Genomic DNA, 57,671 nt, shown 5'->3' with positions numbered 1-57,671 from the left:
CGCACCGGCCGGTGACGGTCCGTCGATTGTGCGACGTGAAGCGGGACGCGCGTCGGCGGCGCGCAGCAGGCGGAGTGCTCCGATTCGCGGGCGCCGGTCGGGCAGGCTGCTTGCGCCCCCGCTGCGGATGCCGGATCGTCGGAGCTGCACGGGACTCCCCTTCCTGGCGCGGCGGACTGCCCAGCCGTCAAGATCCCTGGCGGCGCGGCGAGTTGGGCGGCTGTGGTGCCGACTTCCAGTGAAGCGCGCCGGACCGCCGCGTAGTTCACTCGCAGGGGTGGCGAAAGGTGGCGATTATCCGGGCGCGCTCCCCGTGGCGGCACTTGTCGCGTTACGTTCAGCACACGGAACGCAGCGGGCCGCTCACTCAGGGCGGGGAGTGCGAAGACGATCGGGGGCCCCACGGGGCCGGGCGGGATGGGGCGCTTACCCATGGCAGAGAAGCAACCGAACGAGAAGCTGACCTCCTGGTTCGGCCGGAGTGGCTGGTCCAAGGGGGAGTTGGCGCGGCAGGTGAACCGCCGGGCCCGGCAGATCGGCGCCCACCACGTCTCCACCGACACCTCCCGGGTCCGCCGCTGGCTGGACGGCGAGCAGCCCCGCGAGCCGATCCCGAAGATCATGTCGCAGCTGTTCTCGGAGCGCTTCGGCTCGGTGGTCTCGATCGAGGACCTCGGCCTGCGCACCGCCGTGCCGGTCTCCACCGTGGAGAGCGGGGTGGACCTGCCGTGGAGCGCGCCGCAGACGGTGCAGCTGATCAGCGAGTACTCCCGCAGCGACCTGATGCTGAACCGCCGTGGCTTCCTGGGCACTTCGCTGGCCCTGACGGCCGGCACCGCGCTGATCGAGCCGATGCAGCGCTGGCTCACCCCCAATCCGGCCGGTGCCCCGACCCCGATCCTGGCCGCCGCCAACGGCGGTGAGCAGTTCACCGGACGGCTCTCCGAGCCGGAGCTCCAGCTGCTGGAGCAGACCACGGTGATGTTCCGTCAGTGGGACGCGCAGAACGGCGGCGGGCTGCGCCGCAAGGCGGTCGTCGGCCAACTCCACGAGGTCACCGACCTGTTGCAGGAGAGCTACCCCGAGCAGACCACCAAGCGGCTGTTCCGGCTGACCTCCGAACTCGCCCACCTGGCGGGCTGGATGTCCTACGACGTGGGCATGCACCCGAGCGCGCAGAAGTACTACGTGCTGGCGCTGCACGCGGCCAAGGAGGCCGGTGACCGGCCGTTCGGCGCGCAGATCCTCACCGACATGAGCCGGCAGATGATCCACCTCAACCGGGGTGAGGACGCGCTGGAGCTGATCCACCTGGCCCAGTACGGCAGCCGGGACACCGCCAGCCCGCGCCAGCAGTCGCTGCTGTTCGCCATGGAGGCCCGCGCCTACGCCACCATCGGCGAGGTGAACCGCTGCGCCCGCGCGGTCCGGATGGCCGAGGACACCTTCAGCGACACCCGGCCGGACGACAACTCGCCCGGCTGGTTGAAGTTCTTCACCGAGGCCGAGCTGAACGGCGAGAACTCGCACTCCTACCGTGACCTGGCCTACCACGCCAACCGCAGCCCGCTCTACGCCTCGATGGCCGAGCCGGTGATGCAGCGCGCGGTCGACCTGTTCCGGCAGGACAAGGAGCACGTGCGCAGCTACGCCTTCAACCTGATCGGCATGGCCAGCGTGCACCTGCTCCAGAACGAGCCGAGGCAGGCCGTCGCGGTGGCCGAGGAGGCGGTGGCGATCGCCACCAAGGTGCGCTCCGAGCGGCTCAACACCCGGATCCGCAAGACCACCGCCAACGCGCTGCAGAACTACGCCGACCTGGACTCCGTCACCCAGCTCTCCGACCGGGTGGTGGAGAACATCCCGGAGTTCGTCCAGAGCGGCTGAGAGCTGCGCCCCTCACGGTCGGCCTTCCCCCGTCCGCAGCAGTAGTTCACCTCCTCGTAACGCCGCCGTGGCGCTCGTCACGGCGGCGAAACACCGAGCCGCACTGGCCGAAATCCGCCTTCGGCACTCTCCTCCTCAACGCCGACACCCCGGGTGGCACGGGACAGGGATCCCGGGTGTGGAGCGGCTCTTGCACTCACGAGGAGACGCCGATGCCGGACGGCTTCAGCGCTGGCGACACCGCCTTCGTATTCATCTGTGCGGCCCTGGTCATGATCATGACCCCGGGCCTGGCCTTCTTCTACGGAGGCATGGTCCGGGTCAAGAGCACCCTCAACATGCTGGTCATGAGCTTCGTCTCGCTCGCGATCGTCAGCGTGCTCTGGGTGCTCTACGGCTACTCGCTGGCCTTCGGCCCCGACGCGGGCGCCGGTCTGATCGGCAACCTCGACTACCTGGGCATGCGCGGCATCGGTCTGAACGACCTCACCGGCACCATCCCGGTCACCGCCTTCTCCGCCTTCCAGCTGATGTTTGCGATCATCACCCCCGCGCTGATCAGCGGCGCCATCGCGGACCGGGCCAAGTTCGCCGCCTGGGGCCTGTTCGTGGCGCTCTGGGTGACGATCGTCTACTTCCCGGTCGCCCACTGGGTGTTCTTCTTCGACGGTGGTGACGGCGGCTGGCTGGGCGACCGCAACGGCGTGATCGACTTCGCCGGCGGTACCGCCGTGCACATCAACGCGGGTGCGGCCGGCCTGGCGCTCTGCCTGGTGCTCGGCAAGCGGATCGGCTTCAAGAAGGACCCGATGCGCCCGCACAGCCTGCCGCTGGTGATGCTCGGCTCCGGGCTGCTCTGGTTCGGCTGGTTCGGCTTCAACGCCGGCTCGGCGCTGGCCGCCAACGGCGTGGCCGGGATGGCCTTCCTCAACACCCAGGTGGCCACCGCCGCCGCCGTGATCGGCTGGCTGGCCTACGAGAAGATCCGGCACGGCGCCTTCACCACCCTCGGTGCCGCCTCCGGCGCGGTGGCCGGTCTGGTCGCCATCACCCCCGCCTGCGGGTCCGTCAGCCCGCTCGGCGCGGTGGCCATCGGCGTCATCGCCGGTGCGGCCTGCGCCGCCGCGATCAGCCTCAAGTACCGCTGGGGCTTCGACGACTCGCTCGACGTGGTCGGCGTCCACCTGGTCGGCGGTGTGATCGGCTCGCTGCTGATCGGCCTGTTCGCCACCGGCCACGTCGGCCAGACCGCGCAGGGCCTGTTCTACGGCGGCGGCCTCGGCCAGCTCGGCAAGCAGGCGATGGGCGTGGTCGTGGTCGGCCTCTACTCCTTCGTGCTCTCCTGGCTGCTCGGCAAGGCGATCGACCGGACCATCGGCTTCCGGGTCTCCGAGGAGGTCGAGGTGGCCGGCATCGACCAGGCCGAACACGCCGAGTCCGCCTACGACTTCAGCGCCGTCGGGGCCAGCCTGGGCCGTACCCCCTCCGCTGCCTCCGCCACCACCACCGCTCCGCAGAAGGCCGAGGTCGACGCCTGATGAAGCTCATCACCGCAGTCATCAAGCCGCACCGTCTGGACGAGGTCAAGAACGCCCTGCAGGCCTTCGGGGTACACGGACTGACCGTCACCGAGGCCAGTGGCTACGGCCGCCAGCGCGGCCACACCGAGGTCTACCGGGGCGCCGAGTACACCGTCGACCTGGTGCCCAAGGTCCGGATCGAGGTGCTGGTCGAGGACGACATGGCCGACGACGTGGTCGAGGTCGTGGTGAAGGCGGCCCGCACCGGCAAGATCGGTGACGGCAAGGTCTGGAGCGTCCCGGTCGACACCGCCGTCCGGGTGCGGACCGGCGAGCGCGGCCCGGACGCGATCTAGCGGGACCGGGAGACCGGCATCATCAGCAGGAACGGACGGTCCCAGGCGGGCCGGTGACCCTCGTGGTCGCCGGTCCGCCGGACGCGTGTCCGGGCCCGGTGGTCCGGCCGGGGCCGGCCGCAGGGCAGTCGTGGAACAGCCACGGGGCACCTGCCAGGACAACCGCAGGACAGCCAAGCAGGACAGTCGAGCAGGACAACCGCAGGACAGTCGCGGGCCAGCCGCGGGACAGACGGACGGGGAACCGACGTGACCACCACCGACCAGCCCTCCGACCACGCGGGCGCCCGCGCCCGGCTGCTCGACCAGCCCGGCCTGACCGGAGCCGTCCGCCGCCGGGCCCTGTCCAGGCTCGCCGACGACTGGCTGGCCGGTCTGTACGCGGCGGCCGGCGCCCCGTCGGGCACCGCCCTGGTGGCGGTCGGCGGCTACGGCCGGGGCGAGCTCTCCCCGCGCAGCGACCTCGACGTGGTGCTGCTGCACCGCGGCCGGCTCGACCCGGCCCTGCCCGAGCGGATCTGGTACCCCGTCTGGGACGGTGGCACCGCGCTCGACCACGCCGTCCGCACGCCCGCCGAGGCCCGGGCGGTGGCCGCCGAGGACCTCAAGGCCCAGCTCGGCCTGCTGGACGCCCGGCACCTGGCCGGCGACCCGGAGCTGACCGCCGAGTTGCGCTCCGAGGTGCTCTCCGACTGGCGGGCCGGCGCCGCCGGCCGGCTGCCCGAGCTGCGCGCCTCCTGCCTCGAACGGGCCGAGCGGCACGGCGAGTTGGCCTTCCTGCTGGAGCCCGACCTGAAGGAGGCCCGGGGCGGGCTGCGGGACGTGGTGGCGCTCAACGCGATCGCCGCCAGCTGGCTGGCCGACGCCCCCCGGGACGGTCTGGACGCGGCGGCCGAGCGGCTCGCCGACGTCCGGGACGCGCTCCACCTGACCACCGGCCGGGCCACCGAGCGCCTCGCCCTCCAGGAGCAGGACCAGGTGGCCGCCCGGCTCGGCGTGCTGGACGCCGACACCCTGCTGCGCCAGGTCTACGAGGCGGCCCGGACCGTCTCCTACGCGGCCGACGTCACCTGGCGGTCCGTCGAACGGGTGCTGGCCGCCCGCAGTGGCGGCGGGCGGGTGCGCCGGAGCCGGCTGTTCACCTTCGGCGGGGCCGGGCGGAGCAACGGCGCGGTGGGCCGGGGCGGGGTGGAGCGCACCCCGCTGGCCGAGGGCGTGGTCGAGCAGGACGGCGAGGCGGTGCTCGCGCAGTCCGCCCGGCCGGCCCAGGACCCGGTGCTGCCGCTGCGCGCGGCGGCCGCCGCCGCCCAGGCCGGGCTGACCGTCTCCTACGCCACCGTGCGGCGCCTGGCCGCCGAGGCCGCCCCGCTGCCGGTGCCCTGGCCGGACGAGGCCCGGGCCCAGCTGGTGACCCTGCTGGGTGCGGGCGAGGCGGCCGTACCGGTCTGGGAGGCGTACGAGGCCGAGGGGCTGATCACCCGTCTGCTGCCGGACTGGGAGCGGGTGCGCTGCCGCCCGCAGCGCAACGCGGTGCACGTCTGGACGGTGGACCGGCACCTGATCGAGACCGCGGTGCGGGCCGCCGCGATGACCCGCCGGGTGGCCCGGCCCGACCTGCTGCTGGTGGCCGCGCTGCTGCACGACATCGGCAAGGGCTGGCCGGGCGACCACTCCGAGGCCGGCGAGGTGATCGTCCGGGACGTGGCCGCCCGGATGGGCTTCGACAAGGCCGACGTGGAGACCCTGGCGCTGCTGGTGCGCCACCACCTGACCCTGGTGGACACCGCGACCCGGCGGGACCCGGACGACCCGGCCACCGTCGAGCTGATCACCGGGGTGACCGGCACCCTCTCGCACCTGGAGCTGCTGCACGCGCTGACCGAGGCGGACGCCACCGCCACCGGCCCGGCCGCCTGGAGCAGTTGGCGGGCCTCGCTGGTCTCGGGCCTGGCCGGCCGGGCCGCCGCCCGGCTGACGGGTGCTCAGCAGCCGCCGGCCGAGCCCGGCTGGGGCACCGAGCCGACCGTCGAGCAGGAGCGGCTGGCGATCGAGGCGGCCCGCACCGGCGAGCCCGCGCTCACCCTGCTGGCCCAGGCCGGCCCGGAGGCCGGCGGCACCGAGCCGATGGGCGTCCGGCTCACCCTGGCGCTGCCGGACCGGCCCGGCCTGCTCGGCACGGTGGCCGGGGTGCTGGCGCTGCACCGGCTGACGGTCCGTTCGGCCGGGCTGCGCGAGCTGGACCCGGCCGGGGCCGGGCCGGTGCTGCTGCTGCGCTGGACGGTGGCGGCCGAGTACGGCGAACTCCCCGAGGCGGCCCGGCTGCGGGCCGATCTGCGGCGGGCGCTGGACGGCTCGCTGGACGTGACCAGGAAGCTGGCCGGGCGGGACGCCGCCGCCCCGCGGCGCCGGGGGATCACCACCCCGCCGCCGGTGGTCACCGTGCTGCCGGGCGGGGCGTCCAGCACCGCGACGGTGCTGGAGGTGCGCGCGCACGACGCCCCCGGGCTGCTGCACCGGATCGGCCGGGCGCTGGACGGGGCCGGTGCCAGGGTCCGGACCGCGCACGTCTCCACGCTGGGCGCGGAGGCGGTGGACGCGTTCTACCTGACCGACCCGGCGGGCGGTCCGCTGGACGACGGCCGGGCCCGGGAGGTGGCGGCGGCGGTGCGGGAGGCGCTGGCCTGACGCGTGGCCGGAGACCGCCGGCGAGGGGTGTCCGGAGACCGCTTCCGACCGGGTGGGGACCGTTGGAGTGGTGGCCGGATACCCTGGGGGCGACGACAGTACCCGTACCGATGCCGCAAGGGACCCGCGACCGACGTGTTCGACACTCTCTCCGACCGCCTCGCAGCGACGTTCAAGAACCTCCGGGGCAAGGGCCGCCTCAGTGAGGCGGACATCGACGCCACCGCCCGCGAGATCCGGATCGCCCTGCTCGAGGCCGACGTCGCGCTGCCCGTGGTCCGCGCCTTCATCGCGCGGATCAAGGAGCGCGCGACCGGCGCGGAGGTCTCCGGCGCGCTGAACCCGGCGCAGCAGGTCATCAAGATCGTCAACGAGGAGCTCATCGCCATCCTCGGTGGCGAGACCCGCCGCCTGAAGTACGCCAAGTCCGGCCCGACCGTGATCATGCTGGCCGGTCTCCAGGGTGCCGGTAAGACCACCCTGGCCGGCAAGCTCGGTCACTGGCTCAAGGCGCAGAAGCACACCCCGCTGCTGGTGGCCTGCGACCTCCAGCGCCCGAACGCCGTCACGCAGTTGGAGGTGATGGCCGGCCGGGCCGGAGTCGCCTTCTACGGCCCGCAGCCGGGCAACGGCGTCGGCGACCCGGTGCAGGTGGCCCGCGACTCGATCGAGTACGCGAAGCAGAAGCAGTTCGACGTGGTCATCGTCGACACCGCCGGCCGCCTCGGCATCGACGCCGAGCTGATGCAGCAGGCCGCCGACATCCGGGCCGCGATCGACCCGGACGAGGTCCTGTTCGTGGTCGACGCCATGGTCGGCCAGGACGCGGTCACCACCGCCCAGGCCTTCCTCGACGGCGTCGACTTCACCGGTGTGGTGCTGTCCAAGCTGGACGGCGACGCGCGCGGTGGTGCGGCGCTCTCGGTCGCGCACGTGACCGGCCGTCAGATCATGTTCGCCTCCAACGGCGAGAAGGTCGACGAGTTCGACGCCTTCCACCCGGACCGGATGGCCTCGCGCATCCTCGGCATGGGCGACATGCTCTCGCTGATCGAGAAGGCCGAGCAGACCTTCTCGCAGGCCGAGGCCGAGAAGATCGCCGCCAAGCTGAAGTCCGGGCCGAAGGCCTTCACGCTGGACGACTTCCTGTCCCAGCTGGAGCAGGTCCAGAAGATGGGCTCGATCTCCAAGCTGCTCGGCATGCTGCCGGGCATGGGCCAGATCCGGGACCAGATCAACAACATCGACGACAAGGACGTCAACCGGGTCGGCGCGATCATCAAGTCGATGACCCCGGTCGAGCGGGCCGAGCCGGAGCTGATCAACGGCTCCCGCCGGGCCCGGATCGCCAAGGGCTCCGGCGTCCAGGTCGGCGAGGTGAAGAACCTGGTCGAGCGGTTCTTCGAGGCCCGCAAGATGATGTCCGCGATGGCCTCCGGCAAGGGCATGCCCGGCATGCCGGGGATCCCCGGCATGGGCGGCGGCGGCAAGAAGTCCGCCAAGAAGGCCCAGCCCGCGAAGGGCAAGCGCAAGAGCGGCAACCCGCTCAAGCGGGCCCAGGAGGAGGCGGCCGCGGCGGAGCGCAAGGCGCTCGGCCCGGGCGCGGGCGACGCCGCCCAGGCGCCGGGCGGTGCCTTCGGGCTCGGCGCGGGCAAGGGCCCGGCCGACTTCGAGCTGCCCAAGGAGTTCAAGGACCTGCTCTGAGCGGCTCCGGCCCCCGAAGCCGCAGGCGAGTTTGCGACGGCCCGTCACCCCTTCCGGTGGCGGGCCGCCGCCATGCCCGATGATGGTCCGGTGAGAGTGGAGATCCGGGCCCCCAGGGCGGCAGACGCAGGACCGTACGCGGCGGCGGTGCGCCGCTCCGCCGAGCACGTGGGGCGGTGGAACCCGGTCGAGCCGGACGGCCTGCCCGAACTGCTGGACCGTCAGGGCCCCGGCCTGCGCACCTTCCTGATCCTCGACCGGGAGAGCGGCGGCCTGGTGGGCAAGTGCAACGTGGCCAACATCGTGATGGGCCGCTTCTGCAACGCCGCGCTCGGCTACGACTCCTACCTGCCGTTCGCGGGCACCGGGATGATGAGCGAGGGCATGCGGCTGGTGGTGGACCGCTGCTTCGCCGGGCAGGCGGACGGTGGCCTGGCGCTGCACCGGCTGGAGATCAACGTCCAGCCGGAGAACGAGCGCTCGATCGCGCTGGCCCGCCGATTGGGCTTCCGGCACGAGGGGTTCACCCCCCGGATGCTCTTCCTGGACGGGGCCTGGCGGGACCACGAGCGGTTCGCCCTGACGGTGGAGGAGTGGCGCGGGGTCTGACGGGCGCCCCGATCGGTGGCCGGGCCGGGCCGGGCCGACGCCCGTGCCCGGGGTGGTCTCCGGGGCGCCCTTCGGACGGTGAGGGAGGTCCCGGGCGCGGCGTTGCGCCTTGGTCGGCCCGTACCTATGTCCGTATTGTCCGATGGGTGAGCAATCCCGTACCGCCCCGTCAGACCCCCGACCAGCCCTGGCGGTCCGAGGGTGCCCCGCCTCCGCCGACGCCGAAGAAGAAGATGCCCGGCGGCTGGGCCGGCATGCTCCTCACCGCGCTGGCCGTCTTCCTGATCGCCGAGCTGCTGCTGAACACCTTCGGCGGCTCCGGCGGCACCACCATCTCCTACACCGAGTTCCGCGACCAGCTCGGCAAGGGCAACATCACCCAGATCTACTCCAAGGGCGACGCCATCGAGGGCACCCTCAAGGCCGCCGCCCCCAAGCCGGACGGCGCCAAGGGCACCTACACCGACTTCACCACCCAGCGCCCGGCCTTCGCCGACGACGGGCTGTGGAACACCCTCCAGCAGCAGGGCGTCACCGTCACCGCCGAACCGGTGGTGCAGCAGCGCAGCTTCCTGGCCAACCTGCTGATCTCGCTCGCCCCGATGCTGCTGCTGGTGGTGATCTGGGTGCTGCTGGCCCGCCGGATGGCGGGCGGGATGGGCGGGCCCGGCGGCTTCGGCAGGAAGGCCCCGCCGAAGCCGGTCAACCCGGAGGAGGGCAAGCGCACCACCTTCGCCGACGTGGCCGGCATCGACGAGGTCGAGGCCGAACTCAGCGAGGTGGTCGACTTCCTGAAGAACCCCCAGGAGTACCGCAAGCTCGGCGCCAAGATGCCGCGCGGCGTCCTGCTCACCGGCCCGCCCGGCACCGGCAAGACCCTGCTGGCCCGAGCGGTGGCGGGCGAGGCGGACGTGCCGTTCTTCTCCGCCTCGGCCTCCGAGTTCATCGAGATGATCGTCGGCGTCGGTGCCTCCCGGGTGCGCGAGCTGTTCGCCGAGGCGCGGAAGGTGGCACCCGCGATCATCTTCATCGACGAGATCGACACCATCGGCCGCCAGCGCGGTGGCGGTGGCGGCATGGGCGGCCACGACGAGCGCGAGCAGACGCTCAATCAGATCCTCACCGAGATGGACGGCTTCTCCGGCTCCGAGGGCGTCATCGTGATCGCGGCCACCAACCGGGCCGAGGTCCTCGACCCGGCGCTGCTGCGCCCCGGCCGCTTCGACCGCCGGATCACCGTCAGCCCGCCGGACCGGGACGGCCGGCTGCAGATCCTCAGGATCCACACCCGTACGGTGCCGCTGGCGCCCGACGCCGACCTGGTCCAGCTGGCCAAGGTCACCCCCGGCATGACCGGGGCCGAGCTGGCCAACCTGGTGAACGAGGCCGCCCTGCTCGCGGTCAAGCGCAAGCAGGACCGGGTCCGGGCCGAGGACCTCTCGGACGCGCTGGAGAAGGTGCAGCTTGGCGCCGTCCGCCCGCTGGTGATGCCGCAGGGCGAGCGCGAGCGCACCGCGTACCACGAGGGCGGCCACGCCCTGCTGGGGATGCTCCAGCCGGGCGCCGACCCGGTCCGCAAGATCACCATCGTGCCGCGCGGCCGGGCGCTGGGCGTCACGCTCTCCACCCCCGACACCGACCGCTACTCGTACACCGAGCCGTACCTGCGCGGCCGGATCATCGGCGCGCTCGGCGGGATGGCGGCCGAGCAGGTGGTTTACGGCGTCATCACCACCGGCGCGGAGAGCGACCTGGAGCAGGTCACCAACATCGCCCGGGGGATGGCCGGCCGCTGGGGCATGAGCGAGCGGGTCGGCCGGCTCACCGCCGTCCCGAGCGACACCCAGGGCGCGTACGGGCTCTCCGCCGCGCCCACCACCCTGGACGCGGTGGACGAGGAGGCCCGCCGGATCGTCGCCGAGTGCTACGAGGAGGCGGTCCGGCTGCTCACCGCGCACCGGGGCCAGCTGGACGCCCTGGCGGCGGCGCTGCTGGCGGCCGAGACGCTCGACGAGGAGGCCGCGTACCGGGCGGCGGGGGTGCCGAGGAACGCCAAGGAGCTGGACCGCAGCTGACGGTCCGTCGTGCCGGGTGCCCCGGTCCGGGAAGGGACCGGGGCACCCGTCGCGTTCCCGGCCACCGGTCGGGGGCCGCCGGTCCGGGGCCGCCGTTTCCGGCTTGGCGTTCGGGGCCGGGGTCGGGGCTGGGGCCGGGGCCTCAGGCCCGGAGGCCGACCACGTAGCGGAACTGGTTGGTCATCCGGACCGAGGCGTCCGCACGGACGAACGGGTGCAGTGCCTCCTCCAGTTCCTTCGCCACCAGGGTCTGCCCCGACTCCGCCACGGCGGCGTCGAACAGCCCGGTGGAGAGCATCCCGCGCACCGCGCTCTCCAGGTCCGGGTAGGCGAACGGGCAGGACACCCGGCCCCCGCCGGCCGGGCGCAGACCGGCGCGGAACAGCAGCGACTCCAGCCCGCCCGGCGCACTCAGCGCGAACGGCCCCGGCCGGACGTCCGGCCCCCGGAGTGCCGAGCCGTGCCGGCCGTGGTGACCGCGCCGCTCCTGATGCCCCTGCCGCTCCTGATGCCCCTGCCGGTCCTGGTGGCCGCGCTGCCCGACCGCCAGGACCGACGCGCTCTCGCACCGTTCGGCCGGCCCCCAGGCGGCCAGGACCAGCTGACCGCCGGTCAGTACCCGCTCCGCCGCGGCCTCCACCAGCGGGCCGGGGGCGCGCGTGGTCCACAACTGCTCGAAGACCGTCACCAGGGAGTACGCCGAGCGGGCGACGGGCGCCGCCGTCCGGGTGTCGGCCGCCGTCGCCGGTCCGTGGTCCGGACGGACCGTCAGACCGCGCTCCCCGGCCAGCTCGCGCAGCTCGGGATCGGCCTCGGTGCCGGCCACCTGCGCGCCGCGCTCGGCAGCCAGCAGCAGAGCCAGTCCGGACCGGCAGCCCAGCCCGAGCAGGCTGGTCGCCGGGCCGACCTCCAGCCGCTCGTGGACGGCCCGGTAGAGCGGGACCAGCATCCGTTCCTGGATCTCCGCCCAGTCCCGGGCCCTGCTGGCCCGCCCCGGGCCGTAGCCGTAGCCGGAGCCACGGCCGGAGCCGTGCCCGTGCCCCGAGCCGCGGCCGTGGCTCGCGCCGGGCGTGCTCAGCCAGTCCGGAGTCGCCTCCGAGGTCGTGCCGGTCAACTGCGCCGAAGCCATCTCGGCCTCCATCCGGTCCTTGGGTCACCACAGGGTCGTCGCATCCAAAACCAACCCCCCAAAGTCCCGCCCCGACACCAGCGAACAGCCGACGGGCCCCGGCGTCCAGAGGGGTGCAGGGTGGTGTCCCGCCACTCGGGTGATGCGCCCCCGGTGCGCCCTCCGGCAGGACCGGAAGCGGTCCGGACGTTTCGCCGCTGGTGGAGGAGGTCCCTCCGGCCGGCGAAACGGATTCACGGTCAGGGGCCCGCGCCCCGTACGATCTGCCCATGGCTAAGGCACCCGTGCTCACTCCCCAGGCGGACGACTTCCCGCGTTGGTACCAGGACCTCATCAACAAGGCCGAGCTGGCCGACAACGGCCCGGTCCGCGGCACCATGGTCATCCGACCGTACGGCTACGGCCTGTGGGAGCGGATGCAGCAGGAGATGGACGCCCGGATCAAGAAGGCGGGCGCGCAGAACGCCTACTTCCCGATGTTCATCCCGCAGTCCTACCTGACCAAGGAGGCCGAGCACGTCGAGGGCTTCGCCCCCGAGCTCGCGGTGGTCACCCACGGCGGCGGCAAGGAGCTCGACGAGCCGGTCGTCGTCCGGCCGACCTCCGAGACCATCATCAACGAGTACTTCTCCAAGTGGGTGCAGAGCCACCGCGACCTGCCCCTGCTGATCAACCAGTGGGCCAACGTGGTCCGTTGGGAGCTGCGCCCGCGGGTCTTCCTGCGCACCACCGAGTTCCTCTGGCAGGAGGGCCACACCGCCCACGCCACCTACGAGGACGCCCGGCAGTACGCCTCGATGATCCACACCCAGGTCTACGGCGACTTCATGACCAACGTGCTCGGCATCGACGTGGTGCTCGGCCGCAAGACCGCCAAGGAGCGCTTCGCCGGCGCCATCAACACCCTCACGCTCGAAGGCATGATGGGCGACGGCAAGGCGCTGCAGATGGGCACCAGCCACGAGCTGGGCCAGAACTTCGCCAAGGCGTTCAACACCACCTACCAGCTGCAGGGTGCCGAGCGCGAGCACGTCTGGCAGACCTCGTGGGGCGTCTCGACCCGCATGGTCGGCGGCCTGATCATGTCGCACGGCGACGACAACGGCCTGCGCGTCCCGCCGCGACTGGCCGCCGTCCAGGCCGTCGTCCTCGCCATCAAGGGCGATGACGCGGTGCTGGCCAAGGTCCGCGAGATCGGTGCCGCGCTGGAGGCGGCGGGCGTGCGGGTGGTCGTGGACGACCGCACCGACACCCCGTTCGGCCGCCGGGCCGTGGACTGGGAGCTCAAGGGCGTCCCGCTGCGCATCGAGGTCGGTCCGCGCGACCTGGAGAACGGCACCGCGATGCTGGCCCGCCGGATCCCCGGCGGCAAGGAGTCGGTCTCGATCGACGGCCTGGCCGCGCTGCTGCCCGGCATCCTGGAGGAGGACCAGCAGCTGCTGCTCCGCCAGTCCCGCGAGCGCCGGCTGGCCCGCACCGTCGAGGTCACCAACCTCGACGAGGCGGTCGAGGCCGCGGCCACCGGTTGGGGCCGGATCTCCTGGGCCGAGCTCGGCCCGGAGGGCGAGGCCAAGCTGGCCGAGCAGGGCGTCTCGGTCCGCTGCATCGTCGCCGCCGACGGTTCGGTGCCGCTGACGGACGATCAGGACGGCAACGTCGCGATCGTCGCCCGGGCGTACTGAGCCCAGGCGGGCGGCCGGGCGGACGACCCCGGTCCTGCACGCGGTCCTTCGGAACTCTCCGCATGTGCACTTATGCAGGACGAATGTTCCACCACAGTCTGACTGTCTGGTGAGACTACTGACCGGTCAACTCCCGGTCGTGGTGAACTAGCGGTACGGTATACGGCCCGTGGCCCTGTCAATTCTCGACAGCGCCACGGGCCGTTCGCCGCAAGGGGAGCAACCGCTCCCGGGCGATAGCCGAGAGCCTGGCGAGGTTCGCCGGGCCCAAAGTTGCAGGGGGTTGGTCTTGCGTCAGATACAGGCAGCACAATTCGCGCACGGCAGTGCATTCCTGGGAGTTCGCTGGGAATTCCCGGTGAACGGGAACGCGCGGAACATCGGCTCTCACTGCATCGTTGGTCTAGCGTGAGCACGACACAGCCTCTCGTCCTGGCGGCCGAACTGGCCGCCGCCTGGAGCGACATCCAGGCCCACCACCAGGATCTCCCCGACCTCGCCTCGCCCGAGGCGCTGATCGGCGAGTCCTCCTCGGCCTGCGGCACCCAGCTCGGCTTCGAGCGACTGCTGCACGAAGCCGCCCACGGCCTCGCCGCCGCCCGGGACATCCGGGACACCTCGCGAGCCGGCCGCTACCACAACCGCCGCTTCCTGATGCTCGCCTCCGAGCTCGGCCTGGCCCACCCGATCGAGCCGCACGCCAGTAGCGGCTTCTCCCAGGTGACCATGCTGACGGAGACGCAGGAGCGCTACACCGAGACGATCGAGCGACTGGACCGCGCCCTCGGCGCCCACCAGCTCGCCGTCAACGGTGAGGGTGGACACCGCGCCTTCCGCGGCCCGGCCGCCCGGCACGGTTCCTCCGGCGGTGGCGTCCGCGTCAAGGCGATCTGCGGCTGTGGCCGCAACGTCCGGGTGGTGCCCTCGGTGCTCGCCCAGGCGTCGATCGTCTGCGGCGCCTGCCAGCAGCCGTTCCGGATCGCCTGACCTGGTGGCCGGTGCAGCCGGTCGGGGGGTGGCCGTCCGTTGCCAGGCGGATGTGCCGTACGTACCGCGCTGCTCGAACGTGGTCCCCGTGGGTGCGTGATGTGCCCGGAGGGGCCGGTGTACCTGCACCTGACCGGTGCATCTGAACAGGGCATCTGACCGGTGCATCTGACCGGTGCACCTGAAATGCCCGAAGTGCGTGAGGTGCCGGGGTGGTGATGTGCCCGGGTGCCTGAAGCGCGTGAGGTACCCGTAGTGCCCATGGCGCCCGTGATGCCGTGGTCCTCCGGGGCAGTGGTTCCGCAGTACTCGTAGTGCCGTACAACCTGCACTGCTCGTGGTGTGCAGTGCCTGTCGTGCCGAGAATCGGCTCAACCGGGGGCGGGGGCCCTCGGTCGGGCCGACCGGCGCGGGCCCTCGGTCGGGCCGACCCTCGGCGTGTGGCAGAATGGACAGCTGAGTACTCGGCAGCCGAGCAGGACCCCTCTCTCCTACGGCTGGCGTGTCCCTTGAACGGCCCACCTCGCAACCCCACGCGACGGCAGTGGCCGCTCACCCACGTCAACACCAGGAGAATCCACTCCCGTGGCAGTCAAGATCAAGCTCAAGCGTCTCGGCAAGATTCGCTCCCCGCACTACCGCATCGTCGTCGCCGACTCGCGCACCAAGCGTGACGGCCGCGCGATCGAGGAGATCGGCGTCTACCAGCCGACCTACAACCCCTCGAAGATCGAGGTCGACACCGACCGCGCCCAGTACTGGCTGTCCGTCGGCGCCCAGCCGACCGAGCCGGTCCTCGCCATCCTGAAGCTCACCGGCGACTGGCAGAAGTTCAAGGGCCTGCCGGCTCCGGCTCCGCTGCTGGTGGCCGAGCCCAAGGTCGAGGACTTCTCGCACCTCTTCGCGAAGGCCGTCGCCGGCTTCGAGGACAGCACCACCGGTGTTGCCATCACCCCGAAGGCCAAGAAGGCTGACAAGGCCGAGGCTGAGGCCGACGCCGCGTCCACCGAGGCCTGATCGTGATCGAGGACGCCCTGGACCACTTGGTGAAGGGCATCGTCGAGCACCCCGACGAGGTGCAGGTGCGCTCGCGCAACCTGCGTCGGGGCAACACCATCGAGGTGCGCGTGCACCCCGATGACCTCGGCAAGGTGATCGGCCGGGGTGGCCGTACGGCTCGCGCTCTGCGCACCGTGGTCGGCGCCCTCGGCGGTCGCAACGTCCGGGTCGACCTGGTCGACGTGGACAGCATTCGCTGACGTTCGATCGTCAGGATTCAGGGACCGGCCGGGACGCATGTCGTCCCGGCCGGTCCTTCTGCGTACCGGGGGTGCCCGTTCGGGTGCCGCTCGGGTGTTCATCGCATCAAGGACCGAAGGATCAGGAGAACGACCGTGCAGCTCGTCGTCGGCAAGATCGGCCGCGCCCACGGCATCAGGGGAGACGTCAGCGTCGAGGTCCGGACCGACGAGCCGGAGCTGCGGCTCGGGCCCGGTGCGGTGCTGATGACCGACCCGGCGTCGGTCGGCCCGCTGACCGTCGAGTCGGGCAAGGTGCACAGCGGTCGGCTGCTGCTCCGCTTCGCGGGGGTGAAGGACCGTACTGCGGCCGAGGCCCTGCGCGGCACGATGCTGATCGCGGAGGTCGACCCGGAGGAGCGTCCGGACGACCCCGAGGAGTACTACGACCACCAGCTGATCGGGCTCGACGTGGTGCTGTTGGACGGGACCTTGGTGGGTGAGCTCACCGAGGTGGTCCACCTGCCCTACCAGGACCTGCTGACCGTCACCAGGCCGGACGGGACGGAGGCGCTGGTGCCGTTCGTCTCGCGCATCGTGCCGACCATCGATCTGGAGAGCCAGCGCGCGGTCATCGATCCGCCGCCCGGGCTGATCGACCCGGCGGACGCCGAGGTGGTCCGGCCGGACGCGGCCGACGCTGACGACGACGAGGGTGACGAGGGCGACGGTGCGTCGGACAGTGGGGCCGAGGCGTCTGACGAGGCCTCTGACGGAGTGTCTGGGGAGACGTCTGGCGGGGCGTCTGACGAGGTGACGGGTGAAGCCCGCGCATGAGTGAGATGCGAATCGACGTCGTCACCATCTTCCCGGAGTACCTGGAGCCGTTGAACGTCTCCCTGGTGGGCAAGGCCCGGGCCCGGGGGCAGCTCGACGTGCACCTGCACGACCTGCGGTCCTGGACCACGGACGTGCACCGGACGGTGGACGACACTCCCTACGGTGGCGGCCCCGGGATGGTGATGAAGCCCGAGCCGTGGGGGGCCGCCCTCGACGCGGTGCTAGCCCAGGGGCCTGAGGGAGAGGTGCCGACGCTGGTCGTGCCGACCCCGAGCGGGCGGCCGTTCACCCAGGAGCTGGCCCAGGAGCTGGCCGGCCGTCAGTGGTTGGCCTTCGCGCCCGCGCGCTACGAGGGCATCGACCGCCGGGTGATCGAGGAGGCAGCCACGCGGATGCCGGTGGTCGAGGCGTCGATCGGCGACTACGTGCTGGCCGGCGGTGAGGTCGCGGTGCTGGTGATGGTCGAGGCGATCGCCCGGCTGCTGCCGGGAGTGCTGGGCAACGCGGAGTCCCACCGGGACGACTCCTTCGCGCCGGGTGCCATGGCCGACCTGCTGGAGGGGCCGGTCTACACCAAGCCCGCCGAGTGGCGTGGTCGGGAGGTGCCGGAGGTGCTGCTCAGCGGCCACCACGGCAAGATCGCCCGCTGGCGTCGGGAACAGGCCTTCACCCGCACCCTGGCCAACCGGCCCGACCTGGTGGAGCGCTGGCAGTACGGCGACTTCGACAAGAAGGAGCGCGAGGCGCTCAGCATCCTGGGGCTGTCCTGGGACGCGGAGCTCGGCCGATTTCGGTCCGCACCGGAGGCTGTGGAACAATAGGCGACTGTTGTCTGCCGTTGGGCTGCCTCCGTGGCAGCCAGTGGAGCGGTGCCCCCGCCACGGGGGGATCACCGAGGACCCGTACGGCCCGCAGCACACCCCATAGTGACGAACTTCCGTGGGCGGCCCGTGGCGCCTGCGATGGAGAACAAGATGAGCAACAAGCTCGCTGGTGTCGACGCGGCCTCGCTGCGCACCGACGTTCCGGCCTTCCGCGCCGGTGACACCCTGAAGGTCCACGTCCGGGTCATCGAGGGCAACCGCTCCCGTGTCCAGGTCTTCCAGGGCGTCGTCATCCGCCGTCACGGCGCGGGCGTCGGTGAGACCTTCACCGTCCGCAAGGTCTCCTTCAACGTCGGTGTGGAGCGTACCTTCCCGGTGCACACCCCGGTCGTCGAGAAGATCGAGGTCGTGACCCGTGGTGCGGTCCGCCGCGCCAAGCTGTACTACCTGCGTGACCTCCGCGGCAAGGCCGCGAAGATCAAGGAGAAGCGCGACCGCTGATCCTCCGGCCACCGGCTCGTCCGGAGGCCTGGGACGCTCGGTAGGGGTGGAGTCCCTTAGGGATAGGCTCTGCCCCGATGAGCACGCAAGAACCTGTCGCGGACCGCGACGGCCCGACCGTACCCCAGGGTGCGGACGCGCCGTCGCGGTCCGCGTCTGTTTCGGCCCCGGCCACCACCACGCCGGAGTCCGAGGACCGGCCTCCGGCCCCGGTCGCATCCCCGGCCGCGCCCTCGGCGGCGGCAGCAGCTCGGCCGGGCGGAGCGCCCGAAGTCCCGGGGGACACTGCCGGGCCCGACGCCGAGGAAGCCGGAGGAGCCGCAGCGGTGGCTGGCGGGGCAGACCGCTCCGAAGGGGCTGACGACTCGTCATCCGGATGGTCGACACGGGACCTCCTGCGGATCGGCGCGGTGTGCCTGCTGGTCCTGCTGATGGTGAACGCCTTCGTGGCCCGTCCGTTCGCCGTTCCCTCCCGCTCGATGGAGGGCGCACTGCAACCCGGTGACCGCTTGGTGGTGAACCAGCTCGCCTACTCCTTCGGCGGGTCGGTCGAGCGCGGCGACGTGGTGGTCTTCGACGGGAAGGGCTCGTTCCTGCCTTACGCCGCCGAGACACCGGCTGTGCGACGCTTCCTGTCGGCTGCGGGGCTGAACCCGGGCGACGGTTCTGTGTACGTGAAGCGTGTGATCGGCGTCGGGGGTGACCGGGTGACGTGCTGTGGGGTGGATGGGCGGCTCACGGTCAACGGCGTGCCGTTGGACGAGTCGGCTTACCTGTACGCGGGTGACGTGCCGTCAGCGGTGCCGTTCGACGTGGTGGTGCCGGCCGGGAAGCTCTGGCTGATGGGGGACCACCGGAGTGCCTCCCGTGACTCCCGGGACCACCTCGGCGAGCCGGGCGGTGGATTCGTGCCCGAGTCGAAGGTGATCGGCCGGGCGGACTGGATCGTCTTCCCGGTCGGCCGCTGGTCCTCGCTCGACCGCCCCGCGAGCTTCGCTCCGCTGGAGGGGACTGGTGGCCATGGGGGGCAGAGGTAGGGGCAGGGGGCCCGTCACTTCGTCTCCCGCCGACATACCGAGTGGCGCCGGCGGACCGGGGGGCAACCGCATCCCGGGTGGTGCCGGCCATGCCTTCGCACACGGCCCGGACCCGATGGCCCCCGGTGCCCCGGGGGGTGGGGGCTGGACCGGAGCCACCGACGGAGCGGGTGTTGCGGGAGGTGATCCGCTGACCGCGCCTGCCGCAGGCTCGGCATCGGATACCCCGGTCCCGGCGTCGGCGCCGCGCGGTCGGGCGGAGCGACGCCGGAGTGCGCGCCGGGCTGCCCGGCGGCGCAGGCGCTCGCTGCTGCGAGAACTGCCGCTGATCGCGCTGGTGGCGGTGCTCATCGCCCTGGGGCTCAAGACCTTCGCCGTCCAGGTCTTCGTGATCCCCTCCGGCTCGATGGAGCAGACCATTCAGATCGGTGACCGGGTGCTGGTCGACAAGTTCACCCCTTGGTTCGGCAACGAGCCGGCCCGGGGAGAAGTGGTCGTCTTCAAGGACCCGGGGGGCTGGTTGGAACCCCAGCACCAGGCGGAGGACGAGGCTGCCGTGGTGCGGACCACCAAGCGGCTGCTCTCGCACGTCGGTCTGCTGCCCTCCGACGACGAGCAGGACCTCATCAAGCGGGTGATCGGGGTCCCGGGGGACACCGTCGAGTGCTGCGAGGCGGGCGGCCGACTGACCGTCAACGGTGTTCCGCTGGACGAGCCTTACCTCGCACCGGGCAACGCCCCGTCCAAGCAGCCCTTCAAGGTCACCGTCCCGGCGGGGCGGTTGTGGGTGATGGGGGATCACCGTGACCTGTCCGCCGACTCGCGCTACCACCTCGGTGAGGCCGGCCAGGGCACGATCCCCCTGGACAACGTGCTCGGGCGGGCGTTCGTGATCGCGTGGCCGCTTCAGCGGATGAGTGGACTCGACGTTCCGGAGACTCTGTCGGCGCTTCCCGTGCATGCCGGAGCGGGGGAGCGTAGCGTTCCGGGGGCGGGCGGAGACACGAGCGCACCTGACCGGGCGAATCTCCCGGGTGCTCAACCGGATCTTGCGAAACCTCCGCTCGTTATGGGTGTGTTGGGCTTCCTCCCGGCCCTCGTGCGGCCAAGACGCACGAGGGGCCGGGACGGGCCGCCCGTCCGCTGATTCGACCGTGCTGCCGTGTGGGAGCCCGGGCGTCCCGGTCGGGAGTGGTAGAGAAGTGCTGGAGTGCTCGGAGCACGGTCCGATCGCCTCCGGAGGCCGGGTAGGTGAGCCGGTGTCAGACCCCGCTTCGGCGGGCAGGGCTGATGCGGGCTGACGGCCAGTCACAGAACGTGGTGCCCGCTGTGCGGCACTGTGAGCGCGGGCGCACGGGCGTCCGCACAGCAGGGAGGAGATGTTGTGGGGGATCTGGTGATCGGTGCCCGCTCTGGGGGCCCTGAGCCCGAGGGCGAGGGCCCCGAGTTGGACGGCTCCGATCGATCCGCGCAGGCCGCATCGGCGGCCTCGGACTCGGCCGAGGAGACGCCGGAAGGCGGCAAGAAGAAGCAGTCCAAGCAGCGCTCGTTCTGGAAGGAACTGCCGATCCTGGTCGGCATCGCGCTGATTCTGGCGCTGGTGATCAAGACCTTCTTCGTGCAGGCGTTCTCGATCCCCTCGGGCTCGATGCAGAACACCCTGCAGATCGGCGACCGGGTGCTGGTCGACAAGCTGACGCCGTGGTTCGGTGCCGAGCCGGAGCGCGGAGAGGTCGTGGTCTTCCACGATCCGGGCGGCTGGCTGAGCGACGAGCCGACCCAGCAGAGCAACAACGCCGTCGTCCGGGGCATCCAGAACGGACTCAGCTTCATCGGTCTGATGCCGTCGGCCAACGAGAAGGACCTCATCAAGCGGGTCATCGCGGTCGGCGGCGACACCGTCGAGTGCCAGGGCAGCGGCCCGGTGAAGGTGAACGGGATCGCACTCGACGAGCCCTACATCTTCGCGGGCAACACGCCGTGCGGCGACAAGCCGTTCGAACCGGTCACCGTCCCGCAGGGCCGGATCTGGGTGATGGGCGACCACCGGGCGGACTCGCTCGACTCGCGCTTCCACCAGGACCAGCCCGGTGGCGGCACCGTCCCCGTGGACAACGTGGTCGGGCGTGCCTTCGTGGTCGCGTGGCCCATCGGCAACTGGGCCACGCTGCCCGTCCCGGACACCTTCGACCAGAAGGGCCTTGCTGCTGCCGCACTGCCCTACGCGCCTCCGGCGGCGGGTGCGGCGATCGCACTGCCGGCAGTCTGGCTGCTGCGCCGTAAGCGCAGCTGACGGCCGATCCGGCTGCTGCGGTGCGGCACTCGGCTCTTGCGCGGGCCGTGGTACCGGCGAGTAATCTGCTCGCACGTGCCACGGCCCGTCGGCTTTCCCGGCCCCGCCGCGGCCTGCCCGCACGGTGTGCGGGCCGACCAGGAGGTGGCGAGGGTGAGCGACGTGACGAGTCCGGCGGCTACGGCCCCGGCCCCGGCGGGAAGGAAGCCCGGACGAGGTCCGGCGGCGATCCTCCAGGGGGTGGCGATCGGCCTCGGCTTCGTGCTGATGGTCGGCTGCTTCGCGGTGATCGCGGTGCAGTACCGGCCGTACAGGATCCCGACGCAGTCGATGGAGCCCTTGCTGAAGGCGGGGGACACCGTGGTGGCCAGGCCCGTCCCGGCCGACGGCCCCGGCCGGGGCGACGTGGTGGTCTTCCGTGATCCGCTGTGGGGCAACAGCACGCTGGTCAAGCGGGTGGTCGGGATCGGAGGGGACACCGTGGTCTGCTGCGACGCCCAGCACCGGTTGGTGGTGAACGACCACCCGGTCGATGAGACCTACCGGGCTGAAACGCACCTCGACGACCAGCGCTTCAGCACGACGGTCCCCGACGGGCGGCTGTTCCTGTTGGGGGACAACCGGCCGCTGTCGCTGGACTCGCGGAGCCACCTCGACCTCGCGGGCGGTACGGTCGCGGTGTCCGAGGTGCTGGGACGGGTGGACGCGACGGTCTGGCCGGCTGGCCGGGCCGGAGTGAGCGGCCGTACGGCCGTCTTCGACGGAGTGCCTGGCAGGGCGGCGGCCGGGCCCGGGCCGATCGGCCCGCTCGCGCTCGGGACGGTGACCGGCGCGGGGTTGGTCCTGCTGGCCTCGCTGGCTGGTGGGGTGGTGTCGTTGGCAGGGCAGCGGAAGAGGCGGACAGGGCGGAGTTGAGCGACCGGGCCGAGCCCGGTCGGTGGCGGAGGAGTCGACGATGGCGGTCGAGCGGCGTCGTGCGGCGCGGGTGCTACTGCTGGACGGCGAGGACCGGCTACTGCTGTTCCGGGGCCGGGACCCCGCCGTGCCCGGGGTGTGCTGGTGGTTCACCCCGGGCGGAGGCATCGAGCCCGGCGAGGAACCGCGCGACGCGGCGGTGCGCGAACTGGCCGAGGAGACCGGGCTGACGGGGGTGGAGCTCGGACCTGTGGTGGCGTTCGACACGGTGACCTTCTCCTATCAGGGCAGTGAGTACGAGCAGGACCAGTGGTTCCACCTGGCGCGGACCGCGGACACCGAGCTGCGGGTGCCCGATGCCGACCCGGACGAGCACGCTCAGCTGCTGACGGCCCGTTGGTGGACGTCGGCCGAACTTCGGGAGACCGAGGAGACGGTCTACCCGGTGGAACTGGCCGGCTTGCTCGAGCGGTTGTTGGCCGATGGTCCGCCAGTCCGGCCGGTAAGGCTCTACGGACGAGCGGGGTGGTCCACAATGGGGTGGACGTATCGAGCTGAGGGGACGCCTGGATGAGTGCCGAAGACCTCGAGAAGTACGAGACCGAGATGGAGCTCAAGCTCTACCGGGAGTACCGGGATGTCGTCGGCCTGTTCAAATACGTGATCGAGACCGAGCGGCGTTTCTACCTGACGAACGACTACGAGCTTCAGGTCCACTCGGTGCAGGGAGAGGTCTTCTTCGAGGTCTCGATGGCGGATGCGTGGGTCTGGGACATGTACCGGCCTGCCCGGTTCGTCCGCAAGGTGAGGGTGCTGACCTTCAAGGACGTCAATATCGAGGAACTCGCGAAGAGCGATCTCGAGCTCCCCTCCGACGACGCGTCGTTCGGGAACTGATCTGCGCTCCGGCGATCGAACTGCTGCCCGGTACGAGACATTGGACCGTGGATCGACGGTATGTCCAGGGTGAATTCCCGTCACCACCCTTCCGGGTGACCTCGGTTGTCCACAGCCCCGGGTTATCCACAGGCTGAGGGCAGTTCCTGCCCGTCGTCGCTCGGTCGCGGCAACCTCCGGCATGGAGGTGATTGCCGTGCAGAGTTCCAACACCGGCCTCGGCCGGTACGGCGAGGAAGTCGCTGCCCGCTGGCTCGCCCAGGGCGGCCTGCAGATCCTCGAACGCAACTGGCGTTGCGCGGACGGTGAGCTGGACATCGTCGCGCTGGACGGGGACACCCTCGCGGTCTGCGAGGTCAAGACGCGCTCCGAGCGCGGGTTCCAGCAGCCCCAGGAGGGCATCGACCGGACCAAGGCGGATCGCCTGCGCCGCCTCGCCGAGCGGTGGCTCGGCGAGCGCTGGCCCGAGCACTTCGCCCGGCTGGCGAGCGCCGTGGAGGCGAACGCCGCGGTGCCTGACCGTCCGGCCACCGGAGCGCCGGGCGCCGGCCCCGGGGCCGCAGGAGGGCGCGCCGATCCCGGCGGTGACACCGGTGGTACGGCGGTGTCACCGGGGACGGTGGCGGACTCCGGTCGCGCCGGCGGGGGTGAGCCGGCCACCGGCAAGGGCGGTCGGGGGAAGGGGGCGAAGGCGAGCAGAGCGGCCGTGCCTTCGCAGTTGCCGCTCCGGTCCGTCCCGCTGCCGCCCGGTGGAGTCCGCATCGACCTGGTCGCGGTCGTCAACCGCCTCAAGGGTGCGGCCTTGGTGGAGCACCTCCGAGGGGCGGTCTGATGGCCTTCGCCCGCACCTGCTCGGTGGCCCTGATCGGAGTGGACGGCGTGGTGGTGGAGGTCCAGGCCGATCTGGAGCCCGGCCTCGCGGCCTTCGCCCTGGTCGGCCTGCCGGACAAGGCGCTGTCCGAGGCGAGGGACAGGGTCCGGGCAGCAGTGGTGAACAGCGGGGAGACCTGGCCCCAGCGGAAACTGACGGTGGGTCTGAGCCCGGCCTCGGTGCCCAAGGGGGGCAGCGGCTTCGACCTCGCCGTGGCCTGTGCGGTGCTGGCCGCGGCCGAGCGCCTGGAGCCGGCTGCCATCGCGGACCTGCTGATCATCGGTGAACTCGGCCTGGACGGCAGGGTGCGGCCGGTCCGGGGCGTGCTGCCCTCGGTCCTGGCCGCAGCCGAGGCGGGCTATCACCAGGTCATCGTCGCCGAGCAGACTGCCGCCGAGGCCGCACTCGTTCCCGACGTGTCCGTCCGGGGAGTCCGCAGTCTTCGGCAGCTCATCGCCATGCTGACGGGGGCTCCGGCGCCTGACGAACCCTCACACATGCACGAGGGGCGCCGCGATCCGGCAGTCGCCGGATTGCTCCTCCCGGGAGCCGGGATCCGGGGTCTCTCGGCGGAGAAGGCGGCCACCCTCGACCTCGCGGAGGTGTCCGGCCAGCAGGAGGCCCGCCAAGCCCTGGAGATCGCTGCTGCCGGTGGTCACCACCTGTTCCTGAAGGGCCCGCCCGGAGCCGGAAAGACCATGCTCGCCGAGCGGCTCCCGGCCCTCCTGCCGCCGTTGACCCAGGCCGAGGCGCTGGAGGTGACGGCAGTGCACTCGGTCGCAGGGCTGCTGCCCGTGGACCGGCCGCTGATCGACAGCCCGCCCTACTACGCGCCGCACCACTCCACCACGATGCCCGCGATCGTCGGCGGCGGCAGCGGGTTCCCCCGGCCGGGGGCGGTCTCACTGGCCCACCGGGGGATCCTCTTCCTGGACGAGGCGCCCGAGTTCCCGGTCCGGGTGCTGGACGCGCTCCGCCAGCCGCTGGAGTCCGGTGAGGTCACCATTGCCCGGTCAGCCGGCTCCGTCCGACTGCCCGCCCGCTTCCAGCTCTGTCTGGCGGCCAACCCCTGCCCGTGCGGCAGGCACTCGCGCCGGGGCGAAGGTTGTGAGTGCACCCCCACCATGGTGAGCCGCTATCAGGGGAGGCTCTCCGGGCCGCTGTTGGACCGGATCGATCTCCAGGTGCAGGTGGCCCCGGTGACGAAGGCCGAGCTGATGGGGCGTGAAGGGCCGTCCGAGAGCACCAGGGAAGTAGCCGCTCGGGTGTTGGCCGCCCGGGAGCGAGCCGCCGTCCGCCTGGTCGAGACGCCCTGGCGGACCAACGCGGAGGTGCCCGGCCACACGCTTCGCACCCGCTGGCAGTTGGCGTCCGGTGCTCTGATCGATGCCGAGCGGGAGTTGGAACGGGGCCTGCTCACCGCGCGAGGGCTCGACCGGGTGCTCAGGGTGGCCTGGACGGTCGCCGACCTCGCGGGGCGGTCCAATCCGACCAGGACCGACGTGCGGGCCGCGCTGCAGCTGCGGACGGGGGTGCAGCGGGGCGTCACCGCCGCCGACCGGCATGCCGGCTTCGAGGACGCACCGGACAGCGACCTCGGGGTCGAGCCCTGACCTCCAGCCCCTGGCCTGGCAGCCGTGGCTCCGCACCGCCCCACCCGGCCGAGCCGGCCCCGATCCCGCCGACACCCGAGGAGGTGCAGGTGAACCGCGTCCGACCCACCCTCACCCAGCCCGAGACGCAGCCCGATCTCGACCCCGCAGCCGGTCGCGAGCCCCTCGGCGCCGACCCCGCCGCCTCCAGGAAGGAGGCCGGTGCTGGGGCGGAGCGGGGCGTCGAGAGCGGCACCGTCGGTGGCACCCACCCGCTCGACTGGCAGGGGAACCCCGATCGGCGCGCCCGAGCCGCGCTCTCCCGCCTCATCGAGCCGGGCGACGCCGTGATCGGTCGCTGGCTCGCACAGGTGGGCGCCGTCAGGTTGATCGAGGCCATCCACCACAGGGCGGATCCCGGCTGTCCGGACCTGGACACTGACCGCCTCGCCGCCTACCGGGCCCGGCTGCCGCTGATCGACATCGACGGTGACCTGGAGCGCGTCCGATCCCTCGACGGGCGGTTCATCATTCCGGGCGACACCGAATGGCCCTCCCAACTCGACGACCTGGGGGACGGACGCCCGATCGGCCTCTGGATCCGGGGCTCCGGCTCCCTGCGGATGCTGGCGCTGCGATCGGTCTCGATGGTCGGAGCCCGCGCCTGCACGTCCTACGGAGCCCACGTGGCCGGTGAGCTGGCGGCTCAACTCGCCGAGCGCGGCTGGGTGGTGGTCTCGGGTGCGGCGTACGGGATCGACGCGGCAGCGCACCGGGGCACTCTCGCGGTGGGCGGCGTTACCATCGCGGTGCTGGCCAGCGGTGTGGACGTGGCCTATCCGGCTGGCAACGCCGAGTTGATCGCCCGGATCGCGGCGCAAGGTCTGCTGCTCAGCGAGCTACCGCCCGGTGAGCACCCCAATCGGTTCCGGTTCGTGCTGCGGAACCGCGTGATCGCTGCCCTCACCAGGGGCACCGTCGTGGTGGAGGCGGCCGTGCGCAGCGGTGCACTGAGCACGGCGCGCCGGGCCCGTGACCTCAATCGGCACACCATGGGAGTGGCCGGCCCGGTCACCTCCGAACTCTCGGCCGGTGTGCATGCCCTGATCCGTAGCGGAGGTGCCACCCTGGTCACCGACGCGGCAGAGGTCAGCGAGTTGATCGGGGCGATCGGTGACGACCTCGCGCCACGCCGGGTCGGGCCGGTCCTTCCGCGCGACCTGCTGACACCGAACGTGGCCAAGGTGCTGGAGGCGGTACCGGCCACTGCCGAGGGCGCGCCACTCGAACGGCTGGCACAGCAGGCGGGGCTGGCGCCGGACGAAGTCCAGCAGCTGCTGTACGAGTTGGGCTCCCTGGGCTTCGTCGAGCGATGCGGTGCGCACTGGCGGTTGGCACGCGGTGCGAGGTCCCGCCGGGGGTGACGACATGCCGGTCCGGTGGAGCACGCCGCGCCGAGCACACCACCGGATCGGGGGACGACCGAGTGGCGGTAGCACTGTGCAGCGACTCGATCACGCTACGCTCCCAGTGGCTTCCCTATCAGCACATGACTCGGCAGAACGGCGCAGACCAACGTATGCCCACACACATTCCCGGACACAGGGTGACCGGTGGCGGTGGCCTCCGGTCCTCGGGAGGGCCAGGGCCGGGGGCCGAGGTACGCCCGGCCGCCGAGGGACCGGCCAAGGCAGCAGGAGTGATGGGGGTGACCCGGCAGGCGGGCCGGGTGCACACCAGGGGGAACGCGGAGGAGCCGGTGTCTCCGGCCGGCGTCCGCACACCGGCTGCCCGACGCGAGCCGTCCCCCGTACAACCTCCGGCCCCGGCCTCGGGGCCGGGTGCACCCGCTCAGGTGGCGGCAGCTGACGAGCGGTCAGCCCTGGAACGACTCTGGCGCTCGTACAAGGAGTCCGGGGATGCCAGGTTGCGGGAGCAACTGATCCTGCACTACTCCCCGTTGGTCAAGTACGTGGCCGGTCGGGTCGGTGTCGGACTGCCGGCCAACGTCGAGCAGGCCGACTTCGTGTCCTCCGGAGTCTTCGGCCTGATCGACGCGATCGAGAAGTTCGACATCGATCGCGCCATCAAGTTCGAGACCTACGCCATCAGCCGCATCCGTGGCGCGATCATCGACGAGCTCCGAGCCCTGGACTGGATCCCACGGTCCGTCAGGCAGAAGGCGAAGGCGGTCGAACGGACCTACGCCACGCTGGAGGCGCGACTGCGCCGCACTCCGCACGAGCCGGAGGTCGCGGCCGAGATGGGGATCGCAATCGAGGAGCTGCACGCGATCTTCAGTCAGCTCTCGCTCGCCAACGTGGTGGCGCTGGACGAACTGCTGCACCCCGCCGGGGACGGAGGTGACCGGCTCAGCCTGATGGACACCCTGGAGGACACCGGCGCCGACAACCCCGTCGAGGTGGCGGAGGACCGCGAGCTGCGCCGGCTGCTGGCAACTGCCGTGAACACCCTCCCCGAGCGGGAGAAGACGGTGGTCACCCTCTACTACTACGAGGGGCTCACGCTCGCCGAGATCGGCCAGGTGCTCGGCGTCACCGAGAGCCGGGTCAGCCAGATCCACACCAAATCGGTGATCCAGCTCAGGGCGAAGCTCTCCGAGGTCTGTTGACCGGATCTGTCGGCCACCCCAGGAGGTTCCGCCGGGCCACTGTCCGCCCTGCCGGTGCCGCCCGTCGGCAGGGCGCGTACCCGTCGGCGCGCGCCGGGATCGGTGGAGCGCGCTCTGACAGAATCCCGAGCCCCTGTCACCGGAGTGCGCTCGGCTCCGTACAGTAGGAGAGTGCCTAAGATCCGGGCGGCCACCGTGGCCGAGCACCGTCAGCTGCAACGCGCGGCATTGCTCGATGCTGCTCGCACGCTGCTGACCGAGGGCGGTACCGAGGCACTGACCTTCCCTGCGCTCGCGGCCCGGGCCGGGCTCGCCCGCTCCTCGGTGTACGAGTACTTCCGTTCGCGGGCGGCCGTGGTCGAGGAGCTCTGCGCCGTCGACTTCCCGCTCTGGGCCGCCGAGATCGAGGCCGGGATGGCGGCCTCGGACTCCCCTCACGAGAAGGTCGAGGCGTACGTCCGGGGACAGCTGGCGCTCGCCGCCGATCCCCGGCACAGCGCGGTGGTGGCCATCTCCGCGCTGGAGTTGAGCGATGAGGCGCGCGAGCGGATCCGGGCGGCCCACCGCACCCTGATCGACCTCGTGGTGCGGGCCTTGGACGACCTCGGCCACGAGCAGCCCAGGGTGGCCGCAGCACTGCTCCAGGGGGTCGTCGAGGCAGCCGTCCGCCAGGCCGAGCGGCCAGGTGGCCCGGGCCCGGGGTCGGTCTCCGACTCTGCGGTGTCGATGGTCCTGCACGGAGTCTGTCCGGCGCATCGGGCCGTAGCCGCCGGCACTGCCACCACCATCGCCACGCCCGAGTTGACCACCGCCCCCGAGGGGCCCGCCGTCGAGCCGGCAGCGGAGTGACAGCGGCGGAGTGATGGTGGGCCGCCCCGACGAGGCGGCCCACACCTTCGCAGTGGGAGGCCTCCGGCGCCCGCTCGGCCCGCCCCGCCTCATGCGGGCCGGGCCCTGAGCGGGTCACTTCACGTCGAGCGGCAGCAGTCTGGCCCGGCCGGTACCGAGCAGGGCCAGCGGATCGAGGTAGCGCTTCCCGCGCAGCAGCCCCCAGTGCAGGCAGCCCTCGGCGCAGTGGCCGACCCCGGTGGTGAGGACACCGATCGACTGTCCGGCCGCCACCTCGGTACCGACCGGCACGCCGATGACGGGAAGGTAGGTGCTGCGCAACGGCGGGTTCCCCGAGCCGGGGTGAGTCACCGTCACCACGGCCCGCCCGCCCACGGAGCCCGAGAAGGACACCACCCCGGGCGCAGCCGACCGCACGGTGTCGCCGACCGAGGCGGCCAGGTCCACACCCCGGTGGCCGGCCGCCCACCGCACCGGCGGCGGGTCGAACCGCTGGAGCAGTCCGCCCCGCCCGCCGACCGGCCAGGCCCGCCCCGGCCCCGGGCCGATCGCGGGAGCGCCCGACCGGGCACGCGCACCGGCCGCTGCCGGGACCCTCCCCGCGACCGCATCGCGGTCCACCACCCCAGCGACTGCGGCGATCCCGGCGACTGCCATCACCTCACCCGCGACCGCCTCGGTCGCCACCTTCTCGCGGGGTACACCCCGGGCGGACGGTGACTCCACGCCGACCAGCAGGACGGCGATCAGCAAGGCGGCCAAGAGCAGAACCAACCGTCGGTCAGGGCGGTCCGGCGGCCCCGAGCCGGGATCGCCGGACACCAGGACGAGCGCGCCCGGGCGGCCCTGGAGGTGGGACGAGGGGAGCGGAATCACACGGCGGAGAAGAGGATCGGTCATGCCGTGCAGGCTCCCGAGTGCCCCGGCCCAGGGCCAGCGCCCCACCTTCCCCTGTGGACAGAGTGCCCCTGTGGACAGGCACCGTCCCCCACAAGGGTGAACCCGGAACGGTCTGCCAGCCCCCGCCCCCGCCCCGCCCCCACTCCCGGTTCCGACTTCCGGCCCGGTCCTGCCGACACCCGCCCGGCGACCGGTCGGGTCCGGTCACCGCTGGAGTCGCCCCTTGCGCGGGGCTTCCCGTACACTTCACACGCGACCCGGTCTCCCGGGTCGACTTCGCACGCCCCGCCACCGGCGGCCAGGCCACCCGCGAGGAGGCCGCCAGCCCGGTGCGAGTGCCGCTCGGTCCGCCGAGCCCGGTGCGGTCAGGACTCCGGTCCCGACCGACGCCAGGCCGAGCGGCTCGGCACGTCCGGGGCGTCAGGCGTGACGGTCGCCCGACCGGCACGGAACAACCGAGAACCCCTGGCACCCCGCGGTCCGCACGGACCCGGCGCGCCGGGCAGAGCACAAGGAGCACGGCCATGGCCGTCGTCACGATGCGGGAGCTGCTGGAGAGCGGCGTCCACTTCGGTCACCAGACCCGTCGTTGGAACCCGAAGATGAAGCGCTTCATCTTCACGGAGCGCAACGGCATCTACATCATCGACCTCCTGCAGTCGCTGAACTACATCGACCGCGCCTTCGAGTTCGTCAAGGAGACCGTTGCCCACGGCGGCAGCGTCCTCTTCGTCGGCACCAAGAAGCAGGCCCAGGAGGCCATCGCCGAGCAGGCCACCCGCGTGGGCATGCCCTACGTGAACCAGCGCTGGCTCGGCGGCATGCTGACCAACTTCTCGACCGTCTACAAGCGCCTGCAGCGCCTGAAGGAGCTCGGTGAGATCGACTTCACGGACGTGGCCGGTTCCGGCCTCACCAAGAAGGAGCTCCTGGTCCTCCAGCGCGAGCACGACAAGCTGGAGAAGACCCTCGGCGGTATCCGCGACATGCAGCGCGTGCCCAGCGCCGTCTGGATCGTGGACACCAAGAAGGAGCACATCGCGGTCGGCGAGGCCCGGAAGCTCAACATCCCGGTCGTCGCCATCCTGGACACCAACTGTGACCCGGACGAGGTCGACTACAAGATCCCCGGCAACGACGACGCGATCCGCTCCGTCACCCTGCTGACCCGCGTCATCGCCGACGCCGTCGCCGAGGGCCTGAAGTCCCGCGCCGGTGTCGCCAAGGGCGATGTCAAGGCCGAGCCGGGCGCCGACCAGCCGCTCGCCGACTGGGAGAAGGACCTCCTCGAGGGCGAGAAGAAGGCCGAGGAGGCCCCGGCCGCTGCCGAGGCTCCCGCCGCCGAGGCCCCCGCTGCCGAGGCCACCGAGGCTCCGGCCGTCGAGGCCGAGCAGGCCTGACGTACCAAGGGTGAGGGGCACCCGCCGGTACGACACCGGTAGGTGCCCCTCTCTCCCGTGCCGGGGCCAGGCCATCGCCGCCCCGGCACCACTCCCCGCAGACACGCGAGACGCGAGAAGAGATTCACACCATGGCGAACATCTCCGCCGCGGACGTCAAGAAGCTCCGTGAGCTCACCGGCGCCGGCATGATGGACTGCAAGAAGGCTCTGGACGAGGCCGAGGGCAACGTCGAGAAGGCCGTCGAGCTGCTCCGCATCAAGGGTCAGAAGGGCGTTGCCAAGCGCGAGGGCCGTGACGCCTCCAACGGCGCCGTGGCCTCCCTGATCGCCGAGGACGGCAAGTCCGGCGTTCTGGTCGAGCTGAACTGCGAGACCGACTTCGTCGCCAAGGGCGGCAAGTTCGTCGAGGTCGCCAACGCGATCGCCGCCCACATCGCCGCCACCTCCCCGGCCGACCTGGACGCCGCCCTGGCCTCCGAGATCAACGCCGGCCAGACCGTCCAGCAGTACGTGGACGAGGCCAACGCGACCCTGGGCGAGAAGATCGTCTTCCGTCGCTTCGCCCAGTTCGACGGTGACGGCTTCGTCGCGGTCTACCAGCACAAGTCCGACCCGGACCTGCCGCCCACCATCGGCGTCCTGGTCGAGCTGGACAAGCCGAACGCCGAGGTCGCCAAGGACGTCGCGCAGCACATCGCCGCCTTCGCGCCGAAGTACCTCTCCCGCGAGGAGATCCCGGCCGAGGACATCGAGAACGAGCGCCGCGTCGCCGAGGCCACCGCTCGCGAGGAGGGCAAGCCCGAGGCTGCCCTGCCGAAGATCGTCGAGGGTCGCGTCACCGGCTTCGTCAAGGAGAACTCCGTCCTGGAGCAGGCCTTCGCGAAGGACAACAAGAAGTCCGTCGCCAAGGTCCTCGAGGAGAACGGCGTCACCCTCAAGCGCTTCGCCCGCTTCCGCGTCGGCGCCTGAGACCCGTTCCGAGCGCTTCCCGCCTAAGGTAGGAACCGCCCGGCCGCCCACCACAGGTGCGGCCAGGAACGCGCCGATCCGGCTCGACCAGCGCCACGAAGTCAACGGGCGGGCCACGTCGGCACCATGAACGACGAGGAGGCCATTGCCGTGCAGGAGACCGTACCGGTTCCCGCGGCAGTGGCCTCCTCGCGTGTACGCGCAGGACGAGGGGCCCGGCAGCGCCCGCCGGTGGCCCCGCCTGCGGACCAGTAGGTGGAGAAGGAGAAGTCGATGACGGAGACGCAGGAGACCGGGCAGGACGGCGGCCGGCGCCGGGTGCTGCTGAAGCTGTCCGGTGAGGCTTTCGCCGGCGGCGGGGGCCTCGGCGTCGATCCGGACGTCGTGCACAAGATCGCCCGGGAGATCGCCACGGTGGTCCGGGGCGGCACCGAGGTCGCGGTCGTGATCGGCGGCGGCAACTTCTTCCGGGGCGCCGAGCTCCAGGTCCGCGGCATGGACCGGGCCCGCTCCGACTACATGGGCATGCTCGGCACGGTGATGAACTGCCTGGCGCTCCAGGACTTCCTGATCAAGGAAGGCATCGAGACCCGCGTCCAGACCGCCATCACCATGGGCCAGGTCGCCGAGCCGTACCTGCCGCTGCGGGCCGTCCGGCACCTGGAGAAGGGCCGCGTGGTCATCTTCGGCGCCGGCATGGGGATGCCGTACTTCTCCACCGACACCACCGCCGTGCAGCGCGCCCTGGAGATCCACGCCGAGGTGCTGCTGATGGGGAAGAACGGCGTCGACGGCGTGTACGACGCCGACCCGCGCACCAACCCCGAGGCGGTCAAGTTCGACTCGCTCGACTACTCCGAGGTCATCACGCGCGACCTCAAGGTGGCCGACCTGACCGCGATCACGCTGTGCAAGGACAACGACCTGCCGATCCTGGTCTTCGAGCTGCTGGCGGAGGGCAATATCGCCCGCGCGGTGAAGAGTGAGAAGATCGGCACGCTCATCAGCCAGGATTCCGCCCGGGCCTGAGTGGCCGGCAGCCGACGAACCGTCAGCCGATGAACGGTCAGCCGACGGGCCGTCACCTGAGCAGCAACCAGCCGTCCGGGGCACCAACCGGTACGGGACGACAGCAGATGAACCGGACAGGGAGCAGACAGTGACCGACGAGATCCTCTTCGAGGCCGAGGAGAAGATGGAGAAGGCCGTCCAGGTCGCCAAGGACGACTTCGCGGCGATCCGTACCGGCCGGGCGCACCCGGCGATGTTCGCCAAGATCGTCGCCGACTACTACGGCGCGCTGACCCCGATCAACCAGCTCGCCTCGTTCTCGGTGCCGGAGCCCCGGATGGCGGTCGTCACGCCGTTCGACAAGACCGCGCTGAAGAACATCGAGACCGCGATCCGCGACTCCGACCTGGGCGTCAACCCGTCCAACGACGGCTCGATCATCCGCGTGGTGCTGCCGGTCCTCACCGAGGAGCGCCGCCGCGAGTACATCAAGCAGGCCCGTGGCAAGGGCGAGGACGCCAAGGTCTCGATCCGCTCCATCCGCCGCAAGGCCAAGGACGGCATCGACAAGCTGGTGAAGGACGGCGAGATCGGCGAGGATGACGGCCGCCGCGCCGAGAAGGAGCTCGACGACGCGACCGCCCGCCACGTGGCGCAGATCGACGAGCTGCTGAAGCACAAGGAAGCCGAGCTGCTCGAGGTCTGATGCACGACGCTCCCGGGCGCCCGGCCTCGGCGCCCGACCGTTCTGCTGCGACCGCCCCCGGCCCGGGATCCTCCGGTCCGGGGGTCGGTGCACCCCAAACGGGTCACGCGCGGCAGCGCCCGGTGTACCGACCGGGCACCCCGGCACAGACTCCTGTCATGCCGCACCAACCCACCCCGACGTCCGCCCCAGGGCAGGAGACAGCCGTGGCCCAGCCCGACCAGCAGCCCCGCAAGCAGCGGGGAGGCCGCAACCTCCAGGCTGCGATAGGAGTCGGGGTCGGACTCGGTGCGGTGATCGTCGCCTCGCTGTTCTTCGTGAAGGTGCTCTTCCTCTTCGTGGTGATGGCTGCGGTCGGGGTCGGCATCTGGGAGCTGACCAGTCGGCTGGCCGAGCGCAAGCAGGTCAGCGTCCCGCTGGTCCCGCTGGTGGCGGGCGGCATCGCGATGCTGGCGGCCGGCTACTGGGCCGGTCCGGAGTGGGCCGCCGCCGCGCTGGCGCTGACCGGGCTCGCGGTGATGGTCTGGCGGATGTCGCAGCCGCCGGAGAACTACCTGCGCGACATAACGGCCGGCATCTTCACGGCCTTCTACGTGCCCTTCCTCGCCACCTTCGTGGTGATGATGCTGGCGGCCGACGACGGCCCGTGGCGGATCCTGCTCTTCCTGGTCGTCACCATCTGCAGCGACACCGGCGCCTACGCGGTCGGCTACAAGTTCGGGAAGAACAAGCTGGCCCCCACCATCAGCCCGGGCAAGACCCGGGAGGGCCTGGCCGGCGGCATCGGGCTGTCGATGATCGCGGGCGCGCTGCTGATGCAGTACGTGATCGACGACGGCGTCTGGTGGCAGGGCCTGATCCTCGGCGCCTGCGCGGCCGTCACCGCCACCCTGGGCGACCTGGCCGAGTCGATGATCAAGCGCGACCTCGGCATCAAGGACATGGGCACCCTGCTCCCCGGCCACGGCGGCATCATGGACCGCTTGGACTCGCTGCTCCCGACCGCCCCGGTGGTCTGGCTGCTGCTCGCCGCCTTCGTCGGCAGCTGACCGGTCGCCGCTGACACACCCTCAGAGGGGCCCCGGACGCCGTAGCGTCCGGGGCCTTTTCGATCTGAGACACTGGATGAATCATGCCTAAGCCCGGAGAACTCACCTTCGCTGCGCCGCGCGGCGCCAAGCCCCCGCGACACCTCGCCGACCTGTCCGCCGACGAGCGGAAGGCGGCCGTCGCCGAGCTGGGCGAGCAGCCGTTCCGCGCCAAGCAGCTGTCGAACCACTACTTCGGCCGCCTCTCGAACGACCCCTCGCAGTGGACGGACATGCCGGCCGCCAGCCGGGAGAAGCTGACCGAGGCGCTGCTGCCGGACCTGATGTCGGTGGTCCGGCACGTGTCCTGCGACGACGACGAGACCCGCAAGACGCTGTGGAAGCTGTTCGACGGCGTGCTGGTCGAGTCGGTGCTGATGCGCTACCCGGACCGGGTGACGATGTGCATCAGTTCGCAGGCCGGCTGCGGGATGAACTGCCCGTTCTGCGCCACCGGCCAGGCGGGCCTGACCAGGAACCTCTCCACCGCCGAGATCGTCGAGCAGATCGCCGCCGGGATGCGCTCGCTGCGCTCCGGCGAGATGCCGGGCGGCGAGGCGCGGCTGTCGAACGTGGTCTTCATGGGCATGGGCGAGCCGCTGGCCAACTACAACCGGGTGCTGGCCTCGATCCGCCGGCTGACCGACCCGGCGCCGGACGGCTTCGGCCTCTCCCAGCGCGGGATCACCGTCTCCACCGTCGGTCTGGTGCCGGCCATGTACCGGTTCGCCGACGAAGGGCTGTCCTGCCGGCTGGCGCTCTCGCTGCACGCGCCGGACGACGAGCTCCGCGACGAGCTGGTGCCGGTGAACACCCGGTGGAAGGTCGAGGAGGTGCTGGACGCCGCGTGGAACTACGCGGAGAAGTCCGGCCGTCGGATCTCCATCGAGTACGCGCTGATCAAGGACATCAACGACCAGGCGTGGCGGGCCGACCTGCTCGGCCGCCTGATCAAGAACCACCGGGTGCACGTCAACCTGATCCCGCTGAACCCGACCCCGGGCTCCAAGTGGACCGCCTCGCGGCCGGAGGACGAGCGGGAGTTCGTCCGCCGCCTGCAGTCGCACGGCGTGCCGACCACGGTCCGGGACACCCGGGGCCAGGAGATCGACGGCGCCTGCGGACAGCTGGCGGCGGCCGGCTGACGGTAGGTCAGGACACGGCAGAGGGGCCCGGCGGAGCATCCGCCGGGCCCCTCTCGTGCGTCCGGGGTCAGGACAGCGCGCCGGCCGCCAGGGCGGCGGTCAGCCCGCCGGTCAGCAGCAGGACCGTCCCGATGGTGAGCACCCGCAGCACGGCGGCGCCGAGCAGCAGACCGGGTGCGGCGCCGAGGCGGAGCAGGGCGGACCTGACGGGGCGTCGGGAGTGCCGGACCTCGCCCGTCCGGGCCAGTACGGCCGCGGCGGCGCAGCCGATCACCAGCAGGGCGGCCAGGGCGTTCAGGGTCTCGCCGGTGCCGGGGCGGTCGTTCCAGTGCCGGAAGGCGGTCAGCACGGCGGCCGAGGTGAGGGCGAGCACCGCGAGCGGGGCGCCGAGCCGGCGGGCCTCGGCGGTCAGGCTCCGGCCGGCCAGCAGCCGGATCGGGGCCGGCCGGCCGAGCGCCAGCACCCGGCCGGCCAGGGCGAGCAGCGGGCCGGTGAGCAGGGCCAGGCCGAGGGCGGCCAGTGCCCAGCCGGCCAGCGCGGCGTGGCTGGTGTCGCCGAGGCCGCCGGGCAGGTCCACCGGGCGGCCGTCGGCGGCGGCGCCGGGCCGCAGGCCGTACAGCTCCAGGGCGACGCCGGCCGACAGCAGGCCGGTGCCGGTGGCGATCAGGGCGGCCGGGAAGCCGGTGCGGGCGGTGGTCTCGGCGCCGGTGGGCAGCGGGTCGGCGGCCGGGACGGCGAGCGCGGCGCAGAGGCCGGCGGCCAGCGGGACGAGGGCCAGCAGGGTGACCGGGGCGGCGGCCGGCAGCGGGGTGCCCATGCCCAGGTCGGCGGCGAGCGAGGGGCCGGCGATGTCGTTGCGCAGCACCAGGAAGGCGAGCAGGGCGACCAGGCTGCCCAGGACGGAGGCCAGCGCGATCTCGCCGGCGATCAGCAGCCGGATCCGGACCGGGCCGGCCCCGGCGGCGGTGAGGCCGTTGATCCGCTCGGGCCGGGCGGCGGGCACCGCGCGGGCGGCCGCGGCGGCGAACCAGCCGACGGCGGCCAGCGGCGGCAGGCACCAGAGCAGCCGGGGGAGCGCGTCGGTGCCGGGCGTGCCGAGGGCGCGGCCGAGGGCGCGCAGCAGCAGGGCGGCGACCACGGCGGCGGCGGTCGCGGTGAGCAGCCAGCGGAGCAGGTCGGCGGGGCGGTAGCCACGGGCCAGGCGGAGGTAGAGCATGCTCAGCGCCCCGCCGGCACGGCGGCCGGGCCGTGGCCGTTCAGGCCGCCCTGGCCGGTTGCGCCGCTGCGGCCGACCGGGGTGGCGGGGCCGGTGAGCCGCCCGTCGACGAGGGCGACGGTGCGGTCGGCGTAGCGGGCCAGCTCCGGGTCGTGGGTGGCGAGCACCAGGGTGAGCTGGTGCGAGCGGGCGGCGGTGGCCAGTATCCGCAGTACCTGGTCCTTGGCCTCGCGGTGCAGCGGCGCGGTCGGGTCGTCGGCGAAGACCACCGGGGGGAGCGGAGCCAGCGCGCGGGCCACCGCGATCCGCTGGCGCTGGCTCTGCACCAGCTCGGCCGGGCGCCGCTTGGCGTGCTCGCCCACGTCGAGCCGCTCCAGCCACTCGGCGGCGGCGGTGTACGCGGCCTTGTGGCCGGCGCCGGAGAGCAGCAGGGGCAGGGCGACGTTCTCCCGGGCGGTGAGCTCCGGCACCAGGTGCGGTTCGGAGCCGACGAAGCCGAAGCGTTCGCGGCGCAGCCGCTCCCGTCCGGCCCGGCCGAGGGTGTGCACGGGGGAGCTGTTGAACCAGACCTCGCCCTCGTCCACCGGGAGCAGGCCGGAGAGGCAGCCGAGCAGGGTGCTCTTGCCGGAGCCCCGGGGGCCGGTGACGGCGAGGACCTCGCCCTCCCGGACGCCGATCGAGACGCCACGGAGGGCGGGGGTGCCGTGGTGGGACTTGACGATCTCCCGGGCCCAGAGCACGTCGTTGTCGGGCGGGGCCGCTGACATGAGGTCCATCCTGTGCCGAACGCGGATATGACAGTCGTCAGATTAGAACGACCGGGGCGGGTCGGGGTTGCGGCACACTGAGCCGATCAGGGGGCATTCCGGTCTGAAGAGTGACGAATCCGGCGCGTGCTCCGCGGAAAACGCCGGAGGCGGCCTCCCGGAAGGAGGCCGCCTCGGCGGAGGGTGGGACGGAAAGCCGGTCCGATCGTCAGATCTTCGCCCAAGCGTCGGTCAGCGTCTGCCGCAGGATCTGCTCGATCTCGTCGAAGGTCGACTGGTCGGAGATCAGCGGCGGCGCCAGCTGGATGACCGGGTCGCCACGGTCGTCGGCGCGGCAGTAGAGGCCGTTGTTGTAGAGCTCCTTGGAGAGGAAGCCGTACAGCACGCGCTCGATCTCGTCGTCGTTGAACGACTCCTTGGTGACCTTGTCCTTCACCAGCTCGATGCCGTAGAAGTACCCGTTGCCGCGGACGTCGCCGACGATCGGCAGGTCCCGGAGCTTGTCCAGGGTGCCGAGGAACTTCGCCTCGTTGTCGAGCACGTGCTGGTTCAGGCCCTCGCGCTCGAAGATGTCGAGGTTGGCCAGCGCCACCGCGGAGGAGACCGGGTGGCCACCGAAGGTGTAGCCGTGCAGGAAGGTGTTGTCGCCCTTGTAGAACGGCTCGGCCAGGCGGTCCGAGATGATCGTGGCGCCGATCGGGCTGTAGCCCGAGGTCATGCCCTTGGCGCAGGTGATCATGTCGGGCTGGTAGCCGAACTTGTCGGCGCCGAACATGGTGCCCAGGCGGCCGAAGGCGCAGATGACCTCGTCCGAGACCAGCAGCACGTCGTGGCGGTCGCAGATCTCGCGCAGGCGCTGGAAGTAGCCGGGCGGCGGCGGGAAGCAGCCACCGGCGTTCTGCACCGGCTCGACGAAGACGGCGGCGACGGTGTCGGCGCCCTCGAACAGGATGGCCTGCTCGACCTCGTCGGCGGCCCAGCGGCCGTAGGCCTCGGGGTCGACGGTGCCGTCGGGGCCGGCGAGGAAGGCCGGGGCACGGTAGATGTTGGTGTTCGGCGCCTTGTGGGTGCCCGGCACCAGCGGCTCGAACGGGGCCTTCAGGCCCGGCAGGCCGGTGATGGAGAGGGCGCCCTGCGGGGTGCCGTGGTACGCGACGGCGCGCGAGATGACCTTGTACTTGGTCGGCTTGCCGGTCAGCTTGAAGTACTGCTTGGCGAGCTTCCAGGCGGTCTCGACGGCCTCGCCGCCACCGGTGGAGAAGAAGACCTTGTTCAGGTCGCCCGGGGCGTAGTTGGCCAGGCGCTCGGCCAGCTCGACGGCCTTCGGGTGGGCGTAGCTCCACACCGGGAAGAAGGCGAGCTCCTTGGCCTGCTTGGCGGCGGCCTCGGCCAGCTCCTCGCGGCCGTGACCGGCCTGGACCACGAACAGGCCGGCGAGGCCGTCGAGGTACTTCTTGCCCTTGTCGTCCCAGACGTAGACGCCCTCACCACGCACGATGGTGGGGACGGGGTTCTTCTCGTACGACGACATGCGGGTGAAGTGCATCCACAGGTGGTCGTAGGCGGTCTTGGAAAGGTCCGTCATCTGGTGCCCCAGGTGTAGGTCTGTTTCCGGAGCTTCAGGTAAACGAAGCTCTCGGTGCTCCGCACGCCGGGAAGGGCGCGGATGCGCTTGTTGATCAGTTCGAGCAGGTGCTCGTCGTCCTCGCAGACCAGCTCGGCCAGCAGGTCGAACGAGCCTGCGGTGCAGACCACGTAGTCGACCTCGTCGAGGGCGGCCAACGCGTCGGCGACGGGCTCGATGTCACCTTCGACGTTGATTCCGACCATCGCCTGCCGGGTGAAGCCGACGGTGAGGGGATCGGTCACGGCGACGATCTGCATCACGCCCTGGTCGAGCAGCTTCTGGACCCGCTGGCGCACGGCCGCCTCGGACAGGCCGACGGCCTTGCCGATGGCGGCGTACGGGCGGCGCCCGTCCTCCTGGAGCTGCTCGATGATCGCCTTGGAGGCGGCGTCGAGGGGAACGCTGGCGTTCCGGTCGCGGTTGGCCACGTCGCCACTCTGCCTGATCGTTTCATCAGGCGCAACTGATCGTGCTGCTGATTTCGTCGTGCTTTCCGGTTTGTGCTTCGGATTGCGTGGTACCCGCTGCGGAGGGCTGTCGATTACGGAAGTCGACCGGCTACTCTGGTCAGGTACACGCGCAGGCGGGTACGCACCCAACCGTGAACCGGCGCTTCCCAGCCGGCCGCCCGGCGCCCGGAGGTACCCTGGCGCCGGTGTCCCCTGCAACGTGGCAGGCCCCGACCGAGGAGAGACTTCCGTGAGCGAGCTTCAGGCGCTGCGCAACTACGTCAACGGTGAGTTCGTCGATGCGGCCGACGGCCGCACCCTCGACGTCATCGACCCCACCACCGGCGAGGTGTACGCGACCTCCCCGCTGTCGGGCGCGGCGGACGTGGACGCGGCGATGGCCTCCGCCGCCGCGGCCTTCCCGATCTGGCGCGACTCCACCCCCTCCACCCGGCAGAAGCTGCTGCTGAAGATCGCCGACGCGGTCGAGACCCGGGCCGACGAGATCGTCGACGCCGAGGTGCGCAACACCGGCAAGCCGCGCGCGCTGACCCTCTCCGAGGAGATCGGCCCGATGGTCGACCAGCTGCGCTTCTTCGCCGGCGCCGCCCGCCTGCTGGAGGGCAAGGCCGCCGGTGAGTACATGGACGGCCTGACCTCGATCGTCCGCCGCGAGCCGGTCGGCGTCTGCGCGCAGGTCGCCCCGTGGAACTACCCGATGATGATGGCGGTGTGGAAGTTCGCCCCGGCCATCGCGGCGGGCAACACCGTGGTCCTCAAGCCCTCCGACACCACCCCGGCCTCCACCGTGCTGCTGGCCGAGATCATCGGCGGCGTGCTCAAGGACCTGGAGTTGCCGGCCGGCGTCTTCAACGTGATCTGCGGCGACCGCGAGTCCGGCCGCCTGATGGTCGAGCACGCCACCCCGGCGATGGCCTCCATCACCGGCTCGGTCCGCGCGGGCATCCAGGTCGCCGAGTCGGCCGCCAAGGACGTCAAGCGGGTCCACCTGGAGCTGGGCGGCAAGGCCCCGGTCGTGGTCTTCGAGGACGCCGACATCGCCGAGGCCGTCGAGGGCATCTCGATGGCGGGCTACTTCAACGCCGGCCAGGACTGCACGGCCGCCACCCGGGTGCTGGTGCACGAGTCGATCCACGACGAGTTCGTCGCCGCGCTGGCCAAGGCCGCCTCGGAGACCAAGACCGGCGGCGTGGACGACGAGGACGTCCTCTACGGTCCGCTGAACAACGCCAACCAGCTCAAGCAGGTGGCCGGCTTCATCGAGCGCCTCCCCGCCCACGCCAAGGTCGAGGCCGGTGGCCACCGGGTCGGCGAGGTCGGCTACTTCTACGCCCCGACCGTGGTCTCCGGCCTGAACCAGGACGACGAGATCATCCAGAACGAGGTCTTCGGCCCGGTCATCACCGTGCAGAAGTTCTCCGACGAGGACCAGGCCGTCGGCTACGCCAACGGCGTCGAGTACGCGCTGGCCTCCTCGGTCTGGACCAAGGACCACGCCCGCGCCATGCGGATGTCCCGTCGCCTGGACTTCGGCTGCGTCTGGATCAACACCCACATCCCGCTGGTCGCGGAGATGCCGCACGGTGGCTTCAAGAAGTCCGGCTACGGCAAGGACCTCTCCTCGTACGGCTTCGAGGACTACACCCGGATCAAGCACGTGATGACCGCGATCTAGCGGGTCGTCACCGTCGGGCGCGGCATGACCGCGATCCGACGGCAGTGAGCAGCCGAGGGGCGTGGGGCCGGTGGCCCCGCGCCCCTCGTGTTTGTCAGGGTGTCGGGCGGCACAGGGTCCGCCTGACAGGATGCAACTGCACGTCAGGCCCGGGTTTCCCTACGCTTACCCGCATGAGCATCCCCACTGCTGATCCGGCCGCCGGTCAGGCCGTCAAGGCCGCCGACCGCGCGCACGTCTTCCACTCGTGGTCCGCCCAGGCGCTGATCGACCCCCTCGCGGTGGCCGGCGCCGAGGGCTCGTACTTCTGGGACTACGAGGGCAACCGCTACCTCGACTTCTCCTCGCAGCTGGTGAACACCAACATCGGTCACCAGCACCCGAAGGTGGTCGCCGCGATCCAGCAGAAGGCGGCTCAGCTCTGCACCATCGCCCCCGGCTTCGCCGAGGAGTCCCGTTCCGAGGCGGCCCGGCTGATCGCCGAGCGCACCCCGGGCGACCTGGACAAGATCTTCTTCACCAACGGCGGCGCCGAGGCGAACGAGAACGCCATCCGGATGGCCCGGCTGCACACCGGCCGGCACAAGGTGCTCGCCACCTACCGCTCGTACCACGGCGCCACCGCCAACGCGATCACGCTGACCGGCGACCCCCGCCGCTGGGCCAACGAGACCGGCGTCTCCGGCATCGTGCACTTCTGGGGCCCGTACGCCTACCGCTCCAACTTCCACGCCGAGAACGAGGCCCAGGAGTGCGAGCGTGCGCTCGCCCACCTGGAGCAGACCATCGCCTTCGAGGGTCCGGGCACCGTCGCCGCGATCATCCTGGAGACCGTGGTCGGCACCGCCGGCATCCTGATCCCGCCGGCCGGCTACCTGGCGGGCGTGCGGGAGATCTGCGACCGGTACGGCATCGTCTTCATCCTGGACGAGGTGATGGCCGGCTTCGGTCGCACCGGCGAGTGGTTCGCCGCCGACCATTGGGACATCACCCCGGACCTGCTGACCTTCGCCAAGGGCGTCAACTCCGGCTACCTGCCGCTCGGTGGCGTGGCCATCTCGGCCGAGATCGCGGCCACCTTCGCCGAGCGGGTGTTCCCCGGCGGCCTCACCTACTCCGGCCACCCGCTGGCCTGCGCCTCCGCCGTGGCGACCATCACCACGATGGCCGAGGAGGGCATCGTCGAGCACGCCAAGCACATCGGCGAGACGGTGATCGGCCCTGGCCTGCGCGAGCTGGCGGAGCGTCACCCCTCGATCGGTGAGGTGCGCGGCCTCGGCGTGTTCTGGGCGCTCGACCTGGTCAAGGACCGCGAGACCCGCGAGCCGCTGGTGCCGTACAACGCGGCCGGCCCCGCCAACGCGCCGATGGCCGAGCTGGCCGCCGCCTGCAAGAAGCGCGGCCTGTGGCCGTTCGTGAACATGAACCGCTTCCACGTGGTGCCGCCGTGCAACGTCAGCGAGGAGGAGGCCAAGACCGGCCTCGCCATCCTGGACGAGGTGCTCAACCTCACCGACGCGCACACCGTCTGACGTACCGTTCGGCACGGCCCCGGGCTACCGGCCCGGGGCCGTCCTCTTGCTCGGAGACCCGCTGATGACCTTCACTCGCCGCGCCCTGCTGGGCACCGCCGGCCTGCTGAGCCTCTCCGCCTGCGGCATCCCCGCCGCCTACGTGCCGGAGGAGCGCCGGGCGGGCCCGGACAAGTCGGAGCAGGACAAGTCGCTCCAGTTCTCCAACTGGACGCAGTACATCGACACCGACGACAAGGGCGGGCGCCCCACCTTGGACGCCTTCGCCGAGGACGCCGGGATCGAGGTGAGCTACACCGAGGACATCAACGACAACGACGAGTTCTTCGGCAAGATCAGCCCGGTGCTGGCCCAGGGCGGCGACCCGGGCCGGGACCTGATGGTGGTCAGCGACTGGATGGCCGGCCGGTACGTCTCGCTCGGCTGGGTCCAGCAGTACGAGGCCGCCAACCTGCCGAACGTCGCCAAGTACCTGGACCCGCAGCTGGCCTCGCCGGCCTGGGACCCCGGGCGCCGGCACAGCGTGCCGTGGCAGTCCGGCATCACCGGGATCGCCTACAACCGCAAGGCGCTCGGGCGCGAGCTGAAGTCGACCGCCGACCTGTGGGCCCCCGACCTCAAGGGCCGGGTCACGCTGTTCGCCGGGATGGACGAGGCGATCGGCATGCTGATGCTGGCCCAGGGCGCGGACATCGCGACGTTCACCGCGGACGACGCGCACAAGGCGATGGCGCTGGTCCAGAAGATGGTGGACACCAAGCACGTCCGGCGGTTCACCGGCAACGACTACACCAGCGACCTGGCGTCCGGCGCGGCGATCGCCTGCCAGGCGTACTCGGGCGACGCGATCCAGCTCAAGGCGGAGAACCCGGACATCGAGTTCGTGGTGCCGGAGGAGGGAGGCGAGCTGTGGGCCGAGAGCCTGCTGGTGCCGAACCGGGCCGCCCACAAGACCAACGCCGAGCTGCTGATCGACTACTACTACCGGCCCGAGGTGGCGGCCGAGCTGGCGGCGGCCGTGCAGTACATCTGCCCGGTGCCGGCCGCGCGGGAGGTACTGGCGAAGAGCGAGGACCCGGAGACGGCGGCGCTGGCCGAGGAGCCGCTGATGTTCCCGACCGACGAGATGCGGGCGCGGCTGCGCACGATGCGGGACGTCACCGCCGAGGAGCGGCCCGACTTCCACAAGGTCTGGGGCAACGTCGCGGGGGTCTAGGCAGAGGGCGCGCGGCCCGGGGCCGAAGGCCCCAGGGGCGCGGGGAACTGCGCGCAGGGGAACGGCAACACGTGCAACTGGCTGACGTGCCCCGATCCCACGCTGGTCCGCCTTCCGGGCTCGCGCAGTTCCTCGCGCTCCTGAGGTCGCTGCCCTACCGGGCGGTGCGCCGTTACCTTCGGACGGCGTCCAGCGCGAGCAGGGCGACGTGCAGCGAAAGGCAGGACTCCACCTGGTCGAGGTCGACGGCGAGGATGCGCTCGACCTTGTGGAGGCGGTCGTAGAACGACGGCCGGGAGAGGTGGGCGGCGTCGGCGGCGGCGGACTTGTTGCGGCCCTGCTCCAGGTAGATCCGGAGGAGTTGCACCAGCTGGCTGCCGTGCTCGGCGTCGTACGCCAGCAGCGGGCCGAGCTCGCGCTCGACGTAGGTCTGCAGGCGGGCGTCGTCGCGGAGCAGGTGGAGCAGGCCGCGCAGCCGCACGTCCGGCAGCCGGTAGTAGGAGGCCCCCCGACCGCCGGGGGCGTCGTGCAGGGCGGCGTCGGCGACCTGGGTGGCCTCCAGCAGGGTGCGCCGGGCGTCCCGCACCGAGCCGACGGAGGAGCCGACCGCGATCACCGGTTCGGGGGCGGGTGACGCGGTGTCCCGGGCGCCCTCGGCGACCAGCTTGCGCAGCGCCGCCGCGAAGGACTCCAGGGCGGTGTGCTCGTCCTGCCCGGCGCCGAGCGCGATCAGCAGGCCGACGCCCTCGTCGTCGAGCGCGCCGACCAGGGCCGAGAGCCGGCCGGTGCGGACGGCGGTGGCGGCCAGTTCGGTGAAGTCCCGCAGCCGGGCCTGGGCCTCCAGGGCCGCCGGGATCGGGCCGCGCCGCTGCCGCAGCACCACACCGACCAGCCGCCGGCCGTCCAGCGGGACGCCCAACGCCGCCGCCCGCAGGGCGACCTCACTGACTGTCAGGGCGTGGGTGAGGATGCCGGAGAGCAGGGTGCGGTGGGTCTGCCGCTCCAGCGACTCGCGGTCGCGGACCACCAGGCGGTTCAGCGCCAGCGTCGCGGCGCCGCGCTCCAGCAGCATGGCGTGCGGGTGGGCGGTGTCGGCGGGCAGCGGGCCCGGGTCGGCGACCAGCACCAGGCGGCCCCAGTCCTGGCCGCGAGCGCCGACGGTGGTGACCAGCCAGCCGCTGCGCGGGTCGTGGCCGGTGCGGCCGGCCGGGTGGACGCCCCGGGAGCGGCGCTCCCAGCCCTCCAGCAGTTCGCTCTCCGGGCGGCCGGCCGTGTCGTGGGCCAGCACCTGGTGGGCGAGGTTCTCCAGCACCACCGGGGAGCCGGCCATCCGGGCCACCTGGCGGACCACCTCGGCGGGCTCGGCCCCCTCGGTGGCCAGCTCGTTGAAGACCTGGTGGACCGCCTCGGAGGTGCGCAGCTGCTCCAGCTGGGCGTTGACCACCAGGGCGTGCACGGCCTCGGTGACGGCGACGAAGCGCAGCTCGCGGCGGAGCGCGATCAGCGGCAGGCCGCGCTGTTCGGCGGCGTGCACCAGGGCCCGGGGGAGGGTGTCGAAGTACCGGCGGCCGAACTCGACGACCAGGCCGGCCGCGCCGATCTCGGTGAGCTCGCGGACGTAGCGGGCCAGGCCGTCGCGGTCCTCGGGCAGCGCGATGCCGGTGGTGAGGACGAGCTCGCCGCCCTGGAGCATGCCGGCCACGTCGGGGAGTTCGCTGACGTGCACCCAGCGGACCGGGCGTTCCAGGTGTTCGGCTCCGGCCACGACCTGCGGCAGGCCGCGCCGCATCACGTCGAGGTCGAGCACGCGGGCGACGGTGGGGAGCACGGCGGCACCTTCCGGTGGGGGCGTCAGGGTGTCAGGTGAATCATGCATCGGGGAGACGACCTGTCGCCTTTCCACCTTGTAAGGGCTCCGTGCCGGAGGCTGTCGGAGTGGGCCTTGTCACCCTTCCGGGTGAGCAGGCAAGGTCAGCGGGTCGGTAGCCGCGACCCACCACCCGGGTCGTGGCATGAATGCGGTGTTGCCCCCGGATTCCATCGTGTAACCAGAAAGCAACGGCGGATTCCCTTGTAGGGGCAACGGGCGGGTGTCAGGATCACCGGACCCCGCTGATCCCTGGCCGACTCACCGGGTACCTGGAGGACTTCAGATGGATCTCACCGACTTCGGCGCGGGCGCGCAGTACATCGCCGGCCGGCTCACCGGGGGCACCGGCACCGAGCCCTTCCAGGTCGTCAACCCGGCCACCGGCAAGACCGTCCAGGCCGTCACCCTGGCCTCGACCGAGGACGTGGACACCGCCGTCGCCGCCGCGAAGGCCGCGCTGCCCGAGTGGTCGGCCGCCACCCCCGGCGCCCGCTCGGAGGCCCTGCTGAAGCTGGCCGCGGTGCTCGCGGAGCACGCGGACGACTTCGCCCGGGTGGAGACCGCGCAGACCGGTAAGCCGATCAAGCTCTCCACCGAGTTCGACGTGCCCGGCACCGTCGACAACACCTCCTTCTTCGCCGGTGCGGCCCGCAACCTGGAGGGCAAGGCGGCCGGCGAGTACTCCGGCGACCACACCTCCTACGTGCGGCGCGAGGCGATCGGCGTGGTCGGCTCGATCTCGCCGTGGAACTACCCGCTGCAGATGGCCGCCTGGAAGGTCCTGCCGGCCATCGCGGCGGGCAACACCATCGTGCTCAAGCCGGCCGAGCTGACCCCGCTGACCTCGCTGATGTTCGCCCGGGCCTGCACCGAGGCGGGCATCCCGGACGGCGTGGTGAACGTGGTGACCGGCGCCGGCCGGGGAGCCGGCGAGCACCTGGTCTCGCACCCGGACGTCGCGATGGTCTCCTTCACCGGCTCCACCCCGGTCGGCAAGCGGGTGGCCGAGCTGGCCGTGGCGGGCGTCAAGCGCACCCACCTGGAGCTCGGCGGCAAGGCCCCGTTCGTGGTCTTCGACGACGCCGACCTGGACGCCGCCGTGCACGGCGCGGTGGCCGCCTCGCTGATCAACTCCGGCCAGGACTGCACCGCCGCCACCCGCGCGTACGTGCAGCGCCCGCTCTACGACGCCTTCGTCGCCGGGGTGGCCGAGCTGTACGGGCAGGTCCGGATCGGCGACCCGCTGAACCCGGCCACCGACCTCGGCCCGCTGGTCTCCTACGCCCACCGGGACCGGGTGGCCGGCTTCGTCGAGCGGGCCCGCTCGTACGCCACCGTGGTGACCGGCGGCCCGGCCCGGGTGCTCGGCCACGACGGCACCGACCTGAGCGTCGGCGCCTACTACCTGCCGACCCTGATCACCGGCGCCGCGCAGAGCAGCGAGGTGGTGCAGGGCGAGATCTTCGGCCCGGTGCTGGTGGTGCTCCCGTTCGACTCGGACGAGGAGGGTCTGCGGCTGGCCAACGACACCCCGTACGGCCTGGCCGCCTCCGCCTGGACCACGAACGTGCACCGCTCGCTGCGCGCCACCCGGGAGATCAAGGCCGGCTGCGTCTGGGTCAACGACCACATCCCGATCATCAGCGAGATGCCGCACGGCGGCTACAAGTCCTCCGGCTACGGCAAGGACATGTCCCAGTACTCGCTGGACGAGTACACCCAGGTCAAGCACGTCATGTTCGACACCACTGCGGTCGCCCGCAAGGACTGGCACCGCACGGTCTTCGGAGACAGATAACCCCGTCTGCTCCGCCGCCTCTTCCCCCGGAGGGTGTCCCCAGCATGGAGTTCAACGAGATCGCCGACGGCCTGTCGGATCCGGTGCGCCGGGCCTGGGAACGCAGCCTCCGGGGCGGCCGGGCGGCGCTGAGCCGCCGTCAGCTGCTGCGCGCCTCGGCCCTGGTGGCCGGGGCGGGCACGCTGGCGGCCTGCGGGATCCCGCCGGCGAGGACCACGGGCACCGGGGCGGCGGAGTCGGCCGGGCCGGACGCCTCCGACACCGACAAGGTGCTGAACTTCTCCAACTGGCCGCTCTACATCGACGTCGACCCGAACGACGAGGCGAAGCGGCCGACCCTGGACGCCTTCACCGCCGCCACCGGCGTCAAGGTGAAGTACAGCGAGGACATCAACGACAACGTCGAGTTCTTCGGCAAGGTCAAGCCGCAGCTGGCGGCCGGTCAGGACACCGGCCGGGACCTGGTGGTGCTGACCGACTGGATGGCCGCCCGGCTGATCCGGCTCGGCTGGGCGCAGCGGCTCGACCCGGTCAACCTGCCCACCGCGCTGACCAATCTGGAGTCCCGCTTCCGCACCACGGACTGGGACCCGGGCCGTCGGTACAGCTACCCCTGGACCGGCATCCAGACGGTGATCGCCTACAACCGGAAGGCCACCAAGGGGAAGGAGGTCAGCAGCGTCGCCCAGCTGCTGGACGACCCGGAGCTCAAGGGCCGGGTGACCTTCCTCTCCGAGATGCGGGACACCGTCGGGATGGTGCTGCTGTCGATGGGCAAGCGCCCGGAGAAGTTCACCGCCGACGACTTCGACGCCGCGGTCGCCCGGGTGCAGAAGGCGGTGGACGCCAAGCAGATCCGCAAGTTCACCGGCAACGACTACGGCCAGGAGCTGTCCTCCGGGGACATCGCGGCCTGCATCGCCTGGGGCGGCGACCTGATCCAGCTGAAGGCCGACAACCCGGACATCGAGTTCGTCATCCCGGCCGACGGCTACCTCGCCTCCACCGACAACCTGCTGGTCCCGGCCCGGGCCCAGCACAAGAAGAACGCCGAACTGCTGATCGACTTCTACTATCAGCAGACCGTCGCGGCCCAGCTCACGGCGGGCATCGGCTACGTCTCCCCGGTCGCCGGGGTGCAGGCCGAGCTCGCCAAGATCGCGCCCGAGGCGGCCGAGAACCCGCTGGTGATCCCGACCCCCGAGATGGCCGCGAAGGTGCACACCTTCCGCAGCCTGACCGAGGCCGAGGAGACCGACTTCGAGGAGAAGTTCTCGAAGCTGATCGGCGCCTGACCGACCGGCGCCCGGCCCACCCCCACTCGGCTTCCGAACCCCCGACAGAGAGACCTCCATGACTGAGCAGCTGCGCGAGGCGGCGACGGCCGGCGGCGACGTACGCCTGACCGGCATCGGCAAGACCTACGGCGCCTTCACCGCCGTCCATCCGCTGGACCTGACCGTCCCGCAGGGCTCCTTCTTCGCCCTGCTCGGCGCCTCCGGCTGCGGCAAGACCACCACCCTGCGGATGATCGCCGGGCTGGAGGAGCCGACCAGCGGTACCGTGCTGATCGGGGGTCAGGACGTCACCGCGCTGCCCCCGTACAAGCGGCCGGTGAACACGGTCTTCCAGAGCTACGCGCTCTTCCCGCACCTGGACATCTTCGAGAACGTCGCCTTCGGCCTGCGCCGACGTGGCAGGAAGGACGTCAAGAAGCAGGTCGAGGAGATGCTGGAGCTGGTCGAGCTCGGCCCGATGGCCCGGCGCAAGCCGCACCAGCTCTCCGGCGGCCAGCAGCAGCGCGTCGCGGTCGCCCGCGCGCTGATCAACCACCCGCAGGTGCTGCTGCTCGACGAGCCGCTCGGCGCCCTCGACCTCAAGCTGCGCCGGCAGATGCAGCTGGAGCTCAAGCGGATCCAGACCGAGGTCGGCATCACCTTCGTGCACGTCACCCACGACCAGGAGGAGGCCATGACCATGGCCGACACCATCGCGGTGATGAACGGCGGCCGGGTCGAGCAACTCGGTGCCCCCGCCGACCTGTACGAGAACCCCGCCACCACCTTCGTGGCGAACTTCCTCGGCCAGTCCAACCTGATCCCCGCCCAGGTCACCGGCCGCTCCGGCGGATCGGTGCTGCTGGAGGCCGAGGGTGTCCGGCTCGCCCTGCCCGAGGCCCGCTGCGCCACCACGGCGGCCCGGATCCACCTGGGCGTGCGCCCCGAGAAGATCACCATCGAGACGGCCGGCACCGAGGTCGCCGAGGGGCGCAACCGGCTCACCGGCACCGTGCTGGACTCCGCCTTCATCGGCGTCTCCACCCAGTACGTGGTGCGCACCGCCGGCGGCCAGGAGATCGCCGTCTTCGAGCAGAACATGGACCGCGACACCCGGATCACCCCCGGCGCCGAGGTCGTCCTGCACTGGAACCCGGCGCACTCCTTCGGCCTCGACGCCGAGCAGGCGATCGACGCGGGCACCGGGGAGGCGGCGGCGTGACGAGCACGACCGAGGCGGCCCCGCCGCAGGTGATCCCCCTTCAGGAGCGCCCCGCCAAGCGGAAGCTGACGGCCTACTGGCTGCTGCTGCCCGGTGTGCTGTGGCTGGTGGTCTTCTTCGTGGTGCCGATGGTCTACCAGGCCTCCACCTCGCTGCAGACCGGCTCGCTGGAGCAGGGCTTCCGGCTGACCTGGCACGTCTCCACCTACTGGGACGCGCTGAGCGAGTACAAGTGGCACTACCTGCGCTCCTTCGGGTACGCCGGGACGGCCACCCTGCTCTGCCTGGCGATCGGCTACCCGCTGGCGTACACCATCGCCTTCAAGGCCTCCAAGCGCTGGCGCAACGTCATCCTGATCCTGGTGATCGCGCCGTTCTTCACCAGCTTCCTGATCCGCACCCTGGCCTGGAAGACCATCCTCTCGGACGGCGGCCCGGTGGTGGAGGCGCTCAACGCCCTGCACCTGCTGAACGTCACCGACGCGCTCGGCCTGACCACCGGTCAGCGCCTGCTGGCCACCCCGCTCGCGGTGATCTGCGGCCTGACGTACAACTTCCTGCCGTTCATGATCCTGCCGCTCTACACCTCGCTGGAGCGGATCGACCCGAGGCTGCACGAGGCGGCCGGCGACCTGTACGCGAAGCCGTTCACCACCTTCCGCAAGGTCACCTTCCCGATCTCGCTGCCCGGCGTGGTGGCGGGCACCATGCTCACCTTCATCCCCGCCTCCGGTGACTACATCAACGCCCAGCTGCTCGGCTCGCCGAGCGAGCAGATGATCGGCAACGCGATCCAGAAGCAGTTCCTGAACGTGCTGGACTACCCCACGGCCGCCGCGCTGAGCTTCATCCTGATGGCCCTGATCCTGGGCCTGGTGACGGTCTACATGCGCAAGGCCGGGACGGAGGAGCTGGTCTGATGAACCGTCCCGTGAAGTGGCTGCGCCGCAACCTGGTCACGCTGGCCGGGCTCGCCGCCCTCGCCTACCTGATCCTGCCCAACCTGGTCGTGCTGGCCTTCTCGTTCAACAAGCCGGTGGGCAAGTTCAACTACGAGTGGAACGAGTTCTCCAGCGACGCCTGGACCGACCCGTGCGGCGTCGCCGACATGTGCGGCTCGCTCTCGCTCTCGCTGCAGATCGCGGTGCTGGCCACCGTCGGCGCCACCGTGCTCGGCACCATGGTCGCCTTCGCGCTGGCCCGCTACCGCTTCCGCGGCAAGGGCACCGCGACCGGCCTGATCTTCCTGCCGATGGCGATGCCCGAGGTGGTGATGGCGGCCTCGCTCGGCACGCTGTTCCTCAACATGCGGATCCCGTTCGGCTTCACCACCATCCTGATCGCGCACATCATGTTCTGCCTCAGCTTCGTGGTGACGGCGGTCAAGGCCCGGGTGATGAGCATGGACCCGCGCCTGGAGCAGGCCGCCCAGGACCTCTACGCCACCCCGTTCCAGACCTTCGTCAAGGTGACCCTGCCGCTCGCCGCCCCCGGCATCGCGGCCGGCGCGCTGCTCAGCTTCGCGCTCTCCTTCGACGACTTCATCATCACCCAGTTCAACTCGGGACCGACCACGGTCACCTTCCCGATGTTCGTCTGGGGCGCCTCGCAGCGCGGCATCCCGGTGCAGGTCAACGTGATCGGCACCGCGATGTTCATCGCCGCCGTGGTCCTGACGGTGGCCGGCCAGTGGGTCGGCAACCGCCGGAAGGCCCGCGCCTGACAATCTGTACGAACCACCTGAGATACCGTCAATTCGCAGAAAGTAGCTGATAGGCATGGACTCCGCCCGTGCGCTCAGTGATGCCCGTCCCACCCCCTTCTGGCTCGAGGACCCGGGACGGCCGGAGGCGCTGGCGGCCCTGGTCGGCGACACCCGGTGCGACCTGCTGGTGGTGGGCGGCGGCTACTCCGGTCTCTGGACCGCGCTGATCGCCAAGGAACGGGACCCGTCCCTGGACGTGGTGCTGATCGAGGGTCACGAGATCGGCTGGGCGGCGTCCGGGCGCAACGGCGGGTTCTGCGCCGCCAGCCTCACCCACGGCTTCGGCAACGGCCTCCAGCGCTGGCCCGGCGAACTGGCCGAGCTGGAGCGCCAGGGCATGGCCAACCTCCAGGCCATCGAGGACACCCTCAAGCGCTACGCCATCGACTGCGAGTGGGAGCGGACCGGCGAGATCGACATCGCCACCCAGCCGCACCAGCTCGCCGAGCTGCGCGAGGTGGCCGAGGCGGTCGCCGAGTACGGCACCGACCTCACCTTCCTGGACGCCGACCAGCTCCGCGAGCAGGTCGACTCGCCCACCTTCCTGGGCGGCGTCTGGGACAAGGACGGGGTGGCCATGCTCCACCCGGCCAAGCTGGCCTGGGGCCTGCGGGACGCCTGCCTCTCCCAGGGCGTCCGGATCTTCGAGCGCACCAAGGGCCTCTCGCTGGCCGAGCACGGCAGCGGCATGGCCGTCCGCACCCCGTACGGCCGGGTCTTCGCCCGCAAGGTCGCGCTGGGCACCAACGTGTTCCCGTCGCTGGTCAAGCGGGTCCGCCCGTACATCGTCCCGGTGTACGACTACGCGCTGATGACCGAGCCGCTCACCGACGAGCAGCTCGCCTCGATCGGCTGGACCGGCCGGCAGGGGCTCAGCGACAGCGCCAACAAGTTCCACTACTTCCGGCTCTCCGCGGACAACCGGATCCTGTGGGGCGGCTACGACACCATCTACCACTTCGGCAGCAAGGTGCAGTCCGAGCACGACCAGCGCCCGGAGACCTTCCAGACCCTGTCGCGGCAGTTCTTCCAGACCTTCCCGCAGCTGGACGGCATCCGCTTCACCAACGCCTGGGGCGGGGCGATCGACACCTGCACCCGCTTCTCGGCCTTCTTCGACACCGCCTACAAGGGCCGGGTCGCCTACGCGGCCGGCTTCACCGGCCTCGGCGTCGGCGCCACCCGCTACGGCGCCGAGGTGATGCTCGACCTGCTGGCCGGCCGGACCACCGAGCGGACCGCGCTGGAGATGGTGCGCAGCAAGCCGCTGCCGTTCCCGCCCGAGCCGGTGCGCTGGGCCGGGATCGAGATCACCAAGTGGTCGCTGGACCGCTCCGACCGGCAGGGCGGGCACCGCAACCTCTGGCTGCGCACGCTCGACAGGCTGGGCCTGGGCTTCGACAGCTGACCAGCTGACCGCCGGTCGTCCCGGCAGCTGACGGTCCGTCCGCACCCGTGCGGCGAGGGGCACTCCGCTTCGGCGGGGTGCCCCTCCGGCGCGTTCCGGGCCTGCTCTAGCCTGGCGCCGTCCCCGGCGGCACGGTTCGCCGGGGCGACCCCGCCCCTGGACGCTGCGTCCGTTCCGAAGGAGCCACCATGGCCCCCGCCCCCGCCCTGGCCGACCTGCGCGAGGTCTGCCAGCCCGCCGCCAAACTCGCCCTGCGCAACGGCGAGCACTGGGCCGGCCGCCTCTACATGCGCGGCATCTCGCTGCGCGTCACCCGGCAGCTGGTCCGCACCCGGGTCAGCCCGAACACCCTGACCTGGCTGATGGTGGTCTGCGGCGTCGGCGCCGGGGCCGCCCTGCTGATCCCCGGCCTGGCGGGCGCGGTGCTGGCCGCCGTGCTCTTCCAGGGCTTCCTGCTGTTCGACTGCGTGGACGGCGAGGTGGCCCGCTGGAAGCGGCAGTTCTCCACCGCCGGGGTCTACGTCGACCGGCTCGGCGCCTACCTGGCCGACGCCGCACTGCTCGCCGGGGCCGGCTTCCGGGCCGGTGAGAACGGCTTCGGGGTCTGGTCCACCGTCGGCTTCGCCACCGCGCTGGGCGTGGTGCTGCTCAAGGCCTCCACCGACCTGGTGGACGTGGCCCGGGCCCGCAGCGGCCTGGCCGTCGCCGAGGACGCCGCCGCCCAGCCGCGCTCCCAGGGCGTCGCCACCCTGCGGCGGCTCGCCTCCGCCTTCAAGCTGCACCGGCTGACCAACGGCATCGAGGCGTCGCTGCTGCTGCTCGTGGTCGCGGTGGCCGACACGGTGACCGGCGACCTGGGCCCGACCCGGGTGGCGGTCGCCCTGCTCGCCGCCGTGACCTGGGTGATGGTGCCGGCCCACCTGGCCTCGATCCTGGCCTCCTCCCGGCTGCGCTGACGGTCCGTCGGCTCCGTCCGACTCCCTGTGGCTCCGTGTGGCTCCCTCCGAGCCTCCTGCCGGTCCACCGGGTGGCGCGTTTCCCACGGAGAGGCGTGTAAGACCTGGCGCCCGCCCCCCTCTCCCACTCCGGACGGATGTCGGAGCCCGGAGGAGCACGCGATGGAGACCACCACCCCGCTGGACTGGCTGGTGTCGGCCGCCGACGACCCGGTGGCCTGCCGGGCCGAGTGGGAGGCCGGCGGACGCGGCGTCATGCTGCTTCCCGCCGGCCGGCGCTGGGACGTCCTGCTGGTACCCGGTCCGCTCGGCCGGGCCGGGTACCGGGTGCTCTCCGAGGCGTCCGCGCACGGTCCGGTGTTCGCCGACTTCGGCGATGCCCGGGTCGGCTTCCTGGTGCCGGTCGGCACCGCCGCCCGGTGGATCGCCACCGGCGTGCGCGGTGCCGGGCACGGCACCCGGGTCGCCCTGCCGCACCCGGCCGGTGGCGGACGCGGGCTGCGCTGGCTGACCCCGCCGGACGGCTCCGGGCGGCTCACCGACCCGGTGCTGCTGGAGCTGGCCCTGCACGAGGCCGCCGCGCTGGTGCGTCAGCCACCGGGTGCATGACGACCTGTAAGGCTGAATCTCCATTGCCCGTCAGCCTGTTCGTTGAGCCCGGCGCCGCTGGTCAGCAGACTGGAGGACGAGCGCGGTAGGCCCGTGATCGGACTTCGGAGGCAGGACCTTGAGCAAGCACATCATTCACTGGATCGACGGCGCTCCCGTCGCCACCGCCGGCTCCGCCCCGCGGCGCGGCGACATCTTCGACCCGGCCACCGGCCAGGTCTCCGGCCAGGTCGACTTCGCCGGCATCGAGGAGGTGGACCAGGCCGTCGCCTCGGCCGTCGCCGCCTTCGGCGAGTGGCGCCACGCCTCGATCGCCAAGCGCACCCAGGTGCTGTTCGCGTTCCGCGAGCTGTTCAACGCCCGCAAGGACGAGCTCGCCTCGATCATCGTCGCCGAGCACGGCAAGGTGCACTCGGACGCGCTCGGCGAGCTGGCCCGCGGCCAGGAGGTCGTGGAGTACGCCTGCGGCATCCCGCAGCTGGTCAAGGGCGGCTTCAGCGAGCAGGCGTCCACCGGCATCGACGTCTACTCGATCCGCCAGGCGCTCGGCCCGGTCGCCATCATCTCGCCGTTCAACTTCCCGGCCATGGTCCCGATGTGGTTCTTCCCCATCGCCATCGCGGCCGGCAACACGGTCATCCTCAAGCCCTCCGAGAAGGACCCGTCGGCGGCTAACTTCATCGCGCAGATGTGGAAGGAGGCCGGTCTCCCGGACGGCGTCTTCAACGTCGTGCACGGTGACAAGGTGGCCGTCGACCGCCTGCTGGAGCACCCCGACGTCAAGGCCGTCAGCTTCGTCGGCTCCACCCCGATCGCCCGCTACGTCTACGAGACCGGCACCCGCTACGGCAAGCGCGTGCAGGCCCTGGGTGGCGCCAAGAACCACATGCTGGTCCTCCCCGACGCCGACCTCGACCTGAGCGCCGACGCCGCCATCAACGCCGGCTTCGGCGCGGCCGGCGAGCGCTGCATGGCCATCTCGGTCCTGGTCGCGGTCGACCCGATCGGCGACGAGCTGGTCGAGAAGATCAAGCAGCGGATGGCCACCCTCAAGGTCGGCCCCGGCTGCAACGGCGACAGCGAGATGGGCCCGCTGGTCACCGGCCAGCACCGCGACAAGGTCACCTCCTACGTCGAGTCCGGCCTCGCCGACGGCGCCGAGCTCGCCGTCGACGGCCGGAAGCACCCGATCTCCGAGACGGACACCGCCGGTACCCCCACGGCCGACGGCTTCTGGCTCGGGCCCACGTTGTTCGACCACGTGAAGCCCGGCATGTCCGTCTACAACGACGAGATCTTCGGGCCGGTCCTGTCGGTGGTCCGGGTCTCCTCCTACGAGGAGGGCCTGGCGCTCATCAACGGCAACCCGTACGGCAACGGCACCGCCATCTTCACCAACGACGGTGGCGCCGCCCGCCGCTTCCAGCACGAGGTCGAGGTCGGCATGGTCGGCATCAACGTGCCGATCCCGGTCCCGGTCGCCTACTACTCCTTCGGCGGCTGGAAGGCGTCCCTCTTCGGTGACGCCCACGCCTACGGCCCCGACGGCGTCCAGTTCTTCACCCGCGGCAAGGCCGTCACCTCGCGCTGGCTGGACCCGTCGCACGGCGGCATCAACCTGGGCTTCCCCACCAACTCCTGACCGGAGCTCGGTGACCGGAGCGCGCTGACCGCGCGACCCGGTGACGGGCCGGCGGCGCACCCGTGGAGGGGTGCGCCGCCGGCCCGTCGTGTTGTTTGCCTTTGGCCGGTGGCGGGGGTAGTGTTCCCTAGTCGCTCGGCAGGGAGCACCGGACACGCGTTCTGTGTGGACGGTCCCGGAGTGGCCAATCCTTGGAACACCTCTTCTGATTCAGTGCTGCCTCGTGCTCTTTTGCGGGGTGGGTCTATTCGGCGTGGGCGTTTATATGGATTGCGGC

The 57,671-nt window shown here is 71.6% G+C and carries 50 protein-coding genes; 43 read left to right on the top strand and 7 right to left on the bottom strand.

Going from position 1 to position 57,671, the window contains the following annotated elements; genetic code table 11:
* Positions 1 to 432: 432 nt before the first annotated feature.
* From ACIRBX_RS36985 to ftsH, 7 genes are all read left to right on the top strand, one after another.
* Positions 433 to 1,887 (top strand): hypothetical protein, encoded by a 1,455-nt coding sequence (locus ACIRBX_RS36985; RefSeq protein ID WP_402304561.1) that lies wholly within the window; start codon positions 433 to 435, stop codon positions 1,885 to 1,887.
* 212 nt (positions 1,888 to 2,099) lie between these two features.
* Entirely contained in the window at positions 2,100 to 3,425 is a 1,326-nt protein-coding gene (locus ACIRBX_RS36980; protein WP_402304558.1) for an ammonium transporter, read from the top strand.
* Positions 3,425 to 3,763, top strand: a complete 339-nt coding sequence (locus ACIRBX_RS36975; protein WP_396298579.1) for a P-II family nitrogen regulator — start codon at positions 3,425 to 3,427, stop codon at positions 3,761 to 3,763. The genes ACIRBX_RS36980 and ACIRBX_RS36975 overlap by 1 nt, the downstream gene beginning before the upstream one ends.
* A 249-nt stretch (positions 3,764 to 4,012) precedes the next feature.
* Positions 4,013 to 6,448, top strand: a complete 2,436-nt coding sequence (locus ACIRBX_RS36970) for a [protein-PII] uridylyltransferase (protein ID WP_402304554.1) — start codon at positions 4,013 to 4,015, stop codon at positions 6,446 to 6,448.
* A gap of 135 nt (positions 6,449 to 6,583) precedes the next feature.
* Positions 6,584 to 8,152 (top strand): signal recognition particle protein, encoded by a 1,569-nt coding sequence (gene ffh / locus ACIRBX_RS36965; protein ID WP_402304552.1) that lies wholly within the window; start codon positions 6,584 to 6,586, stop codon positions 8,150 to 8,152.
* A gap of 72 nt (positions 8,153 to 8,224) precedes the next feature.
* A complete protein-coding gene (locus tag ACIRBX_RS36960; RefSeq protein WP_402304549.1) occupies positions 8,225 to 8,761 on the top strand; it encodes a GNAT family N-acetyltransferase in 537 nt (178 codons plus the stop codon).
* A gap of 146 nt (positions 8,762 to 8,907) precedes the next feature.
* Complete coding sequence (gene ftsH, locus ACIRBX_RS36955) at positions 8,908 to 10,836, top strand: ATP-dependent zinc metalloprotease FtsH (protein ID WP_402304548.1); 1,929 nt, start codon at positions 8,908 to 8,910, stop codon at positions 10,834 to 10,836.
* 142 nt (positions 10,837 to 10,978) lie between these two features.
* Here ftsH and ACIRBX_RS36950 read toward each other — a convergent pair whose 3' ends face one another.
* Complete coding sequence (locus tag ACIRBX_RS36950) at positions 10,979 to 11,965, bottom strand: class I SAM-dependent methyltransferase (RefSeq protein WP_402304546.1); 987 nt, start codon at positions 11,963 to 11,965, stop codon at positions 10,979 to 10,981.
* Positions 11,966 to 12,234: 269 nt separating this feature from the next.
* On the opposite strand from ACIRBX_RS36950, the gene proS reads away from it, so the two are divergent.
* The 18 genes from proS (at position 12,235) to ACIRBX_RS36860 (ending at position 29,123) form a co-directional block, all read left to right on the top strand.
* Positions 12,235 to 13,647 carry a proline--tRNA ligase gene (gene proS / locus ACIRBX_RS36945; protein ID WP_402304543.1) on the top strand — a complete coding sequence of 471 codons (1,413 nt, stop codon included), beginning with the start codon at positions 12,235 to 12,237 and terminating at the stop codon, positions 13,645 to 13,647.
* A gap of 408 nt (positions 13,648 to 14,055) precedes the next feature.
* On the top strand, positions 14,056 to 14,634 hold the full coding sequence (locus ACIRBX_RS36940; RefSeq protein ID WP_402304541.1) for a hypothetical protein: 579 nt from the start codon (positions 14,056 to 14,058) through the stop codon (positions 14,632 to 14,634).
* 585 nt (positions 14,635 to 15,219) lie between these two features.
* Positions 15,220 to 15,651 (top strand): 30S ribosomal protein S16, encoded by a 432-nt coding sequence (gene rpsP / locus ACIRBX_RS36935; protein ID WP_402304538.1) that lies wholly within the window; start codon positions 15,220 to 15,222, stop codon positions 15,649 to 15,651.
* 2 nt (positions 15,652 to 15,653) lie between these two features.
* On the top strand, positions 15,654 to 15,893 hold the full coding sequence (locus tag ACIRBX_RS36930) for an RNA-binding protein (protein WP_030306741.1): 240 nt from the start codon (positions 15,654 to 15,656) through the stop codon (positions 15,891 to 15,893).
* Between the two features lie 135 nt (positions 15,894 to 16,028).
* A complete protein-coding gene (gene rimM / locus ACIRBX_RS36925; protein WP_402304535.1) occupies positions 16,029 to 16,709 on the top strand; it encodes a ribosome maturation factor RimM in 681 nt (226 codons plus the stop codon).
* A 5-nt stretch (positions 16,710 to 16,714) separates the two neighbouring features.
* A complete protein-coding gene (gene trmD, locus ACIRBX_RS36920; RefSeq protein ID WP_402304645.1) occupies positions 16,715 to 17,533 on the top strand; it encodes a tRNA (guanosine(37)-N1)-methyltransferase TrmD in 819 nt (272 codons plus the stop codon).
* Between the two features lie 153 nt (positions 17,534 to 17,686).
* Positions 17,687 to 18,037, top strand: a complete 351-nt coding sequence (rplS, locus tag ACIRBX_RS36915) for a 50S ribosomal protein L19 (protein WP_402304532.1) — start codon at positions 17,687 to 17,689, stop codon at positions 18,035 to 18,037.
* 410 nt (positions 18,038 to 18,447) lie between these two features.
* A complete protein-coding gene (lepB, locus tag ACIRBX_RS36910) occupies positions 18,448 to 19,074 on the top strand; it encodes a signal peptidase I (protein WP_402304529.1) in 627 nt (208 codons plus the stop codon).
* Positions 19,075 to 19,411: 337 nt separating this feature from the next.
* Positions 19,412 to 20,221, top strand: a complete 810-nt coding sequence (gene lepB, locus ACIRBX_RS36905; protein WP_402304527.1) for a signal peptidase I — start codon at positions 19,412 to 19,414, stop codon at positions 20,219 to 20,221.
* Positions 20,222 to 20,458: 237 nt separating this feature from the next.
* Positions 20,459 to 21,367 (top strand): signal peptidase I, encoded by a 909-nt coding sequence (gene lepB, locus ACIRBX_RS36900; RefSeq protein WP_402304524.1) that lies wholly within the window; start codon positions 20,459 to 20,461, stop codon positions 21,365 to 21,367.
* A gap of 240 nt (positions 21,368 to 21,607) precedes the next feature.
* Positions 21,608 to 22,282 carry a signal peptidase I gene (gene lepB, locus ACIRBX_RS36895; RefSeq protein WP_402304521.1) on the top strand — a complete coding sequence of 225 codons (675 nt, stop codon included), beginning with the start codon at positions 21,608 to 21,610 and terminating at the stop codon, positions 22,280 to 22,282.
* Positions 22,283 to 22,322: 40 nt separating this feature from the next.
* Positions 22,323 to 22,856: an NUDIX hydrolase gene (locus ACIRBX_RS36890; RefSeq protein ID WP_402304519.1), complete on the top strand. Its 534-nt coding sequence runs from the start codon at positions 22,323 to 22,325 to the stop codon at positions 22,854 to 22,856.
* On the top strand, positions 22,853 to 23,179 hold the full coding sequence (locus ACIRBX_RS36885) for a DUF2469 domain-containing protein (protein WP_057232326.1): 327 nt from the start codon (positions 22,853 to 22,855) through the stop codon (positions 23,177 to 23,179). Before ACIRBX_RS36890 ends, ACIRBX_RS36885 begins: the two co-directional genes overlap by 4 nt.
* A gap of 196 nt (positions 23,180 to 23,375) precedes the next feature.
* Positions 23,376 to 24,011: a YraN family protein gene (locus ACIRBX_RS36880; protein WP_402304516.1), complete on the top strand. Its 636-nt coding sequence runs from the start codon at positions 23,376 to 23,378 to the stop codon at positions 24,009 to 24,011.
* On the top strand, positions 24,011 to 25,663 hold the full coding sequence (locus ACIRBX_RS36875; protein WP_402304513.1) for a YifB family Mg chelatase-like AAA ATPase: 1,653 nt from the start codon (positions 24,011 to 24,013) through the stop codon (positions 25,661 to 25,663). Before ACIRBX_RS36880 ends, ACIRBX_RS36875 begins: the two co-directional genes overlap by 1 nt.
* A gap of 89 nt (positions 25,664 to 25,752) precedes the next feature.
* Positions 25,753 to 27,066 (top strand): DNA-processing protein DprA, encoded by a 1,314-nt coding sequence (gene dprA, locus ACIRBX_RS36870; protein WP_402304510.1) that lies wholly within the window; start codon positions 25,753 to 25,755, stop codon positions 27,064 to 27,066.
* Between the two features lie 278 nt (positions 27,067 to 27,344).
* Entirely contained in the window at positions 27,345 to 28,274 is a 930-nt protein-coding gene (whiG, locus tag ACIRBX_RS36865) for an RNA polymerase sigma factor WhiG (protein ID WP_402304507.1), read from the top strand.
* A gap of 171 nt (positions 28,275 to 28,445) precedes the next feature.
* Positions 28,446 to 29,123 (top strand): TetR/AcrR family transcriptional regulator, encoded by a 678-nt coding sequence (locus ACIRBX_RS36860; protein WP_402304504.1) that lies wholly within the window; start codon positions 28,446 to 28,448, stop codon positions 29,121 to 29,123.
* Positions 29,124 to 29,237: 114 nt separating this feature from the next.
* Here ACIRBX_RS36860 and ACIRBX_RS36855 read toward each other — a convergent pair whose 3' ends face one another.
* Positions 29,238 to 29,885 (bottom strand): murein hydrolase activator EnvC family protein, encoded by a 648-nt coding sequence (locus ACIRBX_RS36855; RefSeq protein ID WP_402304502.1) that lies wholly within the window; start codon positions 29,883 to 29,885, stop codon positions 29,238 to 29,240.
* A gap of 662 nt (positions 29,886 to 30,547) precedes the next feature.
* On the opposite strand from ACIRBX_RS36855, the gene rpsB reads away from it, so the two are divergent.
* The 6 genes from rpsB (at position 30,548) to rlmN (ending at position 36,344) form a co-directional block, all read left to right on the top strand.
* Complete coding sequence (gene rpsB, locus ACIRBX_RS36850) at positions 30,548 to 31,423, top strand: 30S ribosomal protein S2 (protein ID WP_402304499.1); 876 nt, start codon at positions 30,548 to 30,550, stop codon at positions 31,421 to 31,423.
* 131 nt (positions 31,424 to 31,554) lie between these two features.
* Complete coding sequence (tsf, locus tag ACIRBX_RS36845) at positions 31,555 to 32,394, top strand: translation elongation factor Ts (RefSeq protein ID WP_402304496.1); 840 nt, start codon at positions 31,555 to 31,557, stop codon at positions 32,392 to 32,394.
* Positions 32,395 to 32,667: 273 nt separating this feature from the next.
* Positions 32,668 to 33,423 carry a UMP kinase gene (gene pyrH, locus ACIRBX_RS36840; protein ID WP_402304493.1) on the top strand — a complete coding sequence of 252 codons (756 nt, stop codon included), beginning with the start codon at positions 32,668 to 32,670 and terminating at the stop codon, positions 33,421 to 33,423.
* A gap of 166 nt (positions 33,424 to 33,589) precedes the next feature.
* Entirely contained in the window at positions 33,590 to 34,111 is a 522-nt protein-coding gene (frr, locus tag ACIRBX_RS36835; protein WP_402304643.1) for a ribosome recycling factor, read from the top strand.
* Positions 34,111 to 35,160, top strand: coding sequence for a phosphatidate cytidylyltransferase (locus tag ACIRBX_RS36830; RefSeq protein ID WP_402304490.1), 1,050 nt, complete (start codon positions 34,111 to 34,113; stop codon positions 35,158 to 35,160). Before frr ends, ACIRBX_RS36830 begins: the two co-directional genes overlap by 1 nt.
* 83 nt (positions 35,161 to 35,243) lie before the next feature.
* Entirely contained in the window at positions 35,244 to 36,344 is a 1,101-nt protein-coding gene (rlmN, locus tag ACIRBX_RS36825; protein WP_402304487.1) for a 23S rRNA (adenine(2503)-C(2))-methyltransferase RlmN, read from the top strand.
* A gap of 67 nt (positions 36,345 to 36,411) precedes the next feature.
* Here the strand turns inward: rlmN and ACIRBX_RS36820 are convergent, their stop codons facing one another.
* The 4 genes from ACIRBX_RS36820 to ACIRBX_RS36805 all read right to left on the bottom strand — a co-directional run bounded on the left by ACIRBX_RS36820 (position 36,412) and on the right by ACIRBX_RS36805 (position 40,382).
* Complete coding sequence (locus ACIRBX_RS36820) at positions 36,412 to 37,560, bottom strand: hypothetical protein (RefSeq protein ID WP_402304484.1); 1,149 nt, start codon at positions 37,558 to 37,560, stop codon at positions 36,412 to 36,414.
* A gap of 2 nt (positions 37,561 to 37,562) precedes the next feature.
* Positions 37,563 to 38,327, bottom strand: coding sequence for an ABC transporter ATP-binding protein (locus tag ACIRBX_RS36815; protein ID WP_402304482.1), 765 nt, complete (start codon positions 38,325 to 38,327; stop codon positions 37,563 to 37,565).
* A 208-nt stretch (positions 38,328 to 38,535) separates the two neighbouring features.
* Complete coding sequence (locus tag ACIRBX_RS36810; RefSeq protein WP_402304479.1) at positions 38,536 to 39,912, bottom strand: aspartate aminotransferase family protein; 1,377 nt, start codon at positions 39,910 to 39,912, stop codon at positions 38,536 to 38,538.
* Entirely contained in the window at positions 39,909 to 40,382 is a 474-nt protein-coding gene (locus tag ACIRBX_RS36805) for an Lrp/AsnC family transcriptional regulator (protein WP_057232352.1), read from the bottom strand. The genes ACIRBX_RS36810 and ACIRBX_RS36805 overlap by 4 nt, the downstream gene beginning before the upstream one ends.
* 271 nt (positions 40,383 to 40,653) lie before the next feature.
* Between ACIRBX_RS36805 and ACIRBX_RS36800 the strand changes: the two genes are divergently transcribed.
* The 3 genes from ACIRBX_RS36800 to ACIRBX_RS36790 all read left to right on the top strand — a co-directional run bounded on the left by ACIRBX_RS36800 (position 40,654) and on the right by ACIRBX_RS36790 (position 44,847).
* The gene (locus ACIRBX_RS36800) at positions 40,654 to 42,099 is read left to right on the top strand and encodes a gamma-aminobutyraldehyde dehydrogenase (RefSeq protein WP_402304477.1); all 1,446 of its coding nucleotides are present in this window, start codon (positions 40,654 to 40,656) and stop codon (positions 42,097 to 42,099) included.
* Between the two features lie 173 nt (positions 42,100 to 42,272).
* Positions 42,273 to 43,631, top strand: a complete 1,359-nt coding sequence (locus ACIRBX_RS36795) for an aspartate aminotransferase family protein (RefSeq protein WP_402304474.1) — start codon at positions 42,273 to 42,275, stop codon at positions 43,629 to 43,631.
* A gap of 64 nt (positions 43,632 to 43,695) precedes the next feature.
* Entirely contained in the window at positions 43,696 to 44,847 is a 1,152-nt protein-coding gene (locus ACIRBX_RS36790) for a spermidine/putrescine ABC transporter substrate-binding protein (protein WP_402304472.1), read from the top strand.
* Between the two features lie 172 nt (positions 44,848 to 45,019).
* Here ACIRBX_RS36790 and ACIRBX_RS36785 read toward each other — a convergent pair whose 3' ends face one another.
* Entirely contained in the window at positions 45,020 to 46,675 is a 1,656-nt protein-coding gene (locus ACIRBX_RS36785) for a PucR family transcriptional regulator (protein ID WP_402304469.1), read from the bottom strand.
* Between the two features lie 325 nt (positions 46,676 to 47,000).
* Between ACIRBX_RS36785 and ACIRBX_RS36780 the strand changes: the two genes are divergently transcribed.
* The 9 genes from ACIRBX_RS36780 (at position 47,001) to ACIRBX_RS36740 (ending at position 57,394) form a co-directional block, all read left to right on the top strand.
* Positions 47,001 to 48,515: a gamma-aminobutyraldehyde dehydrogenase gene (locus tag ACIRBX_RS36780; protein WP_402304467.1), complete on the top strand. Its 1,515-nt coding sequence runs from the start codon at positions 47,001 to 47,003 to the stop codon at positions 48,513 to 48,515.
* Between the two features lie 44 nt (positions 48,516 to 48,559).
* Positions 48,560 to 49,810 (top strand): extracellular solute-binding protein, encoded by a 1,251-nt coding sequence (locus ACIRBX_RS36775; RefSeq protein WP_402304464.1) that lies wholly within the window; start codon positions 48,560 to 48,562, stop codon positions 49,808 to 49,810.
* Positions 49,811 to 49,868: 58 nt separating this feature from the next.
* The gene (locus ACIRBX_RS36770; protein WP_402304461.1) at positions 49,869 to 51,014 is read left to right on the top strand and encodes an ABC transporter ATP-binding protein; all 1,146 of its coding nucleotides are present in this window, start codon (positions 49,869 to 49,871) and stop codon (positions 51,012 to 51,014) included.
* Positions 51,011 to 51,934 (top strand): ABC transporter permease, encoded by a 924-nt coding sequence (locus ACIRBX_RS36765; RefSeq protein WP_402304459.1) that lies wholly within the window; start codon positions 51,011 to 51,013, stop codon positions 51,932 to 51,934. Before ACIRBX_RS36770 ends, ACIRBX_RS36765 begins: the two co-directional genes overlap by 4 nt.
* A complete protein-coding gene (locus ACIRBX_RS36760; RefSeq protein WP_402304456.1) occupies positions 51,934 to 52,737 on the top strand; it encodes an ABC transporter permease in 804 nt (267 codons plus the stop codon). The genes ACIRBX_RS36765 and ACIRBX_RS36760 overlap by 1 nt, the downstream gene beginning before the upstream one ends.
* Positions 52,738 to 52,792: 55 nt before the next feature.
* The gene (locus tag ACIRBX_RS36755; RefSeq protein WP_402304453.1) at positions 52,793 to 54,187 is read left to right on the top strand and encodes an NAD(P)/FAD-dependent oxidoreductase; all 1,395 of its coding nucleotides are present in this window, start codon (positions 52,793 to 52,795) and stop codon (positions 54,185 to 54,187) included.
* 188 nt (positions 54,188 to 54,375) lie between these two features.
* Entirely contained in the window at positions 54,376 to 55,143 is a 768-nt protein-coding gene (locus ACIRBX_RS36750) for a CDP-alcohol phosphatidyltransferase family protein (protein ID WP_402304450.1), read from the top strand.
* 162 nt (positions 55,144 to 55,305) lie between these two features.
* The gene (locus tag ACIRBX_RS36745) at positions 55,306 to 55,752 is read left to right on the top strand and encodes a hypothetical protein (RefSeq protein ID WP_402304448.1); all 447 of its coding nucleotides are present in this window, start codon (positions 55,306 to 55,308) and stop codon (positions 55,750 to 55,752) included.
* A 118-nt stretch (positions 55,753 to 55,870) separates the two neighbouring features.
* The gene (locus ACIRBX_RS36740; protein ID WP_402304445.1) at positions 55,871 to 57,394 is read left to right on the top strand and encodes a CoA-acylating methylmalonate-semialdehyde dehydrogenase; all 1,524 of its coding nucleotides are present in this window, start codon (positions 55,871 to 55,873) and stop codon (positions 57,392 to 57,394) included.
* Positions 57,395 to 57,671: the final 277 nt, after the last annotated feature.

Source organism: Kitasatospora sp. NPDC096147 (assembly GCF_044763225.1).
In the GTDB taxonomy this organism is placed as follows: domain Bacteria; phylum Actinomycetota; class Actinomycetes; order Streptomycetales; family Streptomycetaceae; genus Kitasatospora.
Note: the sequence above shows the minus strand (reverse complement) of the source record. Positions and strands in the feature narration are given on the sequence as shown.

Bases quoted from the DNA above. Each gene is read 5' to 3' on its own strand.
- ACIRBX_RS36760 (WP_402304456.1), top strand. From the start codon at position 51,934: ATGAACCGTCCCGTGAAGTGGCTGCGCCGCAACCTGGTCACGCTGGCC.
- ACIRBX_RS36975 (WP_396298579.1), top strand. From the start codon at position 3,425: ATGAAGCTCATCACCGCAGTCATCAAGCCGCACCGTCTGGACGAGGTC.
- rpsB (WP_402304499.1), top strand. From the start codon at position 30,548: ATGGCCGTCGTCACGATGCGGGAGCTGCTGGAGAGCGGCGTCCACTTC.
- whiG (WP_402304507.1), top strand. From the start codon at position 27,345: ATGGGGGTGACCCGGCAGGCGGGCCGGGTGCACACCAGGGGGAACGCG.
- ACIRBX_RS36980 (WP_402304558.1), top strand. From the start codon at position 2,100: ATGCCGGACGGCTTCAGCGCTGGCGACACCGCCTTCGTATTCATCTGT.
- ACIRBX_RS36790 (WP_402304472.1), top strand. From the start codon at position 43,696: ATGACCTTCACTCGCCGCGCCCTGCTGGGCACCGCCGGCCTGCTGAGC.
- ACIRBX_RS36830 (WP_402304490.1), top strand. From the start codon at position 34,111: ATGCACGACGCTCCCGGGCGCCCGGCCTCGGCGCCCGACCGTTCTGCT.
- ACIRBX_RS36745 (WP_402304448.1), top strand. From the start codon at position 55,306: ATGGAGACCACCACCCCGCTGGACTGGCTGGTGTCGGCCGCCGACGAC.
- rlmN (WP_402304487.1), top strand. From the start codon at position 35,244: ATGCCTAAGCCCGGAGAACTCACCTTCGCTGCGCCGCGCGGCGCCAAG.
- ACIRBX_RS36810 (WP_402304479.1), bottom strand. From the start codon at position 39,912: ATGACGGACCTTTCCAAGACCGCCTACGACCACCTGTGGATGCACTTC.
- ACIRBX_RS36775 (WP_402304464.1), top strand. From the start codon at position 48,560: ATGGAGTTCAACGAGATCGCCGACGGCCTGTCGGATCCGGTGCGCCGG.
- pyrH (WP_402304493.1), top strand. From the start codon at position 32,668: ATGACGGAGACGCAGGAGACCGGGCAGGACGGCGGCCGGCGCCGGGTG.
- ACIRBX_RS36750 (WP_402304450.1), top strand. From the start codon at position 54,376: ATGGCCCCCGCCCCCGCCCTGGCCGACCTGCGCGAGGTCTGCCAGCCC.
- rplS (WP_402304532.1), top strand. From the start codon at position 17,687: ATGAGCAACAAGCTCGCTGGTGTCGACGCGGCCTCGCTGCGCACCGAC.
- ACIRBX_RS36820 (WP_402304484.1), bottom strand. From the start codon at position 37,560: ATGCTCTACCTCCGCCTGGCCCGTGGCTACCGCCCCGCCGACCTGCTC.
- ACIRBX_RS36885 (WP_057232326.1), top strand. From the start codon at position 22,853: ATGAGTGCCGAAGACCTCGAGAAGTACGAGACCGAGATGGAGCTCAAG.
- ACIRBX_RS36985 (WP_402304561.1), top strand. From the start codon at position 433: ATGGCAGAGAAGCAACCGAACGAGAAGCTGACCTCCTGGTTCGGCCGG.
- ACIRBX_RS36755 (WP_402304453.1), top strand. From the start codon at position 52,793: ATGGACTCCGCCCGTGCGCTCAGTGATGCCCGTCCCACCCCCTTCTGG.
- ACIRBX_RS36795 (WP_402304474.1), top strand. From the start codon at position 42,273: ATGAGCATCCCCACTGCTGATCCGGCCGCCGGTCAGGCCGTCAAGGCC.
- trmD (WP_402304645.1), top strand. From the start codon at position 16,715: ATGCGAATCGACGTCGTCACCATCTTCCCGGAGTACCTGGAGCCGTTG.
- ACIRBX_RS36780 (WP_402304467.1), top strand. From the start codon at position 47,001: ATGGATCTCACCGACTTCGGCGCGGGCGCGCAGTACATCGCCGGCCGG.
- proS (WP_402304543.1), top strand. From the start codon at position 12,235: ATGGCTAAGGCACCCGTGCTCACTCCCCAGGCGGACGACTTCCCGCGT.
- tsf (WP_402304496.1), top strand. From the start codon at position 31,555: ATGGCGAACATCTCCGCCGCGGACGTCAAGAAGCTCCGTGAGCTCACC.
- ACIRBX_RS36875 (WP_402304513.1), top strand. From the start codon at position 24,011: ATGGCCTTCGCCCGCACCTGCTCGGTGGCCCTGATCGGAGTGGACGGC.
- ACIRBX_RS36960 (WP_402304549.1), top strand. From the start codon at position 8,225: ATGCCCGATGATGGTCCGGTGAGAGTGGAGATCCGGGCCCCCAGGGCG.
- ACIRBX_RS36770 (WP_402304461.1), top strand. From the start codon at position 49,869: ATGACTGAGCAGCTGCGCGAGGCGGCGACGGCCGGCGGCGACGTACGC.
- ACIRBX_RS36890 (WP_402304519.1), top strand. From the start codon at position 22,323: ATGGCGGTCGAGCGGCGTCGTGCGGCGCGGGTGCTACTGCTGGACGGC.
- frr (WP_402304643.1), top strand. From the start codon at position 33,590: ATGGAGAAGGCCGTCCAGGTCGCCAAGGACGACTTCGCGGCGATCCGT.
- ACIRBX_RS36950 (WP_402304546.1), bottom strand. From the start codon at position 11,965: ATGGCTTCGGCGCAGTTGACCGGCACGACCTCGGAGGCGACTCCGGAC.
- ACIRBX_RS36815 (WP_402304482.1), bottom strand. From the start codon at position 38,327: ATGTCAGCGGCCCCGCCCGACAACGACGTGCTCTGGGCCCGGGAGATC.